Genomic DNA, 47855 nt, shown 5'->3' on the forward strand with positions numbered 1-47855 from the left:
TTTTCCAGGAGTGATCGATGTCGGACGCAGACCGGATGACGCTCTGGCCGTGGCCGGAGGAGCTCATGATCGGCTTGACCACGCACGGGATGCCGACTGCCTGCACGGCCGCATCGAACTCTTCGCGCGTCGCCGCGAAGCGGTACGGGCTGGTCGGAACCTTGAGTTCCTCGGCCGCGAGACGGCGGATTCCCTCCCGGTTCATGGTGAGCTTTGTCGCCCGTGCGGTCGGCACGACATGGTAGCCTTCGCTCTCCAGGGCGAGCAGCGTATCGGTGGCGATCGCTTCGACTTCCGGTACGATGAGGTCCGGCTTTTCGCGTTCTATGACCTGCCGCAGCTCTGCGCCGTCAAGCATGTTGATCACGTGAGAGCGGTGGGCAACCTGCATGCCGGGCGCATTCGCGTACCGGTCGACCGCGATGGTTTCCACGCCGAACCGCTGCATCGCGATTACGACCTCTTTCCCGAGTTCCCCCGCGCCGCAGAACAGAACCTTGAAGGCCGAGGGAGTCAACGCCGTACCGATCGAATTCGCCATTTTTTATGGATCCTTTTCATCAAAAAGAAGATGAGTGAACTTGTTTTCCGGAGGATAATATAACGCTTCTCCCCCCGAAAAGCAAGACCGTTTCAGAAGATCGGCATGACCTTTTCGGCCGGAACCCAGCCGTCCTGCCCGTTGACCCCGATCCGCACGAAATCGCCGTTCCGGTCGAGAATTCTCGCGTCGCTTCCGCCGGAGACAACTGCGACGACACTGCCGCTCGAAGCGGCCGGCAGCGAACGCAGCTCCAGCGAACTGCCCAGCACGACCGCACGTTCCGGGCGGTAGGTGGTGTGCATCTGGAAATACATCGCCGTCGAAGCCAGCACGAAGACCGCTGCGGCGCAGAGAAGCGCCGTCCGGGTCAGCAGCGGCGGCAGTTTGCGCCGCACCGCTCCGGCGACGGCGAGGACGGCGAGGGCCGTTGCCGCGATCATCAGATACCAGTCCGGCCGCAGCGCATCGCGGTAGCGGCCGACCGCGCCGCCGTCATATTCGGGCAGCTTCAGCGCGGTGTTGACCTGCCGCAGGTCTTCCGTGATGACCGGGTCGAGCGGGGCGAGCCGGTGGGCCCGTTCGAAGTACCCCTTCGCCAGCGGCAGGTCGCCGAGCCGGTAGGCCGCTTCGCCGAGGTTGTAGAGAATGTGCGGCGAAGGCGCCCGGTCGTTCAGGGCCTCCCGGTAGTGCCGGATCGCGGCCGGGTAGTCGCCGGCCGCGAAGGCCGCGCCGCCCTGTTCGAACGCGCCGGGTTTCTCCGCGGCTCCGGCCGGGAAAACGGCGAGGACGAAGAGAAGGAACAGCGCCGCATATTTCCGGAGCCCCGCCGACAGGAGTTCGACGTTCTCTTTCGAGAACAGCTTGTGCCGCGCCGCGGCGGGCATGAATTCCGCCGCCTGCACGGATTCGAGGAACGCCTTCAGAGCCGGGTCTTCGATTTTTGCGGTGATTTCGGACGGAGTCGCGCCGGGCGGCAGCCGCAGCGCTTCGGCCAGAAGCGGATGAACCGAGACGGAGAGCAGCTGCAGGAACTCCTCCTCCGAGCGGGTGTTTTTCAGCCTGGCGATCAGTTTCGGCACCTCCTTCTTCAGCAGCCGGACGCGGCGGAACTCCGGATCGTTCTGCATCCGGTGCTTCCGGCGGGCGGCCAGTTCGATGACGAGCGCGGCAATCGCCGCGAGGAGCACAATGGCCGCTGCGGGCGGCAGCGCATGGCGGATGAGCGGCAGCGGAACCGTTTTGCCGGGGCTGGTCCGATGCAGGTGCTGTGCGGACTGGACGGGGTCGGCTGCGGCGGGCGCGGCTTCCCCGGAGAGCGGGGCGGCTTCGCCGGTTGAGTAGCCGGGCGTCATCGGCAGGTCGTTTGGGGCGACCGGCAGCCGGAGGTCCAGCTCGTGAACCGCGTAACTCCCGGTCGCCGGGTCGAAGGTCGCAAACTTCATCGTTTTGGAGAACTCCCCGGCCTTGAGCGGCACAACCGCGTAGCTGATCCGGATTTCACCGGGTTTGTCCTTCTGCACTTCCGGCGGAAAGACGCGCATGTTCTCGAAGGCGAGCTTCGGCGCCGAGAGCGTCTCGATGGTCCCGCTGCCCTTGAGTTCGAGGAAAAAGCTCAGCGCTTCCCCGGCTTTGGCCTCCTTGCGGTCGAAGCCGCCGGTGAGGGTCCACCGGCCGAGCAGTCCGAGATTGACGGCATCCTTCGGCGCCGGGGGCAGCGACTTGATCTCGATTGCGCCCGGGGAGCTGGTTTCGACCTTGTAGGTCGTGTATTCGACATCGGAGAACGGGAAGCCGAAGCCGAAGCCGAAACTCGGGCGGCTGCGCTGTTCGTCCGGCAGCGCGACCGAAAGCGTCAGGCTCGCCTTCGGCTCGATCTTCCCGGGCTTCAGCGGGCGCATGACCGTGTCGAAGTCGAAACGGATAAAGCGTTTCCCGTTCTGGACGGTCTGGCGGATGTCCGGTTCCGCGAAGTTGCTGGTGCGGCCGTCGGGCCACTGGTAGCTGCGTGAAACGAGATCCGAGGTCCCGGTGAGCTCGGGCAGCCGGTTCAGCCGCGGCTGGAGCTCCGAAAGAGCGAGGACCGTGACCCGCATCGGAATCGCCTCGCCCACATAATAGGTCTGCCGCTTGTCCGGCAGCGTCAGTTCGCCGAACACCGCATCGCTGAGGCGGGTGGCGCTTCCGCCGGCCCGGTCGTCCACCTGCATTTCGGAGAGCGGCACGACTTTGACCTCGATCTTCTGCGTCTGTTCCTCCCTGCCGTCGATTTTCACCTTGAAGGCCGGGATGACGAGCGTACCGGGCGCCGTTCCGCGAATGCCGACCGAAAGCGTGTTGACCCGTTTGCCGTTCAGGATCGAAACTCCGTTTCGGCGGATATTCGTAAGCCAGTCTCCGCCGGAGAGCTCCGGCAGCGAAATCGGCCCGTCGATGGAGCCCTCGAATTCCATGGTGAAGTAAAACACCTCGTTTTCGGGAACCGTGTCACGGTCGACCGATACCTGAAGCCCTGCGGCCGATGCGAGAACGGCCGCGAAAAACAGTATTGCTGAAAGAAATTTTTTCACGTTACCAATCCTTTTCCACTTTACGTTCCCTTACGCCGCGGCCCCGGTTGACCCGGTCGCGGAGCGATTGTTCTTCATCCTTCATCATCTGCAGGAGCTGTTCGGCAGTTTCCGAAGAGATCTCATTTTTCTCTTCGCCTTCGGCACTTTCGTCCTTCTGCTCCGCACTCTGCTCCTCGGATTTCTGCGGATCCTGCTGTTCGCCGGATTCGCCTTTCTGCTCCTCGGATTTCTGCTGATCCTGCTGTTCGCCGGATTCGCCTTTCTGCTCCTCGGATTTCTGCTGATCCTGCTGTTCGCCGGATTCGCCTTTCTGCTCCTCGGATTTCTGCTGGTCCTGCTGTTCGCCGGATTCGCCTTTCTGTCCTTCGGATTTCTGCTGATCCTGCTGTTCGCCTTCCTGCCCGTCGCCGTTGCCGGAGAGGGCCCTGGCCGCCTCGTCCAAGTGCTTCTGCGCCTGATCGCGGCGGTTGTTCCTGCGCTCCTGCCCGGCTTTTTCGAGCTCCTGCCGGGCCTTTTCGGCCTGTTGGCTCAACTGCGTCTGATTCAGCTCATCCGCCTGTTTCTTCAGCTGCTCGGCTTCCCGCTTTGCCTGTTCGATCGCCTGATCGGTGTCGGGGCGGTTCTGCCGGTCTTTCTGATCCTGCCGGCCCTGCTGACCCTGTTGGCCTTGCTGGTCTTTCTGATCCTGCCGGTTCTGCTGACCTTGCTGATCCTGTTGGTTCTGCTGACCCTGCTGATCCTGTTGATCCTGTTTGTTCTGCTGACCTTGCTGATCCTGTTGGTTCTGCTGACCCTGCTGGTTTTGCTGGCCCTGTTGATCCTGTTTGTTCTGCTGGTTCTGCTGACCTTGCTGGCCTTGCTGGTCTTTCTGATCCTGCTGGTTCTGCTGGCCCTGTTGATCCTGCTGATTCTGCTGACCCTGCTGGCCTTGCTGGTCTTTCTGATCCTGCTGATTCTGCTGGTTCTGCTGGTTCTGCTGGTTCTGCTGGCCTTGCTGGTCTTTCTGATCCTGCTGATTCTGCTGGTTCTGCTGGCCTTGCTGGTTTTTCTGATCCTGCTGATTCTGTTCCTGTTTGTTCTGGTCGCGGGCCTGCTGTGCCTGCTTCTTTGCCTGTTCCTGCTGCTTTTTCAGCTCTTCGATCTTCTTTTTCAGCTCCTCCACCCGACTGCGGTCGGAGGCGAGGCGAGCCAGGTTGTTCGGCGCGCCGGCGGAAGAGGCAAGGCTTTGCCGGTAAAGCTCTTCGGTGTCTCCGATCCGGTTCAGGGCCTCATCCAGCATCTTCAGGGCCGGGTCGAGCTGCTGCGCCTTGACCGATTCCAGCGCCTTGTTCAGTGTCTCTTCGACGTTCCTGTGGGAGCCGATGCCGAGATTGTACAGCGCGCGGGAGCGGACTTCGCGGTCGCCGACTCCCTCGCGGATCGCCTGTTCATACAGCGAAGCCGCCTCCTTGTCGCCGGCCAGCTGGCTCTCCCGCGCCGCGTTGTACAACTCCGCCGGCGTCGCTCCGACAGCCAGAAGCGGCAGCGCCAGCCAGAGCAGTTGGGCGCCGCGCCATTCGAACGGCCGTTCCCCGGTCATCAGATAAAGGAAGAGCAGCAGCGCCGCCGCGCCGAGCAGCAGCGGGAAATCGTCGTATGGAATCGACTTCTCCGCCGCCTCCTGCTCCGCCCTGCCGAGCTGGTCGATCCGGCTGATGATCGGCGCGAGCCCGGGATCGGTCACCGTGCTGCGGACATAGATCCCGCCGGTTTCCGCCGCGAACTCCCGCAGCTTTTCTTCGTTGAGCCGGCTGGTCGCCAGCTCTCCCTTGGCGGTGCGTTTGAAGCCGCCGCCTTCGTCCGGAACCGGCGCGGCAATGCGCGGGTCGCCGAGCCCGAGGATGAAGAGCGGAATCTTCCGCTCCTTCAATTTAGCGATCGCTCCGGCGCTGTTGCCCGAGAGCTCGTCCCCGTCGGTCATGAGCAGGACCGCCCGGTTGCCGGCCGCAGCGTCGAAGGCGTCGAGCGCGATGTTGACCGGCAGTTCGAGGTTCGTGCCGCCGATCGGAATGACGGACGGCCCGAGTTCGTCGATGTATTGTTCGAGCGTCGTCTTGTCCGAGGTCAGCGGGCAGGCCAGAAAGGCGCGTCCCGCAAAGGCCACGATGCCGAACCGGTCGTTGCCGGTTTTCTCCACGAGCTCCCGCAACAGGTATTTGGCGTGTTCGAGCCGGGACGGGGCGACGTCGGTCGCCCACATGCTTTTCGATACGTCGAACAGGACAAGGATATCCCGGCCGAATGTCTGGTGCGGAATGATCCGGCTTGACCGGTACGGCCTCGCCGCCGCCGCGATCAGCAGCAGCAGGACCGCCGCGAGCAGAATGAACCGCAGTTTGCGTTTCGCCGGTGAATAGTGAACCGCCCGGGGGTCCTTCGCGGACTGGCCGAGCAGTTGTTCGAGCATTTTTCTGCGCTTCGACGCGGCGTACAGCGCGGCCCCTGCCAGAAGCAGGAGCGCGGCCGGCGCCAGCCAAAGCAATTGCGGATGGACAAAATTCATAATATGGCACCCCCTCCCATGCATATTTATGATAACAGGAATATAAACGTTTCCCGCCGCTTTGTCAAGAGTTATGCGGGGTTCCCCCGTAATTCCTCTGGAAATTTTCCGGAAATGAGGTTATCTTGCACAATCGACGGCGGAATAACGGGAAAGGATATGGTTATGGATTCCGGAGAACGTGTGTTGACTGCCCTGCATTGCGGAGTGCCGGACCGGGTTCCGGTCAACTATTTTGCGAATCCCGGCATCGACGGCCGGCTGAAGCGGCATTTCGGGCTGGAGGCTTCGGACAACGAGGGGCTGCTTCTGGCGCTCGGCGTCGATTTCCGGCGGGTCGAGCCGCCGTATCGCGGCCCGAAGCTCCATCCGGATTATCCGGAGCGCGGCGTGATTTCGGACTGCTGGGGGAACCGCATGCGCAAGGTCGAACACGGTTCCGGCTGCTACTGGGATTTCTGCGAGTTCCCGCTGGCCGAGGCCGGCCCGGAGGAGGTCGCCGCCTGGCCGATGCCTTCTCCGGACGACTTCGATTACTCCGGCATCGCGGAGCAGTGCCGGCGCTGGAGATCGTTCGCCGTCTGCGTCGGGGACCCCGGAACCGCGGATGTGATCAATTCGAGCGGCCGGGTCCGCGGCATGGAACAGACCCTGATCGATTTCGCGCTCGATGAGCCGGCCGGGACGCTGCTGGCGGAACGCCGGGCCGAAATTCAGCTCGAGGTGCTGCGCCGGACCATCGAAGCGGCGAAGGGCGGCATCGACTTTCTCTGGATGGGAGAGGATCTCGGCACCCAGATCGCGCCTCTCATCAGCATGGAGACCTTCCGCAGGCACCTGAAGCCGCTCCATCAGCGTTTCATCGACCTGGCCGCCTCGTTCGGGCTGCCGGTCATGGCCCACTGCTGCGGCTCGAGCAGCTGGGTTTTCGACGAGTGGATCGGAATGGGCGTGAAGGCGGTCGATACGCTCCAGCCCGAGGCCGCGAACATGGCGCCGGAATATCTGAAACGGCGTTTCGGCGGCCGCCTGGCGTTTCACGGCTGCATCAGCACGGCGGGAGCCCTGAGCTTCGGCTCCGTGGAGGAGGTCCGCAAGGTCTGCCGGGATACGCTCGACATCATGATGCCGGGCGGCGGCTACTGCTTCGCGCCGACCCATCTGATCCAGGACAATTCTCCGCTTGAGAATGTCCTGGAGATGTACCGCTGCGCCCGGGAGTTCGGCCGCTGCTGATTCCCAGGGTCAGACAATGCGGAAATTGGCGACGCCTTCGGCCGGATCGGAGCGGGTCAGCTGGACGGCGACCCGTTCACCGAGGGCGATTTTGCCGCCGAACCGGTTCTTGAACTCATAGGCGAGCTCCGGAATCAGGTACGTGAGCCGGTCGTCCTGCCGGAAGACCATGAAGGCCTCGGATTCGTAGCCGGGGTGGAGCGCAAGGAAAACCTGCGTCCAGAACTCGTTCGACTGGCGTTCCAGGCGGCGGCGGGCGAGGGCTTCGCGCTCGGCCGCCGCAAGACGTTCGTCGAGATATTCCATCGAAAGCGGCTCTTCGCCGCGGATGATGCGGCGAAGCTGCTGATGTGCGAGCAGATCCCCGTAGCGGCGCAGCGGGCTCGTCACGCGGGCATAGCACGGGAGCCCGAGCCCCGCGTGCGGGGACGCCACGGTCGAGACGACGCTCGGCGGACAACTGCGGCGGAGCGCGAACATGGCGGCGAGCCCGGGCTCGATTCCCTCCGGCAGTCCGGCCGCGTCGGGCGGCGGCTGCGTTGCGAACGGCAGCGCGATTCCGTGCTCGTCGGCGTAACGGGCCACGGCGGAGCCGGCGGCCAGCATGGCGTTGGCGACAAGCTCCCGCTCCGGCGTGATGCCGACCGGCGTGATCGCCACTTCGCGCTCCCGCACTTTGATCTTCACTTCGGGCAGGTCGATGAAGAGGGCGCCGGCGGCGCGGCGGTTCTGCTTGAAGCGTTCGAGCATCGGGCGCAGCTCGCGAAGCGGAGACTCTTCCCAGCGCGCGGCGGCGCCCTCATAAGTCAGACGTTCGACGCGGACGCGGCTCAGGACCATCTTCTCCAGCACCGCTTCGCCGTCGTCGGTGATGCGGATTGCGAAGGAGAGCGCCGGGCTTTCCGCCTGGAGCCCGAGGCCGAACATTCCGGTCGCTTCCGGTGGGAGCATATGGGTGATCCCCTCGGGCAGGTAGAGGTTTTCGCCGCGGCTCATCGCTTCGCCGTCCGCTTCGCTGCCGGGCGTGACGAGGGCGGCCGGATCGGCCACATGGACCCAGAGCAGCCCGTCCTCGCAGCTGACGGCGTCATCCGGGTCGTTGCTGCCTTCGTCATCGATGGCGAGCGCGGCAAGATGGGTCAGGTCGGTCCTCTCCTCGTCCGGCAGCGTTCCGAGCGGGCAGGACGGGTCCTCCAGGCCGACGCCGGCCCGGCGCGGGTGCGGGTTCACGAACAGATCCCAGACGCCGAGCCGGAGCAGCAGCGCATGGGCCTTCTGCGGCGTCGGCTCGATGTCGAGCTCCTTCAGAAGGCGGCTGGAGGCCGATTCGCCGAATGCGACCTGCTCGATTTCACGCATGGCGGGCAGGTCTTCCGGCAGGAGCGCTCCGGAACGGATCCGGTCGATCAGTTCTGCCCGGCGCCGGAGCTTTTCCTCCTTTTCCCGCGCGGCGGCGAGCGCGGCTTCGATCTCTTCGCGCGGACGCGCCGCAACGCCGTTTTCGACCGAGCCGGTGAAACAGGTTCCGTCCTGCAGCAGCAGCCAGGCCGAATAGAATGCGGCGGCGCTGCGGCTGCCGTAGGCGAGTTCCGCGAATTCCGCGAACGGCAGCTGTTCGCCTTCGATCAGTTCGATCAGCTCTCCGGCATCCGGCGCGGGCAGCACGGCGGGCGGCAGAGACGCGGCCGGACCCGGATGCAGGAATTCAATGTCCTTCGCCCGGACGGATTTCGTGTTTCCGCCCTCGATGCGGATTTCGATTTTGTCTTTGGTTACGGCTGTGACGCAGGCGCTCTTTCCATGATAGAGCACGAGCGCTCCGGGATTGAATGACGGCATGAGAATCTCCCTCGGTAAAATGGGTTGTAGTATACACTCGTTTGATTCTTTTTACAAGCTCGGAACGGATTTTCTTGCATTGTCCGCACAGTGGCGCTATTTTATTCCGGGAGCCCGCTTTCAGAATGGCCGGTTCCCGGCGGAAACAGGGGGGGACGATGAAACGGATACTGGTGGTCGGGTGCTGCGGCGCCGGAAAGAGCGTGCTCTCCCGGGAGCTCGGGAAAAAGCTCGGGCTGCCGGTGGTGCATCTCGACCGGCTGTTCTGGCTGCCGGGGTGGGTCGAACGGTCCCGCGAAGCGTTCGATGCGCTTCTCGAGGAGGAGCTTCGGCGCGACAGATGGGTCATGGACGGCAATTTCAGCCGGACGTTCGCACGGCGGCTGGAGTCCGCCGATGCGGTAATTTTTCTGCGTTACTCCCGGTTCTGCTGCCTGAGCGGGGTGTTCCGGCGCTGGATCAGGTATTTCGGCCGGAGCCGTCCCGATCTCGGGGAAGGGTGTCCGGAGAAGATCGATCTGCGGTTCCTGCGGTTCGTCTGGAATTACAACCGCGTCACCCTGCCGAAGATGGAGGCGCAGCTGGCCGGGAGGCCCGGCTCCTGCCGCCTTATTGAACTCAGGTCGCGCCGCGAAGCGCGGCAATTTCTGGAGAAGCTATGAAAACGATTCTGACCACGCCGCGCCTCACGCTCCGGGAGATGACCCGGGCCGACCGGACCGATCTTGCTGAAATCCTGCAGGACCCGGAGGCGATGTACGCCTATGAACACGCCTTCTCCGGGGAGGAGGTCGATCAATGGCTCGACCGGCAGCTTGAGCGTTATGCCCGTTACGGGTTCGGACTCTGGGCCGTGATCGATCATGTGACCGGGGAGTGGGTCGGCCAGTGCGGACTCACCATCCAGAATGTCGAGAATGTCGAGGAACTCGAGGTCGGTTATCTGCTGAAGCGCCGTTTCTGGCATCGCGGATATGCGAGAGAGGCCGCCGCGGCCTGCCGCGACTATGCGTTCAATGCGCTCGGCCGGACCCGACTGGTCGCCTGTGTGCGGGTCAACAACGCCCCGTCCCGCCGGGTCGCCGAGTATCTCGGCATGTCGGTGGAGCGGATTTTCATCAAACATTATTACGATATGGACATGCCGCACGCGCTTTATGTGCAGGAACTGCCGGAAAGGGAAGGGAAAACGCGATGAGTTATCTGTTTATCTGTTACCCGAAATGTTCGACCTGCCGCAAGGCGGAGGAATTTCTGAAGGAACGCGGAATTGCGTACCGCTTCCGCAACATCGTCGAAGAGCGGCCGGCGGCCGGGGAGCTGGCAAAGTGGATTGCTGCAAGCGGTCTGCCGGTCAGGCGCTTCTTCAACACGTCCGGCATGCTGTACCGGGCCGGAAAGCTGAGCGAACGCCTGCCCGGGATGAGCGATGCGGAGAAGATCGAACTGCTCGCCTCGGACGGCATGCTGGTCAAACGCCCTCTGCTGGTCGGGGACGACGGCAGTGTGCGTGTCGGTTTCCGCCCGGAAGAGTGGGCGGATCTGAAGGCTTGAACCATTTTGCCGCGGAGGTGACAAATGAATATTCTGAAGATCGAGTGTCCGCACTGCCGGCAGCATTTCGAGATCGACGAGGCGGAGCGCGGCGAGAATTATCAATGCTCCACCTGCGGGGATTCGTTCAACGGCCGGGAGGCGGTTGTGCTTTCCGCACCGGCCTGGCGCCGGAAGGTCGGCAGCGTGCTGTTCGTCCTTGCGCTGATTCTGCTGGCCGCGAACGTGTCGCTTCTGGTCATGCAGCGGCTCCCGAAGCCGGAGCCCGCCGGTGCGGTTCCGGCCGTCGATCCGGCTGAATTCGCCGAACTCTCCTCGCAGGTCGGAAAACTTGAGGCGAAGCTGGCCGCCCTGTCGAAAACGGTCGAGGCGGCGGAGAAGCGGGAGTCGGCGAAACCGGCGGCACAGCCGGCCGCGGCGAACGACAACGCCGACGTGATCCGGTCGATCTTCATCCGGCTCGGCAGGCTTGAAAGCGAGATCGCCGGACTGAAAGACTCCGGCGGAGAGCTGTAAGTCATCCGCCTTCCGGCGAATCGGGCCTGAATAACAAGGGTCCGTCAGGCGCAACCCTGCTTGCGCAATACGTCGCGGGACTCTACTGTTTCCGCAGCCGTTCGAGTTCCCGGACGGCCGGCTGATGCTTCCGGGCGGCGGCCGCTTCGAGTGCCGGGCGGGCGGTTTCCGGGTATTTGCGGCGGAAGACCCGGTACAGCTCGTACAATGTTTCGGGCGGAACCCGGGCGGCGGCTTCTTCGATGAGGCGGCCGGCTTTTTCGATGTCGCCGGCTGCGAGATAACCGCCGGCCAGCTCGAGACAGGCGGCGGAGAGAAGCGGGGCGGCCGCGCCCTTATGATTCCATACCGCGGCGAAACGGGATTCGGCTTCGGGACTCTTCTCCTCCTTCAGCTGCCGCCCGAGTTCAAGCTGGGCGGCGGGGTTTTCGGCATCCGCCGCCCGGACCAGCCAGCGGCGCGCCAGCCGGGGACCGGCGGAGAAGGCGCCCTCTTCCCCGCACAGGCGGTACAGCTCATAGGCGGCTTCTCCGCTGCCGAGTGCCGCCGCTTCCGAAAAACAGCGGAGCGCCAGCCGGGGATCGGCGGGGACGCCGCTGCCGTTCAGATAGAGCTGCCCGAGGCGGCAGAGGGCATGGATGTTCTTTTTCCGGGCGGACTGGCGGTATCTCCGCAGCGCTTCGGCGAGGTTTTTTTCGACATATTCGCCGTTTTCGTACATGATGCCGAGGTTGAAGATCGCGGTGGAATCTCCCGCTTCCGCGCCGCGGCTGTACCATTCGAACCCGAGCTTCCGGTTCCGCTCCACGCCGCACGCATTGTCGTGGATGTAGCCGGCCATGGTCATCGAGGCGGCGTCGCCGAGCTCCGCGCCGCGTTCGAAGCAGCGCAGGGCCGCTTCGCAGTCGCGTTCGACGCCGTCCCCGTCGAAATAGAGCCGGCCGAGACTCTGGTACGCGTCGGCTTCCTTCTCGTCCCCGGCGCGCAGAAACCACTCGACCGCTTTGGCGCAGTCGCGCTCGACGCCGTCGCCGTCCCGGCAGCATTCGGCCAGATAAAGCATGGCCCTCGGGTCGCCGAGCTCCGCGCCGCGCCGGAAGTTCCGCGCCGCGGCGGTGAAGTCGGCTTCCCGGTCCGTCCCGTTGTAGTCCAGTATCCCGAGGGAGGTGAAACCGGCGCCTTCGCCGGCTTCGCCCGCTTCGCGGAACCAGCGGCGGGCGGCCGCGTAATCCTGATCGACCCCCTTGCCGTCGCGGTAGAGAATTCCCAGAGCCAGCATGGCTTCCGGCCTGCCGGCCGCCGCGGCATACCGGAACCAGCGGCGGGCTTCCGCATAATCCTGTTCGACACCGTCGCCGTGACAGCAGGCGCTGCCGAAGGCATATTGCCCGTCCGGGTGGTTGCGGCGGGCGGATATCCGGTAATAATGCGCCGCTGCCGCACTGTCGCGCTCGAACCCTTCCGCGCCGGAGTCATAGAGCCGGGCGAGGTTCAGGGCGGCGAGTTCGTCGCCCTGGTCAACGGCGGCCTGATAGAGCCGGACCGCTTCCGGGATGTCGGCGGGACCGCCGTCGCCGTTTTCCAGAAGAACACCGAGATTGCAGAGCGCCGGGATATGCCCCTGTTCCGCCGCGAGGCGGTAATAGCGGCGGGCGAGTTCGTATTCCCCCGTCCGGTCGAACAGATACCCGAGCGCGTATTGTCCGCGGGCGCTGCCCTTTTCCGCAGCTCTTGCGAACCAGTGCCGGGCCGTCTCCGGGTCGGCGGGAACGCCTTCTCCGTCGAGCCAGGCATAACCGAGCGCGATTTCGGCATTGGTGTCTCCCTGTTCCGCCGCGGCCCGGTACGCTTCGACGGCTTCGGATTCATGTCCGGCCAGCATGAGCGCGCAGGCTTTGGCCCGGAGTGATTCGGGTTCCCCGCACCGGACTGACGCGGCGAGAGCGAGGAGAAGAATGCATGGAATGAATGTTCGGCCCGGCATAATCGGCTTTTCCTTTCATGGAAGGAATATAAGTCAATAAATGGAAAAGTCAAAAAAGTTCGACAATTTTGGCGGCGCCGCATTGAATTTAACCTGCAAACTGATAAATTATCATATCGTTTGACCAATACGGATGAGAGGGAGAGATCGATGAGAAGGATCGGTGCGGGTGTCGGGAATTCCGGGTTCCGTTTTGTTTCGGCCGGAAGGAGCGCCGGTCTCTCCGGGCGGACGTTTGGATTCCAGAGCCGGGAGATCCCCGCGGGAGAGAGCTGATGCGTTCCGCCCGAATACGAATCCTCATCCTGATGCTGGCGGACGTTCTCTGCTTCACGCTGATTCCCATTGCGGTGATCTGGTGCATGGACGCATTTTTCTGGGAGGCTCCCGTCAACTGGAAGATTTACCTTCGGATGTGGCCCTTCATCGGCGTATTCGTCGGCTGCAATATTTTCATCCGGCTCTATCACGGCGACGTCGCCTATCCGGGCGCCGCGCTCGGTGCGATCGAGGAACAGCGGCGGATTTTCTTTTCGACCGCGCTGGCTTATCTGCTGCTGTTTGCGTTTCTGGCGCTGTCGCACCGGGCTCAGGGAATTTCGCGCATGGCGCTGATTCTGAGCTGGCTGCTGACCTTCCTGCTTCTGCCGATTTTCCGCTGGTGGGCGCGCTGTCTGATGAAGCGGTATCGGTTCGGGCAGATCAGGGTGCTGATCGCCGGGGCCGGACTGACCGGGACGATGGTGGCGAAGGAGCTGCGCCGCGACAAATATTTCGGGTTCGACGTGGTCGGTTTCCTCGACGACTCCCCGAAGCTGCGCGGCAGCTGTCCCGTCGAAGGTGTCCCGGTGGTCGGCACGCTCGGATATGCCCGGAAAGCCGCGCGAAAGTACAATACGGACTACATGATCTGCTGCATCCCGATCACGCTGGTCACCGAAATGCTGGAAAATTATTCGAAGTATTTCCGGCACGTCATGATCATTCCGGACAACCGGGTGTTCCCGATTTCGTGGGCGTACCCGGTTTATCTCTCCGGTTTCAGCGGAATCGAGATCCGCAACCAGCTTCTGCTGCCGATGCCGCGCATGGCCAAGGGGATTCTGGAGGTGTTCGTTTCGCTGGTTGCCTTCGTTACGCTCCTGCCGCTGTTCCTGATCCTTGCGTTTCTGGTGAAGATTTCGAGCCGCGGCCCCATTTTCTACCGGGCGCGGCGGCTCGGGGTGAACCGCAAGACGATCCGTGTCCTCAAATTCCGCACCATGTATGTCGATGCGGACCAGCGGCTGGAGACGCTGCTTGCCGAGGACCCCGAAATGGAGCGCCAGTGGCGGGAGAAGTTCAAGCTGGAGAATGATCCGCGGGTGACGCCGCTCGGCCGTTTTCTCCGCAAGACGAGTCTGGACGAACTGCCGCAGTTCTGGAACGTGCTGACCGGCGACATGGCGGTGATCGGTCCGCGCCCGATCGTGGAGGCGGAGGTCAAGTATTACGGTGAGCGCTATGCCTCCCTGAGCCGGGTGAAGCCCGGAATCACCGGGCTCTGGCAGGTCTCCGGCCGCAGCGAGCTGGATTATCCGCAGCGCGTCAACCTCGATATCAGCTACATCATGAACTGGACGATCTGGATGGACTACTACATTTTCCTCAAGACCGTCAAGGAAGTCATCCTCTGCCGCGGCGCCCGCTGAAGCGGCCGGGAAACCGGCCGCTTCATCGTTCTGCGGTTACTTCTCTGCTTCCCGGCGGTTCAGGTTTCCGGTGAGGGTCATGAGCACGAGGAGCAGGATGAAGAGCGCGGCGCTCCCGGTCAGCAGCGCATAGGTTTCGAGCTGCAGCATGACGAAGACCGCCCCGTAGGCCGCCAGCATGGCGATGAATTCGACGATCGCCGGTTTGCTGCGCCGGAAAATCAGCCGCGAGTAGTAGCCGAGCGCGGCGGAGACGACCAGCGCCGCCGCGCCGTAGGCCATGGCGAACGGAATATGTTCGCCGAGCGAAAGCAGCAGCACGTAGAAGAGCACGACCGCGAGTCCGGCCATGAGGTACTGCACCGGATGGACCCGGCAGCGGGTCAGCCGTTCCGCGAAAAAGAAGGCCAGCATGGTGAAGATGATGACCAGCGCCGAGTAGCGGATCGAGCGCGACGTCTGCTGGTAGATATCGACCGGAATGTAGAAGTTGACGCCGAACCGTTCTTCGGCCGGGTTGAAGCTGCCGCCGTTCCAGCTTTGCGGAAAGCTGCGGTTCAATTCGCCGACGCTGTATTCGGCCGTGAAGCCATCTTCGGTGATTTCGCGTTTCGGCAGGAATTTGCCGGTGAAGCCGGGCGACGGCCACGGGGCGCTCAGCGCGACCGTCGTCTCGCGTCCGGCCGGGAGAAAGTAGATGCCGCGGGAGCCGTTGAGTTCAAGTTTCAGGTCGAAGGAGACCGGGGCGGAGCGGTCGGCCGCGGGGCAGGGGATGGCGAGCCCGGACTCCATCACGCCGTCGAGCTTCGCTCCCGGAAAAACTTCGGCCTCCCGTTCGTTCACGGTGACCTCCAGCCCGGTGATGCCTTTGGTGTCGGTCACGCCGAGCAGGAGTTCGGCCTTGTCCAGCTGGAGGCCGGAGGCTTCGCCGCGGATATCCCGCCGCAGGTTGAAGCTGCCGGAAAAGCTGAGCTTCGCGGTGTAGAGCGCGGCCTGATAGATGCCGCGGTAACGGCTTTCCGGGTCGATTTCGCCTTTGACCGCGAGCTTGTCCGGCATGACCACGAGATACCTCTGCCCGGCCGATTCGGCGGAATACGGAATGCGCAGCACCGGGCCGGCCAGCGTCTGCTCCCGGCCCCATTGGGCGAACACCTCCTCGGACGCCTCGCGCCCGGTGTTTGCCCGTTCCCGGTTCAGCATATAGATCATCAGTGTCGGAATCTGCAGCACCGCGATGATGGCTCCGATGATGATGAGTTTCAGCGCCGTGGAGTTCCGGACGGCGTTCAGGGCTTTGGGGAGCAGGTTTTCGTTGTTCATTTCCGGTTGCTTCCTTTCTGGGGTTCCCATCGATACAATAGATGGGAACCGGAAATTTTACAAGCGGCCTGCCGCTATTTCTGCGCGAGGATTTTCAGGCCTGCGATGCCGGAGAGGATCAGCGCGAGGCAGAGAATCCGCAGGATCGAGACGGATTCGCCGAAGAAGATCATTCCGGCCGCGACGGTTCCGGCCGCTCCGATCCCGGTCCATACCGCATAGGCGGTTCCGAGCGGAAGCGTCCGCATGGAAAACGACAGGAGCAGCAGACTTACGGCCATGGCAGCCACGGTGAGAAGGGAAGGGACGGGACGGGTGAAGCCGTGGGACGATTTCAGGCCGACAGCCCAGCAGATTTCGAAAATTCCGGCGCAGATCAACAGCATCCAATTCATACAACCTCCAGTTGTCAATGGAGCCGTCTCCGCATGATTTCGCCGGCAGGGTCGTCCCCGCGCCCCATAATATACCATGCCGGGGACCGGAAAGCAAGCGCAAAAAAAGCCGGGCGCGTCTGCCCGGCTTCGGAGCACTCCGGTGATTTTCACGGAACGAGCTCGCCGACGAGGAAGAGCGTTCCGGCGTGGCAGCGGAACGGTTCGTATTTCTTCGGATTTTTATCGAAGTCGGCGCGGTTCCGCTCAAAGAGGATTTCGCGCTTGTCGAAGCGGGTCGGCAGGACCCTGATTTTCACGGTGTGGACTTCGTCGGGGAGGTTGTCCGCCAGCGAACAGAGGGAGAGCCTGCGGTAGGTGCAGTAGCCGTCGAAGCGGCGTGTTTCGCGCGATTTGCCGTCCACGGTGATTTCGAGCATCGCGCTGTCCGGTCCGTAGAAATCATACAGCATCGCCTTGGTGCCCTTGAACTTGAATTCGATCGTCGCGCCGGGATCGAACTGCCAGAGCTTCTCCATCCGGTGTGCGAACGGTCTGGCGATCGGGTCGCCGGCCGGCAGGAGCCGGCACCTGCCGCCGAGCCTGATGCCGGGGGCGTCAAGCGGGAAAGCCGATGCGTTCTCCCAGCAGTCCGCGCGCATGGGGGCCGGGAGAATGCGCGTTTTTTGCTCCCGTTTCGCAAGAAGCGCCGGGAACGCCTGTTCGAGCATCCGGGTATAGAGCACGTGCCCGGTGTCGGGGTAGGGGTGGACGCCGTCGCCGGAAAAGACGATCTTCCCCTCCGCGTTCCGCGGCACGCCGGCTTTTGCGTCGAGCTCGTCGCCGGAGACCCGGGTCATGCCCTCCTTGCTGCCGGACATGACGAGTTTCCCGTCTTTTTCAAGCCGGGCGACCTCGTAGGAGAGGTTGACCGACGGCAGCCTGTAGTGCTCCGCAATCTCCTCCATGATCGAGGCGGGACGCGGCAGCCTGCCGGCCTGGTAATCCTTCAGGTTCCCTTTGGTTACGGTGTAGACGAAGCAGATGTCGCTGTCGGGAAGCGCCTTCCGTATCTGGCGGACGATGCCTTCGACCGCCTTGCGGACCCGGTCGTCCTTCGCGCCCGCATCGTTGACCGCGAACTCGATGAAGACGAGGTCCGGCTTGTGGCGGAGCACGTCGTGCGCGAGCCGGAAGGCGCCGAGATCCGAGCCGGTCCCGCCGATCGCGGCGTTGATGCTGCGGATCGCGGCTTTCGGATACAGCTTCTTCAGCAGTTCGGCGGATTGGATTCTCCAGCCGTTCTGTTCCGTGATGCTTCCGCCGAAGTAGGCGATGGTGACCGGCTCGCCGGCGTCGAGCTTCGCCGCCGTCGCCGGCAGCCCTTCGCGGACCGTGAACGGAACCGATTCGCGCAGTGCGGGCGCATCCGGCCCGGCGGCGCGGACCGCTCCGAAAACCGAAAACAGGGAGAGGATGCCGAGAAGAATTTTTTTCATATCAGAACTCCAGTTTGAATATGGGGACCGTATCGTTCAGGCGGTCGGCCGGTATGCCGGTCAGGCGGAGGCCGCTGCCGCGGTTTTTCTCGTAGACGACCGGGTCGAGCGTCCAGCGGACCGCTTCGCCGGTGTTGAGCAGCGTGACGCGGCGGGGCGCCGTGTTCATCGGCCACAGCCGCAGCGTGGAGCTTTCGAGAGGGTCCGGACAATGGACGTAAAGCCGGTTTTCCCGCCGGGTGACCGGCAGCTGCGTATTTTCGAGGAGCCCCGCCGCCGGATCGGCGTCGAATGCTTCGCGGACTCGCTTGAACCAGGTGCCGACGCCTTCGACGACAGCCCGCGCCGGGGGAGGGATGACGCCGTCCGCGTCGGGACCGACGTTCAGCAGATAGTTGCCTCCCGCCGCGAGGGTGCGGTCGATCCGGTCGAGAAAATAGCGGATCGAGTAGTAGTCCTCATCCTTCCGGTAGCCCCAGCTGTTGACGCCGACCGACTGGCACGCCTCGACCGGGCGCGGTGCATCCGCGCCGTCCGAATTGGCGGATTCGGGATCGTTGTCGCGCTCCGGCGTCGAGTAGTCGCCCGGCACGAAGCCGCGATTGTTGATGACGGCGCAGGGCTGCAGCCGGCGGATCAGCTCATGTACCTCCGGCGCCTTGACCTGCGGAACGTTCATATCCCACCAGATGCCGTGGATGGTTCCGTAGTTCGTGCAGAGCTCGGTGATCTGCCGTTTCAGGAATTCGAGGTATCTGCTCCAGTCGTGGCGGGCCGGATCGGTCACGATTTCATGGTGACGGCCGATGTTCGGGTAGTTTTCCTGGTGCCAGTCGACGATCGAATAGTAGAATTCGAGCGGCAGCTCCCGCTTCCGGCACGCTTCCGAAAGCCGGGCGAGGATATCCTGTCCGAAGGGGGTGCTGCCGACGTGGAATTCGGTTTCGCGGCTCGGCCAGAGGCAGAAGCCGTCATGGTGTTTGGCGGTGATGACCATATATTCGAATCCGTTGCGCAGGGCGAAATCGACCCAGCCGTCCGGATCGAACCGGCGCGGGTTGAATTTTCCGATGAGCTTGCGGTATTCGTCCGCGGGGACGCCGCAGCGCTGCTGCTCCTGTTCCTGGATGCCGTTGATCGCATAGAGCCCCCAGTGCAGGAAGAGCCCGAGGCGGCGGCGCAGGAACCAGTCGCGCCCGTCATTGAATCTGAACATAAAACCACTCTCTCAATTGTCCTGTTTGGTCCGAACGACGCCGAAATCGGCCGCGTTGCGGAAATTCAGCGGCGTGCCATACAGCATGAGCTGCGTCTTGCGGCCCGGCTTATCCGGATATGCGCCGTTCAGGCCGAAGTCGAAGCCGAATTTCTCCGGTTTCCGCCCATCCGGAGTTACCGCCCTCCACGGAATCCGCACGGCGGCGAAATAACCTTTTCCGGTTTCCCCGCTGCGGATTTCCACGCCGTTTTTCTGCGGGTCGGCCATCTGCGGGCTGTACAGCGCCGGAGCCGCTCCCGCAATTCCGGGGCGCAGCAGGAACTGATAGACGCCGGAGGCGTAATTCGCGTTCCCGAGCCCCCCGCCGGGACGGCGGAAATCGAAAAAGAGCTCCGCGCCGCTGCCGAGAACGCCGGGCCACGGCACCGGCGGCTTCCGGTATGCATCACACGCTTCAAGCTTAATGTACAGCGCTTCGTCGTCATATGCAAGGCGGAGCGTGCCGGAGAGTTCGTCCGGGCCGCCCCAGAAGCTCTCTTCCTGAAGCGAAGCGAGTTTCGGAGGGCGTCCGATCACGGCCTGTTCCGCGCTGTTCAGCGCGATGCCGGGAATCCGGTCCATCGCCTCCGGCGAGGAGAGGTCCGGGGCGGCGGCAAGGCGCGGAATGACGATCGACGGCTTGTTGACGATTTCGACGGTGGTACGGTATTCGCCGCCGTCCGGCAGGGCGACCGCGAACGGCAGCCGGATTTCGCGCGGCGCTCCGGGGCGGAGACGGTAGCTGAATTCGAGGTTGCGCCGTTTTTTCGGCGCGATTTCGATCGTGCCGGCGGCCGGCGTGACCGACGCTTCGCCGGAGGCGAGCGCGCGAACTGCGGTTTCCCGGTTCCGGCCGCTGCGGTTCAGCAGCGTAAAGCGGATGGTTCCCTGCGCCTCCTCCGGTCCGGTGACCGTGATCCGGTCGACCGGGGAGGGCAGGAGTTTCATGCCGGGCCGTTTCGCATGAAGGTAGACGGGCTGTTCTTCGAGGGTGAGCAAATAGCGGTGCATCCCGCCGCCTCCGCCGTTCGGCTGGAGCTTCGAGCGTTCGCCGTAAAGGGTGACGAGTTCGAGTTCGGGTGAAGGAGAGTCGAGCAGCAGGGAGCCGGTATCGGAGGAGGGCCAGAGCAGCGCGACTTCTCCGCCGTCCGCCTTGCGGAAGATTCCTCCCCTGACGGCGGCGTCCGCGATGGTGCGCGGGGCCGGATCGGTCAGCACGCCTTCGAACTGAGCGGCGAGCACGCCGACTGCGAGCGTCAGCAGATTCGGCGTGCGTTCTCCGGCGGCGGTTGCGCCGAGCAGGCTGAAGTTCGGGGAACTTTCGAGCCACTTTTCCGGATTTTTCGGCCACTTCGGGTTCCAGCCGAAAAAGATGAAGCCTTCGCAGCCGGCCAGCAGGTTGATCGCGGCGTTCTTCACCATCGAGGCCGAGGCCTGGTATTCGTCGTTGACTTTGCCGGGCCAGGCGTTTTTCGAGACGAAGCCCGGAGCCCGGGCTGCGGTCTTTTCCGCGACTTCGGCCGGCGGAATCGCTTCGTCCGCCCGGTAGCGCATGACGCAGAGCACACCGGTTTCGGAGTTCATGAAGCGGTTGAGCTTGTGGGTGCGGGCGGCCCGTTTCGCCTCTTCGAGCATTGCGGCCAGACCGATGCGGTCCGGCTGATTCGGCGTGGTGTAGGTGTGCCAGCTCACCGCGTCCATATCGGCGCCGGAGTCGAGGGTTTTCTTCATCCACGGCACGAAGGTGCTGGTTCCGCTGATGCCGTAGATGAAGTTCGACGGATCGGCGGCGCGGAGTTCGCGGCTGACGGTGCGGGTGATCTCTGCGTAATCCTCCGGTTTGTCCGGCATATGGCCGGAGGCGTTCGGTTCGTTTTCGATCTCCCAGCGGCGGATTCTGCCCCGGTAGCGTTCGGCTGCGGCCCGGATGAAGGCGCCGTAGCTTTTCAGTTCGGGGAAACCGCCCGCCCAGCCCCAGGCCAGCTTCCGCATGCGTTCATACGGCCGCGCCCGCTGCCAGTCGAGCAGCGGAGTTCCGTAAAGGCAGACGTAGAGTTCGCGGCCCGAGGCGAGTTCCCAGTCGATTTTCTCGTTCCAGTTCCATTCGCCGGGGGGAGTAGCCGGATCGAGGCCGTGGTTCCCGTTCCAGTCCCGAACCCATGCCGGGCCGACCACATAGCCCCAGCGCAGGTATTTGTGGGCGAAGCGCAGCGGCAGCGCATCGGGCCAGAAGCCGAAAAGATTGACATCGGCGTCGTGCAGCCCGAAGAGTCCGGGACCGGCTTTCTCGCCGCGCGGTTCGGCGCGGAAGAAGTGGAAACGGCGTTCTCTGTCCGCATCGGTTCCCACCGTTTTCACGGTCAGGTGATAGAGGTCGCTCCTGAGTTCAAACGGAAACCGGATCGTTTCGAACCGTTCCCGGCCGGGCGCGAGCTCGCGGCTTTCGGTCCAGCTCCGGTCGAGCTTGCCGATCTCGCTGACGATCCGGAAGGCGAGGTTGACGCGGCGCGTCTCTCCGGTGGAGTTCGTCAGCTGAAGCGTCGGGCAGTCCCGCCGGGCCGGTTCGACGGAAACCGCATAGTTGTCGAAGCCGTGGAACACGGCGGTCACGCCGCCGTTTCCGGCCGCCGGTTCGACCCGGGCCGCGTAATCGTGTTCCCAGTCGAGCTTGAGCGTCGCTCCGCCGGATGCGAGGTGCAGTTCGTCGATCACGGCTGCGTATACGGAGAGCCGGACCGGGGTGAAGTTTTCCGGAATGCCGATGGCGAGCTGCCGGCTTCCGCCGGTCAGCGTCGCCCGGCCTCCGCCGAATTCGAGCGTGAACTTCCGCCAGCGGTCCGTCGTCGGCAGTTCGGGCGCGGCGGCGGTTTCCGGACCGGAACGCAGCGCGACGCCGCGCCCGGCGGCCGCCGCCGGAATGACGACTTCAAGCTTTTTGCCGTCCGCGCCGGTGAACACGAGGGCCGCTTTTTCCGCCCGCCGCGGCAGGTCGCGCAGATAAAACGACGCGCTGCTCCGCGCGGCGGCGGCGAAATGAGGCGCGAGCGGATAAGTGAAGCTGACGTTTTCGAAATCGACGCATTTTCCGGCCGCTCCGCCCGCGACGGGCGGGATGACCGGCACGCGCAGATTCGCGCCGCCGCCGGAAGGATAAAGCGTGACGGCGGCCGCCGGCTGCACGGCGGCGAGCACTCCCGCCGCGCAGAGAAGGTAGAACGTTCTCATGGCGTGCTCCTATTCGATTTCGATCGTGAGGAGCGGGTTGTACCGTCTGCCGGAAATCGCGGCGAATTCGCTGGTCCGCCAGCGCCAGGCGCTTCCGGCGGGAGCATCCGGCGCGGCTTCGAGCCGGAACCCGATCCACCTCGACTTCGCTTTCGCGGCTTCGCGGACGGCTTCGGTCACGTCGATCCGCACGGCCGGGAGCGGTTTTCCGGCGGTCCTGACCGGTTTTGCTTCGAGCGCGCGGCCGAGCTTCGTGCCGTTGTCGTCCGTGAGTTCGATTTTTCCGTCCGCTTCGGGGGCGAGATAGAAGTAAAGATCGGTATCGGGGCCGGAGGCCCCCTCCTTGTCCGGATGGCAGCCGTTGTTGCCGTTGAGCCATAGCTGCAGCGTTGCTTTTCCGACCGGAGCTGCGAGTTCCGGCAGTTCAAACTCAAAGACCGCTTTGCGGTTCTGTCTCCAGATTTTGCCGGAGTGGACTTCCCGGTCCTCGCCGTCGGCTTTGAGCGACATGGCGCGGTCGACAATGCCGTCTCCGGTCGAGTCGGTCAGGGCGCCGTCGCCGGCGGGAGCCGTCCGGGTTTCGATCGTCGCCGCCGGAGCGCTGGAAAAACTGACGGCGAATGCGGCGGCCATGCTCAGGATCAGGTGTTTCATCGGTGCCTCCCTGTGGTGCGGATCAGTTGACGGTCGTGTTGTGCCAGTAGATGTACTGAGCGCGGGTATTGCCCTCGGTGGTCAGGACCTGCCAGTGCAGCGAGCTGGTGTGGCCGTCCGCCCAGAGGATGTTGGTCATGCCGCCGTGGCGTCCGCTCGGATAGGCCGAGGTCATGGCGGCCGCGGCGATTTCGCCGTTGCCCATGCATTCGCGCCCGTCCACGGCGTAGACCTTCTGGGAGGGCGAGACGATTTTCGTCACTTTTCTGGGTACGACCGAATTGCCTGTGCCGGCGGTCGCGAAGTAGAGGTAGTTGACGCCGTACATGCCCCAGTATTCGGTGTTTGCCTTGCTTGCCTTGTATTCGGCGTTGGACATTTCGCGGATCGGGCAGCGGTTGATGACGCTGCGGTCCTTCCGGGCGGCGGAGTAGGCGGCGTTCTTGTCGTTGTTGTAATAGTAGAGCCGCAGCAGCCGCGAGGACCAGGTCGGACTCGTCCCGTCGGAGCCGTAGGCCGGATAGTAGTTGTCGAAATCGTTGTTGTAGAACTGGACGAAGGAGCCGAGCTGCTTGAGATTGTTCACGCAGGTGCTTTTCTTGGCCGACTCGCGCGCCTTGTTCAGGGCGGGCAGCAGCATCGAGGCCAGGATGGCGATAATCGCGATGACGACGAGGAGTTCGATCAGGGTGAAGCTCTTTCTCATTGCACTCTCCGGTTGGTTGGGATGGATGGAACTGGTCAGGAAGCCCTTGACGACTTTTATTCTTCTCCGCATGATTTGCCCGGCATCAGCCGCGCGACGGTGGACGGGATGACGATTCCAGCGGGGGAGGAGCCGGCCAGCGCCGCGGTCAGGGCGTCGAGGCAGCCGCGCACCATGAGTTCGGGATCGACTTCGAGCGTGGTCAGCGGAACCGGGCTGGCGAATTCGCAGCCGTGGTTCATGTGGGTCAGGATCGCGATGTCGCGCGGAATCCGGAGCCCCTGTTCCAGGATTGCCATCAGGAGTCCCCGGCAGACGACGTCGTGGTTCACCAGAATCGCATCGGGCCGGTTTTCTCCGGCGAGCAGGAGCTTGCCCTTCTCGTAGCCGTCGGTCTCCTTCTGCCCCCAGCGGAACACCCGGACGGCGGCGCCGGTTCCGGCCGCGCCCTCCATTGCGCCCTGCTGCTCGCAGCGGAAATCCTCACGGAAATTCGGATACGGCAGCTCCTCCGGCATCATCGACACGACCGCGATATTGCGGTAGCCGCGCCCGGTCAGGTATTCGACGCCCTTCTTCACCGAGGCGCGCTGGTCGATATGGAACGGTTCGCACCAGGCGGCTTCGGGGTGCTGCTCGAGGAACTCGGTCAGCTTCGGGGTCCGGTTGCTGGCGATGATCGCCTTGAGTTCTCCGCTGGTGAGGTCCTGTTCGAGATCGAACATCGTGCGGCTGCCCGATTCGAAATCGAAATAGATCTTCAGGTTGAGGGCGCGTTCGAGCGACTGCTTCTGGAATTCGTCGAGCAGCTGCGAATAGAGGTGGCTCCGGTCGCGGAACGGATTCTTGCCGAATACGAGCGCGATGACGTTGACGCGTTCGCGGGAGCGCACGAAGGTTCCGCGCCGCGGCTGCCTCTCGATGAGCTGCCGCTGAACGAGATGCTGCAGGCTTTTGTGGATCGTGACCGGCGTCACATGGTAGAGCCGGGCGAGTTCGACGGTCGACGGCAGGCGGGATTTGTCGGGCAGCTCTCCCGAGACGATCCGGTGCGCCAGATGATCGGCGATCTGCTCCTGCAGCGGCGCGGCGGTGTTGGCTTTGAAGGCGATCACTTTTCCATTCTCCTGATCCGGCTCTTCCGCAGGGGGACGGAATGCCGTCTGGTATATGATTATTTTATCGAGTATAATAATAGTATACCAAAGACGGAGGCGAATGTCAATACCCGGTTGGAAAATTTTGCGAAAAAAGCCGCCGCCCGTTTTTCCGGAAGCCCGGGGAACGGAACGTTCGGCAGTGAACGGCAGGAACGCGGAAGATACACTCCTGCCGGCTGCCCGGGCGACAAGAACCTTTCCGGGCGGCCGCGGATTTTTGCCGGTGCCGCCTTTCCGGAAGTGAGGTTCTGTGCGGGGTCACGTCATCGGGAAACGGCCGGAGGGAAAGGCAGTCGGCCGAACAGATCGATCGGGCCTGTGCCATCCCGTGCCGGAATCGCATATATGACCATACGGCGGCAGATGCGGCAGCTCATCTGCCGACCCCTTCGCGCCGGCAGGTGCGCGGAGAGATGCCGTACTCCTTTTTGAACGCGGTGGAAAATGCGGCGAAATTGTCGTAGCCGCACCGCAGCGCGATCACCGAAACCGGCAGCGTGGTGGAGACAAGCAGAGTGTTCGCCCGTTTCAGCCGCAGGTGGTAAAGCACCTGCATCGGAGTGGCGTCGTAGCGTCGTTTCGCCTGCCGGAGCAGGGTGGATACCGACATGTAGACCTCGGCAGCCATCATCTCCAGGGTCCATTTTTTCTCGAGTGATCCGCTGACCTGCCGCCAGAGGTTTTCGAACGGATCGTCGGGGGGAGGCTCGGTCTGCACCGACTCCGGCAGATGGAAACTGCGGGCGAGCAGCTCGAGAATCTGGTCGGTGTACGAGGCGATCAGGGCTTCGCAGCCGTAAGGCGAACGGTCCGGTTTCAGCCCGAATGCGCACAGGGCGGCGGCCAGATCCATCGAATCGCAGTAGAAGTGCCAGGGCGGACGCTCATCGGAGGTGTCGGCCGCCAGGTTGCGGATCACGTGGATCGATTCGAGGGCCAGTCCCTTCATGGCGGCCTCCAGTTGTACCGGCGGTGTTCTTCGACCGAAAAAAGGCTGCGGCAGTCCGGCAGGAGGCAGGGGGGTATCCGGGGTCAGGTGGAACCAGCAGAAACGCCAGGGGGCGCTGCCGGTCTGTCGGTAGAACTGTTCCTTTCCGGCCGGCAGGATGCAGAAGGAGCCGGCGCTCTGCTCGTGTGTCTGCGCTCCCGCCGTCACTTCCCCGCTCCCGGAGCATGTGAACAGCGCGAAACGGAAGCCCGGTATCCTTCGCAGCCGGAATCCGGGCGTCGCCCGGCTGACGCCGGCCATTCCGATTCCTGCATTGCGCAGTTTCAATATCGCCGGATGCTTCAGATAGAGCGGCAGGAAAAACTGCGCGGTCTCCCGGGGGATGACGTGTTCCAGGGTGATGCAGGTATTCAGGATGCAGTCCGGATTCATCTGTTCCATTACTCCCCGCCGGATGGAAACGACGGCATGATTTCATGATTTCAGCGATTCAACAATAATAAATCCCGTATAAAGCGACAATTCAAGTAATTTTGACGATTTTACAAAAAAAAATAACGATTCTGCAAAATTATTTTTTATTTTTGAATATATAATTTAAACAGGCAGATAACACTGCCGCGGTAAACATGAAACCCGGAAAGGAATTGTACGATGCATAGGAAATTCACTCTTGTCGAACTGCTGGTGGTGATCGCGATCATCGCCGTTCTTGCATCCATGCTGCTGCCCGCCCTGAATAAGGCGCGCGAACGCTCGAAGGCCACCGCCTGCACCAACAATCTGAGGCAGGTTTTTCTGACTCAGGCAATTTATGCCGAAGATCACAAAGGCTGGATGACCCCCGCGCGGACGGAACCGAACTGGGACAGTTGGCTGTATTTCGCCGTCCGCGGCAAATATCTGGAAAAACCCAGAGACGGCTCCCGCCCCTTCCTGATGTGTCCCTCGCTGGCCGCCGGATGGACAAACGGCTGGTGGCACGGGTTGTACGGCGGCATTTACGGTATCAACCGCGGGAAAGATCCCGACAGCCCGGCAAGTTACATGAACGGTACAGGAGAGTACCGCTGGTGCCAACGGCTGACGGCCTTCCGAAATCCGAGCCGGAGAGATATTTTCGCCGACAGCAGATACAATTCGACCTACGGGTTGTACGATCATAACGGTGAATCCGACAGCTGGGGGAAATGGTGGGTTCAGGTGCGGCACGGCGGGAAGAGCTCCATGCTCTTCGCCGATGGGCATGCGGTGTTGATGTCTCCGGAGAAACTGAATGCCGATTATAATTTCAAGAACCGCATCCACCTGTATTGAAAGGAGTCCCGATGTATCGTCTTTTCGTGATAATTTTTACGGCCGCGATGACGGGATTGATTTTCTGCCTTGCTGCTGAGGAGCTTGACACGATCGGTTTTGAGCAGGGATTTCAGGATATCTGGGTGGGGCGTCCGGAGGCCGTCCGGATTGACGCCTCCGACTCCTCCGAGGGGAAGCAGTGCGCGGTTTTCGATCCCGGCGGCAGGATTGCGGAGATCGCCCGCGGAATCAAGCTGCGGCGCAATGAAATTTATACGGTGAAATTTGATGCGCGTTCGACCTCGCCGGGCGGGGGGGCTCCCGAAATTCAGGTGCGGCTGCTGATGCGCTCCTTGAAAAAGCCGATCGACTGGTTCAAAGAGGCGGGCAAAGCATCGGCGGAGTTGAATGTCCCGACGGCGCTCCGAGGGGAGTGGCAGACGTTTTCCTGCTCCTTCGGGCCGCTGCCGGACACCTGGCGGGATGCGGAGGTCAGCTCCGTCAATCTCTATTTTCAGATCCTGCCGGGAAAGAAGCCGGGTAAAGTCCTGCTGGATAACATCCGCATTTCGACCCGTCCGGCGGTGGAGACGAAGCCGGAGATATCGTTTCTGCTGCCGGACCCCGTTCGAATTTTCGACCGGATTCCGGATTTCAAAGTGAAGCGGAGCGGCCGGGCGGGAGTGCTGCGCGTGACCGCCCGCAACGCCGGCGGTGAAGAGACGCTGAAGCTTCAGGGCGTGCCCGGTGAAGGCAGCCTGGCAGTTACGCTTCCGGGGCCGGATTATTACGACATCGCCGCGGAGGTCGTCGACGGAACGAAAATCCTCGCCTCCGCCCGGACCTCCGTCGTGGTGACGACGCCGCTGCCGGACGATTACTATTCGACGCCGCATCCGGCTTTCGGAGTCTGGTGCCAGGTTGACGATCGCATGCACCGGCTCGGCGGCGGCAAATGGACGCGCCACACGTTGTTCACCTATTTCCCGTCGGCCAACGGCGGCACCCCTCCCTCTCCGGAGAAGGTCGCGACGCGTTCCCCGGTCAAGGTGATCACGAACGTCAATATTCCCCATCGTCCCCATTCCGCAGAGGAACTTGCGGAACAGCGCCGCAAGCTCGAACGCGAGATGATCGCCCGGCGGGGACTGGTCGATATCTGGGAGACGCAGAACGAACCGATGCTCGGTGAAAATTTCCACGGCACCATGCAGCAGGCAGCCGATATCATGGCAATGCAGAGTTCCGTCGCCCGGCAGGTCGTTCCGGGCGTCCCTGTGGCCGGCATCTGTCTCAATCCGATGCAGAAGAACCATTTTCTGCAATATCTGAACTATTATCGCAACTGCGGAATCGACAGACAGATCGACATGCTGGCGCTCCACCCCTATATCCCCGGCGCCCAGAGCCCCGACACCTCCGGTTACGTCGAAACGATCAACCGGCTCCGGAAGGAGGTGTCGAAGATCGCGGGGAGGGAGATTCCCGTTTTCATCAGCGAAATCGGCTATTCCACCAAACCCGGCGGCGAAGTGACCGAGCTTCAGCAGGCGGCCTATCTGGCCCGGGTTGCCATGCTGAACCGCCAGATTCCCGGCCTGGTCGGGTGTGTCTGGCACAACGGGGTCTGGACAGAGGCTTACAGTCGAAGGGAGTATGATTTCGGCATCATGAAGGGAGTCAAGGGGTCTTCGATCCGCGAACCGAAACCGGCATTTGCGGCATGGGCGACCGTCTCCCGCCAGACCTGGAACGCCGATTACCTCCGCGAGCTGGATTTCGGCCGGAACGTGCGTGTGCTGCTGTTTCGTCGCAACGGGAAGCCGCTGCTCGCGCTCTGGGGGCTGCAGGGGGAACCGGTTTCGGTCCGGCTTCCGCTGAACGTTCCGGAGGTTACCGTGGTTGAGTTGTGCGGACGAAGCCGGCGTGTTCGGCTTGCGGACGGCGTTCTGCCACTGTCCCTGGGGGAGGCGCCGGTTTATGTCTCCGGCGATTTTCCGGCGATTTTCGACGAGCGGAGCTTTGCCGTGGCGATGGAGCCGGAAGTCCCGGCGGCGCTCGCCGGCATGCCGTTTGAATTCCAGGTCAGGCTGCCCGGCCATTTCAGCTCCGCCGAACTCCGCATTCCCGCCGGGGAGTACGGTACGGCGCAGGTGACGGGGAGCGGCGCCGACCGCACCGTAAAGATCATTCCGGCCCCCGGCATCCGGCCCGGCTGTTATGATCTGGAATTGCGGCTGGAAGAGAACGGCCGGCCCCGCAGCATCCTCATCCGGCAGCTCGAGATCCTGCGTCCGGTGGATTTCAGCCGCGTCGCGCCTGTTGCAGTCCCGCAGGGCCGCGCCATCCTCTGCACGGCCGAATTCCGGGATTCCACGGCCGGTGACGCGACCGTGGAAATTCTGGAAAACGGGAACAGGGTGGTCGGACTTGCCCGGCTTTCGGCCCCGGGGGAGAGCGTGATTCCGCTTTACCTCACCCGGATCGGGCGCAGAAACAGCTACTCCGCCCGCTTCACGCTCTCCGACGGTTCGAGCTATGTGCAGCCGCTCGGGGGAGGATTGACGCCGGTATCCATTCCTTATTTCCGCGATGCGCTTGATCGGGTGGAGGAGTGGCCGGAATGCGGACGCTTTGCGATCGGCGACGGCGTGGCGAGCAGTCACGGGTTGACCGGGGAGAACGACCGTCCCTCCGGTGTCATCCGTCTGGCGTGGGATGAGGACTTTCTCTATTATGCCGTCGATGTGAACGACAAGACCTGCCGTACCGTCGCCCTTCCCGCCGACATGTGGCAGGGAGACTCCCTCCAGTGCGGTATCGCCGCAGATCCGCAGTTTATGATCAGGCCGAACAATGACGGCCTTCAGGAGACCGCGTATAATGAGTTCGGAACGGACCTCCGCGACGGCGGATCGCGCAGTTGGACCTGGGCAAGCATGAACCGCAATGCAATGCCGTGTAACCGGCCGGTTCCCGGCATCCGGCTCGATCACCGCCGCGACCGGACCTGGACGTTTTACCGGGCCGCTGTGCCGTGGGAGACGCTGAATATCCGGCCGGGCGAGGGAGTGCCGCTGCGCTTGAGCATTCTCGTCAACGATTCGGATGGCGGCGTCCGTCACTGGATGGAGTGGTTCGGCGGCATTGCCGACGGCAAGGACCCCGGCCTCTACGGTTCCGCGGTTCTGACGAAACAGGACCGGCAGCCGTAAAACCGCCGGAGCCGGGGACTTTTGCGCCCCGGCGGACAGGCGCCGGGAATGCGCGGGAGATTTGTCCCGAAAAAATTCCCCGGACCGGTGGAAAAAAAGCTTTCACCGATGTAGAGTATAAACGCCGTCTTGTCTTTTTAATTTTTCTGCGGAGTTTCCCGGAGTGAAAAAACGTTTGCTGATTCTGCTTCTGGTCGTCGCCGGAACCGGATTTGTCGCCGTCCCGAAAGCGAAAGCGATGGACCCCGTGACCATCGCGGTCCTCGCCCCCGCCGCCATGCGGATGGCCGAGGCGACCCATCCATATATCATGCAGGGAATTGCGTGCGGCGCGCGCGGCATGGCCAAGGCCGGAATCGCCGGGTTCCGCATGCTTTATCTGCCGTGGGGCGTCGTCCAGTGCACACTCGGATTGCCGCTCGGCGGTCTCAGCCCCGGGATCGGCAACATCGTCGAGGGCGGCACCGCGCCGTTCGAGATGGCCTTCCGCATCATCATGCTGCCGGTAAACCTCTGCGGCGTCGATATATAGCCGCCGTGCAGCCGCCCGCCCGCCGTGAAATCCTCCGGCGGGCCTTTTTTTCCGGTCCCGGGCGGGCGGGGGCGGAAAACCGCGAAAATCGCGTGATTGCCCGGTTTGACGCGGGAAATTTCACCGGAACCGTGCTATATTAAACCGAATATGTATCGATCATCAACCCGAGACATGGAGTGAAAGAAGCAATATGAGCACCCGCGAACCCTTGCCGCGCGCCTACGAACCGGCCGCGGTGGAAGCCAGATGGTATCCGCACTGGGAAGAGGCCGGTTATTTTCACGGCAGGCCGGACCCGGCGAAGAAACCCTATTCGATCGTGATTCCGCCGCCGAACGTCACCGGCATCCTGACGCTCGGCCATGTGCTCAACAACACGCTGCAGGATATCCTGATCCGCTATCACCGCATGAAGGGCGAGGAGGTCTGCTGGTTCCCCGGCACCGACCACGCCGGGATCGCGACCGAGGCGCGGGTCGAGAAATACCTGCGCGAGAAGGAGAACACCGGCCGCGACAAGCTCGGGCGAGAGGAGTTCATCAATCGCGTCTGGAAGTGGAAGGACGAGTTCGGCGGAAAGATCATCCGCCAGCTCCGCACGCTCGGCTGTTCCTGCGACTGGGAGCGCGAGCGCTTCACGATGGACGAGGGACTTTCGGCCGCCGTCCGCAAGGTGTTCGTCGAGCTCTACAACAAGGGTTACATCTACCGCGGCCAGCGCATGATCAACTGGTGTCCGGTCGCCAAGAGCGCGCTTTCGGATGAAGAGGTGATTTATAAGGACGTCGCGGGCAAGTTCTACTATTTCCGCTATCCGATTTCGGACGGCTCCGGTTATCTCGTCGTCGCCACGACCCGGCCGGAGACGATGTTCGGTGATACCGCCGTCGCCGTGAATCCGGCCGATGAGCGCTATAAGCACCTGATCGGCAAGACCGTGAAACTGCCGCTGACCGATCGTGAAATTCCGATCATCGGCGACGTGCACGCCGACCCGGCCAAAGGAACCGGCTGCGTGAAGATCACCCCCGCACACGACCCGAACGACTTCGAAGTCGGCAAGCGTCACAACCTCGAGGTCATCAATGTCATGAATCCGGACGCCACGCTGAATGCCCGCGCCGGCGCGAAGTTCGAGGGACTCGACCGTTTCGCGGCGCGCGAACTCGCCGTCAGGATGATGGAGGAGCAGGGGCTCGTCGAAAAGGTCGAGGATATCCGCCATGCCGTCGGCTACTCCGAGCGCGGCGACGTTCCGATCGAGACGCTGGTCAGCTACCAGTGGTTCTGCAATATGAAGGAGCTTGCGAAGCCCGCGATCGAAGCGGTTCAGTCCGGCAGGATCAAGTTCCATCCGGAACGCTGGAGCAAGACCTATTTCCACTGGATGGAGAATATTCAGGACTGGTGCATTTCGCGCCAGATCTGGTGGGGACACCGGATTCCGGCCTGGTACAACGACGCGACCGGCGAGGTCTACGTCGGCGAAGAAGCTCCGGCCGCGCCCGGCGAATGGCGGCAGGAGGAGGATGTGCTCGACACCTGGTTCAGCAGCTGGCTCTGGCCGTTCTCGATCATGGGCTGGCCGGAGAAGACGGAGGAGCTGAAGTACTTCTATCCGACCGGCGACCTGGTGACCGGGCCGGACATCATCTTCTTCTGGGTTGCGCGCATGATCATGGCGGGCTGCGAATTCATGAAGGAGATCCCGTTCCGCAACGTCTATTTCACAAGCATCATCCGCGACGAGCAGGGGCGCAAGCTCTCGAAGTCGCTCGGCAATTCGCCCGACCCGCTCGACGTGATCGCCGAGTACGGCGCCGACGCGCTGCGCTTCACGATCACCTACATCGCTCCGGTCGGCATGGACATCCGTTACAGCAATGAGAAGTGCGAGATCGGCAAGACCTTCGCGAACAAGCTCTGGAACGCCTGCCGTTTCCGGCAGATGCAGGGGGACACCTCCGCGCACTTCCGGGCGCTGCCGCCCGAAATCGCCGCGGAGCTTTCCGGCGACGAGCGCTGGATGCTTGCAAAGCTTGACGCGGCGATCGATTCGATCAACACGGCGATTGCGGAGTTCCGTTTCCACTCCGCCGCGCACGAGGTGTACGATCTGGTCTGGTCCTGCTTCTGCGACTGGTTCATCGAGGCGGAGAAGGTTCCGATGCGCGCCGGCGGCGGGGAGAAGGAGCGGGCGCTGGCCGTGCTCGATTATGCACTTTACCGCATCCTGCGGCTGCTGCACCCGTTCATGCCGTTCATCACCGAGGAGCTGGCCCACCAGATGGGCTTCCTGTCGGATGGAGAAACGATCATGTTCGAGCCGTTCCCGGAGGACGACGGCTTCCGCAATGCCGATGCTTCCGAACTGGCCCGCATCGACGGCAAGTTCGAGCTCGTGCGCGCCGGGCGTTTCCTGAAGGCGTCGTACAATCTGCCGGACGGGAAGAAGGTGAAGTTCTTCGTGAAGGCGGTCGATGCGGAAGCCCTTGCGTTTCTCGAGGCGGAGAAGGCGTCGGCGCTGAGCCTGCTGAATGCCGAGGCGATCGAGTTCACGCTGGCCGATTACGATCCCGCCGCGCACGGCGCCGCGCCGTCGCAGGTGTGCAGCCTCGGAACCGTCTATCTGCCGCTGGCCGACCTGATCGATATCGCGGCGGAGAAGGCGAAGCTTGAGAAGCAGAAGAAGGAGCTCGCCGGCTGGATCGCCGGAACGAAGGCGCGCCTCGGCAACGAGAAATTCCTGGCGAAAGCGCCCGCGAACGTCGTCGCCGAAGCGAAGGCGCAGCTCGCGTCGATGGAGGAGAAACTCGCCCGCACGGACGAGCTGCTCGAGTCGCTGAAATAACGGCGGAACGGAAAACGGCGCCGGAGGCGGGAAAAATCGAAAAAAATCAGCCCGCCGGCTGGAAATCTCCGTTTTCCGTGCTATTTTAATCAGGTCTGCAGGTCCGGTCCGGGTGAAAACCCGATCATCTGAAGCCCGGGACGGGGGCTGGGAGACACTACGGCAGGCGCCGTTGGAGGATGTGCGAAGTTCTCCGGCAGGCGCGGCAGCGTTGGAAAACCGAAATAAATTGGACGAATCGTAGTTATGAAAACTTATCTGGCAAAAACCGGCGAAATCGAGCGGGAATACATTCTGTTCGACGCGTCGGAGGCTCCGGTCGGCCGTCTCGCCGTCCGCATCGCGAATGCGCTGCGCGGCAAGGACAAACCGACGTATACCCCTCACATCGATACGGGTGCGTTTGTGATCGTCATCAACGCCGGGAAGTCGGTCTTCACCGGCCGCAAGGGCGAAGAGAAGGTTTACGTGGATTATACCGGCTACCGCAGCGGCTACAAGGAACGTACCGCGAAGGAGCTGCGCGGGCACAATCCCGAGCGTTTCATCAAGGACGCGGTCTGGGGAATGATGCCGCACGGTCGTCTGGGGCGCGCCCAGTTCAGCAAGCTGAAGGTCTACGCCGGTGCGGAGCATCCGCACACCGCGCAGCAGCCGAAGAAAATCACCGTGAAGTAATGGAGCAGCGCTATGGCTATTAAGAGTGAAGAAATTCTGGCTACCGGTCGTCGCAAATGCGCGGTCGCGCGCGTTCGGCTCCAGCCGGGCACCGGTAAGATCGAAATCAACGGCAAGGCGATGGCGGAGTATTTCCCGAGCGAAGCGCTTTGCGGCTATGTCAATCAGGTCCTGAAGGTCACCGAGACTGAGGGCAAGGTCGATATCCGCGCCAATCTCGACGGCGGCGGCATGACCGGCCAGGCCGGCGCCCTGCGTCATGGTGTTGCACGCGCGCTCGTCAAGATGAACGAGGATGTCAAGGCGGTGCTGAAAGCCGCCGGCATGCTGACCCGCGACGCCCGCGTCAAGGAACGCAAGAAGCCCGGTCAGCCGGGTGCCCGTCGCCGGTTCCAGTTCTCGAAGCGCTAAACGTTTCCCGAACGAATCGAAGCGATTCGAAAAGCCGTACAGCCGCGCAGGTTGTACGGTTTTTTCGTTATATCCCTTCAGGTCAATCGTTCTCAGGAACGGTCCCAGGTGGCGGCAGGGGGCAAGTTTGTGTTTTGGGGGACGGTGCGAGAGAACGTTCTCCTGAAAAACAGGAAGCATGAGGTTCAGCGAAAGGGCCGTTGACGTGCGAGGAGGCCGGTCAGGCGGTGAAGCCGGTCAGGAGGCCGCTTTGCGGCAGGGGGGCCTGCGCCGCCAGCGCGGGGGCTTCCGGCCGGGGACCGGTATTGGTGCAGCAGCTTCCGGCAGATTGCGCTCTCATCTTCGCGGACAGGCGGCGCGGTGGATACGGTCGACCGGATGTTCTGCCTCTTTCCGCTGTTCCTGACTTCGCAGATGCCGCGATTCGCGCAATAATCTGGAACGAAAACGCGGAAGAATGTGGAGTTCCTCCGGACGATCATTGTTTTCCGCTTTGCCGGATATACCTCAGCGGCAGTCAGGTTGTCATATGAATCAAACTAAATTCCGGCATAGACACTGATAGGCGGGTTCTCGTAAAATCGGGCGTTCCGCCTTCCATTCCACGGGCAGCCAGAGGTAGCGGCCGTCGATTGCGTTTTCCGGATTCCAGCGATCGGCCATGAAGATGATTTCGTCCGGCGCCAGCTGCAGAGCAAAGGTACCTTGAGCCCCATAGGTGATGTCGCCTCCGGCGTCAACCGCCGGATTGCCCAGCTCAGTCCACGGCCCGGCCAGCCGATCGGCAACGGCGCTGCGGGCGGCATTGGGAGCCCAGCCGGTACAGCCGGAACCGATGAAATAATACTTTCCATTCCGCTTGAACAACACGGGAGCCTCCATCCAGCGCCATGGAAACAGCCGCCAGTAGCGTCCGGTAAAGCCGGTGTAAGTACGATCCAGTTCGGCAAGATGGAGCGTGCTGTTTTTTTCCGAGGCATAAACCACATAAGCAGTCCGGTCGTCATCGACGAAGAGCGTCATATCGCGACTCTGCTGGCCTGTTTCGAGATCCATTCCCAGCACACTGAGCTGCGGCGTCAGCGGATTGGCATCATAAGGAAGCGTCGGCATCTCCCGGCGTGCCGCTTCAATCCGGGCCGATTCTTTCAATTCCGGTGGCGTATTCTGAGCCCAGACACCCGGATTCGGGCGCCCGTGCCAAAGCAGCCGGAAAGGTCCTTCCGGCCGGTCGGCAACGGCGACGGCCTGCCGGGCATCCGAGTAGGTGCAGTCCCGTTCCAGATGGAACCACATCACGAATTTTCCCGCCGGACTGCGCACCACCTTGGGTCGTTCAATCACGCACCCCGGCAGCAGCGATCCGCCATCGCGGATATCGAATGCGATTCCCGCGTCGCACCAGTGCACCAGATCGTCCGAGCGATAGACATGTACACCGACCCAGGCCAGATTTCCACGTGTGCCGGCCACTTTGTGTTCGCCGTACCAGTAGAACAGGTTTCCTTCCTTTAATATCCCGCCGCCGTGGGCGTTGATGGGAACTCCATCGGTATCGAGCCAGATTTCGCCCGACATTCCCGGACATGCAAGCAATTCAGTCACATTCACTCTCTTTCATCTCTGTTTTCCGCTTTTCCAAAGCGTCTTTAATCTCAAGCATCCGTTCCCGGCTCAGGGGGTAGAAGAACAGCGCACCTGCCGCCAGCGCCAGCCCCGCCGCCGGAATACAGGACATCATCAGCCGCATATTCCAGAAGGTTCCCGGCTGCTGTCCGCCGCCAAGCTCCAATTCGAAGCCGGACCAGACCAGGAAATAGCCGCCGCCGATGCTGCACAGCACATAACCGAGTTTGCAGGTCCAACTGATGATTGCCCCGAAAATTCCCTCGCGCCTGCGATGATTGCACAATTCGTCATAGTCGCACGAATCCGACACCATCGCGGAAATCAGCATCCACATCGCCGATATCCCCACCGCCCCCGGAATCGGCTGAACGATCGACAGATAAGGCATCGCCGGAGTGATCAGCACCAGAATCGACAGATTGCCGAGCGCTCCCAGCATCAGGAACAGCATCAGGGCGCGGCTCTTGCCGAGCTTTTTCGATGCGAAATTTACAACCGGAATCGCCGCGATGCAGCTTCCGGCGGAAACCAGCCCGGCGATTCCGGCGAGGCGGGAAGCGAACTCCTTGTCGCCGCCGCAGCCGTAATAGATCAGCAAATTCAGGCCGAATGACAGCACGAGGAACAATCCGAATACGCTCAACGCCAGCACGACGACCAGAATCAGAAAGGGTTTGACCCGGAATGCGGTGAAGATATCCACGATGCCGACCCGTTCATACTGTTCCTTTTCGCTCCGCCGCTCCATATCCTCCTTCCGGCTGGACACCGTCGGCGTCAGCAGCAGCGGCCCCAGCGCGAACAGGATGAAAATCACGCCGCTGACCACGCTCAGGCAGCGCATTCCCTGCAGCGGAGTATCGAACCAGCTCCGCTCCGTGAACCAGTACATCCACGGCAGGATGAAAGCGCCGCAGTTCACGAAGAGCGAACGGTAGCCCATTACCCGCGTCCGCTCGTTGTAGTCCGACGAAAGCTCATAGCCCATACTGATGTAGGGAACGCAGAACAAGGTCGTCGACGTGTAGAAAAGAAGGCAGGTCGCGGTCAGATACCAGAAGTACCACATCTGCGACTTCCCTTCCGGGAACATCCAGATCAGCCAGAAGGAGAACGCGCTCATCACCGCGCCGATCAGGATGTACGGTTTGCGTTTGCCGAAACGGGAACGGGTCCGGTCGCTCAGATATCCCATCAGGGGATCGGTGACCGTATCCCAGAGCCGCGCGATCGCAAACACATACCCGAGCAGGATCGGACTCACCCCCATATAGTTGAACATGATCAACGGCAGCATGATGTTCACCACGTTCTGCACGTTGTTCTCGGTCAGCGCCCCGGCGCCGTAGCCGATTTTGTTCCAGAAAGTCAGCGGTTTCATCTTCACTCCCGGATCGGATGAATCTGTTTCGCATCGAATCGGCGCGATCGGGTGGAAAGTTCCACGATTTCGGCGTCGATCACATCGTCGTGCCAGGTCTGGACCGACAGGCTGTTCGGCCCTTCCGGAAGCGCCGCCGCCAGATTCTTCACGACGGCCTTGCCGTCGTAAAGGACATTCAGCACACCGTCGTGCAGATTGATCACCAGCGGCTTATACTCTTTTCCGGCCAACGGGACCTGCTGAAAGACCCAGCCGCGCGAATAGGGATCGGCAAGCCCGCGCACCAGCCATCCCCAGCCGGGGAAGCCGCCGCCGTAGCTGAGTGTGATGTTGCCCATCACGAAGTTGAAACGCTCCGGGAGCCTGACTTTCATTTCCAGATAGAGGTTTTTCCGGAAACAGCGTTTGAAGTCGGCGACAGCCAGTCCTTTTTCCGGTGACGCACGCAGCAGAAGCCGTTTCCCGGCTGCCTTTGCCTCTGCGGCATTGCCGAACTCCCATTCACGGCTCTGGTCCTCGATATCAAACTCTTCCGCCCCGGCAGCATCTTCCGCGACAAAGTTCCTTGCGTGGATGAGCCGGAAAGAGAGCGTGTTGTCGTGCCAGGTGCGGAATGCCAGATGGTTGTTTTCCGGCTTCAAGTCCAGTTTCTTGTCGTAGACCAGAAGTTTGTTGTTCAAATGCACGTTCAGCCGCCCGTTGCGGACGGTCAGAGCCAGCCGGTTCCAGCCGTCGCGGGCGGCGGCGAAACGGTTCACGACTCCGGCCGGATCCTCTCCGTTTTTATTATAAAAGAGCCAGCCGTTGTCACGAATGAAATCAATGCCGCCGAACTCCACTCCGATCCGGCCGTCGGCAATGAATTCAATGCAGACGGAAAGCTCTCTGCCGAACGTGAAATTCCGCAGTTCCGCGCGGGAAGCCGGAGCTCCCGGCACTGCTTTCAACGCAATCACGCCGTCCTGTCCCCGGCTGCCGCCGGAAATCCGCCATTGCGCTTCGCTTCCGGCCTCCTGCTTCGGCAGCCCGGCGGCTGCGGCGGCCTCCGGTTTCGGGCGAACTACCAGCAAGCGGCAACTGAACGATTCCAGCGCATCCTCCACCACGGCGGAATTCACCGGGATTTTCCGCAGATAGTCGTACACCTCGATCTTCCGGCCGGAGTAGAGCCGCGACAGGTCGAGCCGGTACGAATTTTTCCCGTACCGCAGGTTACTCACCACCGCCAGCGACTCATCGGCTCCATAGTAGAGGGAGGCGTAACAATTCGCGGACTCAAAGCCGATCTTCTCGTGGTTCCGCCAGAACGGATGAAAGGTGTTGCCGGGCTTGGCGAAACGTTCCAGAAGCTCCACATCGATGTTGACCGGATCGATGTCCTCATTGGTGTAATATTCGCTGTTGAACAGCAGCGCATAGGCCAGCGCCGTATCCAGCCCGTCGTAGTTGTGGAGCTGCTTCGGCCAGTAGATGGTCCGCCAGCCCCACGCCAGCCCGGAATACCCGATGGAAAACATCGCTTCGCTCGGATAGTAGCCGCGCCGGTAGCGCATCAGCTGCTCCCCTTCGAAATAGCTGTCGAAAAAGCTCAGCGTGTTCACGTCGATTCCGCCGCCGGTGTGGGCGACCAGGCAGAACTCCTCACCGGTCGCATCGAACAGGCCGCGGATGCGTTTCAGGAACTCCCGCTGTTTTACCACGCGGCTTTGAATCTGGCGGTCCATCGAGAGCTTCGTCATTTCGCCGCAGGATTCGCCGTGCAGCGGATTGCTGTCGCCCCACGGCACCGAAAGGCCGTCGCTCATCAGGCCGCGGATGCCGGTTTCCGCGATGATCTTCCGATAGTTGTGAAGCTGCAGGTCCCCCTCCGGCCCCCGCTTGCAGGTTGCAAAGCAGTTCTTTCCCTGCCAGAAGTAGTAACGCCAGGCCGGCTGCAAAGCGAGATCCTCCCGGAACTGCCGCATCGGCGGAGCATCCTCCTGCAAACCCTGACAACAGTAGAGGGTCAGCTTCTTCCCTTTGGCTGCCAGCTCTTTCACCAGCTTTTTTACCTCATCGGTTTTGGAGAGGTCGGGATAACCGTGCCAGCGGCTCCACCCTTCCCACTGCCATGTGACCCAGCCGCGTACCGGCCGGGCCGGATACGGTTTGGTCGGAGTCGGCTGCAGAAAGAAACGGAAAATCTCCTCGTCTCCCCGCAACTGTCCCGCTTCGTCCGCCAGATTGAGTTTCAGGAAATCGCCGTCTTCGTTCTGCACCACCTCGACCTGACGGCGCAAGTCGCCGGAACGGAACGGATTGCGGTCGAAGGAGAATGCCAGTCCCTCCTCCTGGTTGCCGATCCACAGATTGGCGGCCCGGTTGCGGTAACCGGCGCCGGTCAGTTCTCCGGCCCGCTGGACGGAAACGCCCGGCAGCAGGAATTTCACGATTTTCCGATCCAGCGGCAGCAGGACGGTGAGCCGGTCAACCTTCTTCAAGTCACCGCCGGACAGGGAAAACTTGATTTCCATAAAACCATCGTAATCAAGCTGGTTGTGCACCAGCATCCTCCACGGACCCGAGGTCCCGGCAGCCTCCGCCGCGACCTGGTTGCCGCGCGGCTTTACCTGAAGTTCTCCGAATGCGAAGGTCTGCTCGCGCCCATTCGCCACAACCTGAATCTGCGGCGGTGCGGCCAGAATCCGGCTCTCCGAACCGGTGCGCTCCACTGCCGCCGGGAAGGCGTTTTCGCCGAAGCTGATCTTTTTATCCAGCAGCTCGACCGTATTTCCGGCAATCTGCGGCTTCGTCCACGGGCGCGAAATCTTTTCATTGACATACTCCCGGCCCGCATCGGTATTCAGCCACTCCGGCATTTTCGCGGCGGCGCACAGCCGTTCGATTTCTGCGACGACTTTGCCGGAAGCGTCACGGACGGAGAATTTCGCCCGCCGTTCCGGCTGGTCACCCTCCGGCAATTCGCATTTCACGATCGCCTGACGGGTCGCCAGCGGATTGCTGTCACGGTCGAACATGCCGTTGAACTCCAGCTTCTCCCGAATCGCCGGGAAACCGTCAACTTCCAATACTCCGGTCAGTTCTCCAAACTCTCCGTCGATCTCCGCCACGCCGAGAATCACCCCATCCAGCGGCCCGTAGCCGATAAAGGCGCGGCACGCTTTCCGGATGGTCTGTTTTTCCGCAATCGCCGGAGCGGTTTCCTGCGATCCCGCCCCGCCCGGCGGCAGGAAGGTGATTTCTCCGAGCGGCATCGGATTGTAGCCGCCGAATGCGGGCAGGTGCCAGCCGTACATCACCGGAGCGCGGTGGCGGAAGAAATTCGCGAACACTTTCCGGTTCGCCGCCGGCTCAAGCCCGCAGCCGGAAAATGGGATCGCCATCTCCACCACCCAGCGGCCATCGGAAAACGGCGAAACGGCGGAGCGGAAAAGCGGCTTTTCCTGCGGCGCCTCGTTGAACTGCCGCTGCTGCGCATTCACTGCATTCACACTGTATGTGTAATAGAAATCCGCGGCGGTGAATTCGTTATCCATCGCCCCTTCATAACCGCCGACATTCACTTTGCCGCGCACCGCGATTTCCGGATCGGCAACGCCCAGCACCACCTGCACCGTGTCGTCATTGTCGAAAAAGGCGTCGTTCCACGGCCGCGGATACGCCTCCGGCCCCCTGCCGGACGGCTCGGAACAGACCGCCGCAACATAGAGGTGATCCCGGTCGTACTTCAACCGGAATTCCGTCGCAATTCCGTCGCCTTTCCGGCTGCCGAGCGGCATGATCTGCTTCAGAACGCAGCTTGCCTTCCATTCGTTTTCATCGAAGGCCCCGTCGATTTCCGGCGGCTTCTCCGTGAACGGCACCGCCGCCTGCGGAATCTCCGCTGCGCCGAGAACGCAACTCAGCAGCAGACCGCAGAGCAATCCGTAAAATTTTCCGTCTTTTTTCACACGTTCCCTCATCTTTCCGCTGATTACCATTTCAGATAGGATTTCACTTTCTGCACATGCGTATCTGCGAACAGACAATGGGTGGTGCCGTATTCCCCCTGCACCGGCTGGTGAGGGCCGCCCGTCTCGTCCGGCAGAGTCGCATTGACCCGCTCGCGCAGAATGAGCCGGTTCGGGAAATCGCGCAGCTTGTCGATCGTTCCCGCCCAACTGTTGACGCCGAAGGAACCGTTTTCATATTTGCCGCTCCAGGTGTGTCCCCAGTATTTGTCCTCCAGCTTGCCGGCCTCGTCGTTCTGCGCCCACGCATAGGAGCTCAGCACGTTCCCGTTGCCCGCCCCGAACGGTATCATCCGGTCTTTCGGACACCAGACCACCGGCAGCTTATGCCGCCACGCATCATCGGCGGCATCCCCGCTGCTCATGTAGGGCGCCAGAAAGATCACCCAGTTGCTGTCTTCGCTGAACGGTGTACTTCCATTTGTCGGATCGCTCCAGTTGAAAGGCGGCATTGTGTTGTAATCGCCGATATAGAACGTCATATTGCTGCCGACCTGCTTCAGGTTGCTCTGGCATTTCGTCGCATGGGCCGACTCCCGCGCCTTGTTCAGCGCCGGCAGCAGCATTCCCGCCAGAATTGCGATGATGGCTATTACAACGAGCAGCTCAATCAAAGTAAAATGACGGGATGCCGCGGAAACAGGCACGCCCATATTCCTGCGAAGGAGGCGCGAAGGAAAATGACACGTTCTCCCAATCTCATTCACAGATAAATTGAATTTCCGATAAACATTTTCCATCTTTTCAACCCTTTCCTTTTCAGTTGTTTCCACGTTCCTGGAATATTGCCCGCCTGATAGATTAAACCTTTAAGCTAACGGATAAAATTATTCGCGCGATGTATCGAGATACACAAGTTCCAGCGCGTTGACCGGGATCTGAAAATCCGCAAAAACGCCGTCCCGGCCGACAGCCGAAACCACGCTCTCCGCCTGCCGGTTCCGAACCAGCAGAGCTTTATCCTGCGCCGTGCGCAGCCGGACCGTCAGGTTCTCCGCCGGTTCCAGCGACCAATTGAATATGGCGGCGGTGACGCCGCTTCCTTCTCCGGCACGGGCGTACACCTTGGTCCGGACCCGGCATTCCGGGACCTCCGCATCCAGCGCATCGGCGGCGAGCCAGCGGAAAACCGCATGAATCTGCCGGTACTTGAATTCATGGCCGAGAAGACTCCACGCTCCGTAGCCGGCAACGGCCACCCTTCCGCCCAATGCGTTTGTAAATGTGCCGGAGCAGCAGGGGGCGATCTCATTTCCCGCATAATCGACGAGTCTTGAAAGGATTTCCGTCCCGGCTGACTGCGGGATGAATTCCGTTGCGCGGCCGCCCCGGAAGCTCTGCCGGATGTTCCGACGGAAAGGAGCGGGATTCAGGGGATGGGGGACGGACTCTTCCAGCGCATCCGCATCAAAGGTTTTTCCGATGGAGAAGCCGATCAGCCCGCCGTAACCGCGCTCAATCAGCACCCGGACGGCATCGGCGTCAAGATATCCGCCGGTGGAAAGCACCTGCAAAACGGACTCATCGGAAAGGGCGCGGGCCTCGCGGCCGGATAAAGCGCCGCAAAGCGCATGTTCCGGGGCATACGCATACGGCAGCCCCAGCGCGTGAAAACCGCGGGAAGCGTCGTTGCCGGCGACGGGAAACCCGCCGCCCCGGAGGAAATCCGTTTCGGCGCCCAGAAAATAATCCTTATCCTTTCCAAACCAGATTCCCCGGAGGGGACGGCCGCGGTTCAGGCGGACTATTTTGTCGTTGAACCGGCGCTGTTCCTTCAGTTCAAGCAGGTAAGGCTCATAACACTCAAACGGCGCGGAAGCGGGGTCCCCCAGAAGGTTCAGGGCGGTCCCGGTACAGCCCGCCGCACAGTAAAGCGAGGTCTCCAGAGCGGTAAACGACGTGCCTTTCTGCAGCCGCGAATAAGGGAAGTTCTCCAGCTCGCCCTGAACAACCGTCACCTCCGGGGGCAGCATCGCTGCTTCCGCCGCTATGGTGTCGGCTTTCCGGAGTAACTCTTCCAGATCGGTGTCGCAATAGGCTCCGCCGCCGGGACGCCACCACACGGAGCCGCCGCCCTCTCCGCCCAGCAGAGGCGCCTGCCGCTTCCTGTCGGACTCCCACAGGTCGAGGCAGTCCATCTTGCCGAGGATGATATCCGGATTCACCTCATGAACTGTTTGCCGGATAAAGATAAAAGCCGACGCCAGCACCTGCCGGTTCCACTCCAGCATCTTCAAACGGCGCTCCCGCAGCTCTTCTGCCGAACCGCGGTCGAAAAAAACGGCGAACTCCCGGCGGCTTCCATGAAATCCGAAGTATTCCGACAGCTTCCGGAAACAACCGTCGCAGAAACAGCCGTAAGAAGCGGCCCCGTGATTGTGCAAGCGCAGGTCATCGTCGATCCAGATGAATTCCGGCCCGGCTTCCGCAAGCATCCGGTAAACCGGTTTCAGGTAAGAATTTTTCCAGATTTCCCCCTGCGGGCAGAAGTTGCCCGGGCTGGAATTTCCGTCGATGTCCATGAATGGTTCACCGGAGAGCGATTCCGCACTCTTCCGGTCCTCCGCGGCATGTCCGAGGGTACATAAAATATTGATTCCCGCCCGACATCCGGCAGCTTTCAAAGCCGAAACGCGCTTTTTCAAAATACCGGCCCGGCCCGTCATTTTCTCCAAAGAAGGAGCGACGTGAATATCACCGGTCAGCAACGCCACTTCATCAAGCGCCTGAAGCCGGTTCAGCCAGGCCAGGAAACCTGCAAACTCCGTCTCCGGCTCCCAGATGGCGGGAGTGACTCTCAGCGACATTTGACTCATAACTTCCACCGTTGCTTTTGCCGCCGGGAATTTCCCCGGCACTTTTCATTAAAAACGATCCCTGTTTTCCGCCACGCTGCCCCGGACCACCAGCTCCGCCTTTTCACAATAGGAGTACCGGCCCGATGAGTTCTTACCGACAATGGCGGTCGTCATGCGGACGATCTCTGCAACGTAATTTTCAAGGTTGAACCGTACTGTCGTCAGCTCCGGCGTAGTCAGCCATGCTCCGGTCTGGTCGTCGAAACCGATCAGCGAGAGCTGTTCCGGCACCCGGAGCCCAAGCCGGTCGGCAACCTTCAGCGCCAGCATCGCGTAGTTGTCGTTGTGGCACAGGAGAGCGGTCGGGCGCTGTTCCGTGCGCAGCACTTTTTCCAGAAACTCTCCGGTCTCCGGCGTCGGCACCGAACCGTTGGCCGGAATCACAACCGCCGGATCAAACGTGATATTCCGGCTTTCCAGAAAGCTGCGGTATGCGGAAAAGCGCGTATACGGAGAAGGGTTGTCGAGGTCGAACGCATTCAGCCCCAGATAACCGATCCGGCGGTGTCCCATTTCACACAGGTACTGCATGGCCTGTTGCGTTCCTCCGACCAGGTCGAGCATCAGATGCGAACAGGGCAGCAGATCGACGCTGTCGAAAATGATCAGCTTTTCAGTCGCCAGATACTCCTGCGAAACCACCTGATAGCGGGAACGGTCGCACGGCCCCAGCAACACCACTTCCGCTTTGATCTGATTGAAGAAATTCAATGCCCAGCTTTCGTTCCGGTCGCGGGCATCCCTCCGGAACGGGTCCAGCACGATCGTGATCGCGTAGAGGTTCGCCTCGGAGAGCTGCAGTTGCAGGCGGCAGAGCAATTCCCCATACCACGGCGTTGACGGCGGTACGCAAAGACAGATGCCGACAATGCCGGTACGCCCGCTCAGCAGCGAGCGCGCCATATAATTCGGCCGGTAACCCACCGCCTCGGCATAGGCGCGAATCTCTTTCGCGAGTTTTTCCGCAACCCCCTTGCGGTGATTCAGCGCATTGCTGACCGTCACCGAGGAAACATTGAATTTTTTTGCAATTTCACAGATGCTCATAAGAATAGATTAAACCTTTAAGTTGTTAATATTATGATCGATTTTATCCCGGATGTCAAGTCTTCAGAAGAAAAAACCGTGATTTTTCTGCAACTTTTTTTTGCAAATTATTCTTTACTGTGGCTCTGAGTGCCCGGCATTTGAGCGTGCAGAGTCCAAAGGACAGGAGGCATCATGGCAAGAGCCGAAGTATGGGAAGCAATGATCCGGGAACGGATCATCCTGTTTCAGGCGCTCATACGCAAACTCGACAGACAGCCGGAAAACAATCCGGCCGCCCGCTGGCGGGCGACGGTCGGTCTGACGACGGATTACTGTCCGGAGAACCGCCCGGGCCGGATGTCCGAAGTGCATTCCACAGCCGCTGTATTCAATCTTGGACAGGTATTCTTTGAAATCCGGCCGGCAGCTCCCGCCGCTTTTCCGGGAGTCAAGTCAGCAAGCGCAAGTTCTGCTGGTTTATTTCCTGCATCGGATCGCGTCGCTGTTTCTTTCGGCTATATTTTGCCGGGCCGCTTTGCTTCCACCCGGGTGGCATTTTCCTGACAAGCCGGACCATCATAAAAATGCTTCGACACCGGGTTGTTCAAATCCAGGAGCCGTATAACGGCAGGGATACCTGGAACCTTCGGCAAGTTTTCGCAACCGATTTTTGCACTCATGCTTCTTTTTCCAAGATAAAATTGACACCGAGTGCAAATACGCGATGACCGAAATCATTGGGATGGTTGACCCCGTTGCCCGTCAGATCCATAAACGTCTTCCGTTTCAACAACCGTTGCCATAGTGAAAAAAGATCGGCAAAAGCGACATGCTTTCCCGCTTCGGCGGCGAGTTGCCGAAGTGCCCGTGAAAATTCATCTGCTTTTTTAAGGGGAGTATTACTCCATTCCGGATTGCCGCTCATTGAAGCAATCAGCAGAAACTCTGTTTCCGGCGAGGCAAGTTGTGCAATCTGAACGGTTTTCTGGATGTTAGCCAGATATTCCTCTGCTTCGTCCGACACAGCAAAATCGTTCATCCCGAATGCAATCACCTGCAAATCAGGACAGTCGTCGCTCCATTTCTTCACGCAGGTAAGCGGATACTCGCTGCGGGCGCCGCTCAAACTGTGGTTGCGCAACTCAACACAGAGGCTGAAACGTTCCCCCAGATGCCGGGCAGCTAATTCAGCAAACGGCGGCTGAAACGGGGAAAATTTGTGATAGCCGGAAGCATTGTAGCCCTCGGAAATGCTGTCGCCGAGCCAGCTGATCCGTATTGCACCGCCACGGCGGGATAATTTCGCGCGGAACCGGGGAAGACGTCCGGAAAGCGGCGACAAAATTTCCTCCAGCGGAAAATCAATTTCTTCGGCAATATAATCTACCGCAAACTGATGCTCTGCAAAAAAATTGCGATTGTCAAACAACAGCGGCCGCCCATCCAATCCGCCCTGGATTGCCCGTGCGCCGGGATTTGGATAAAACGGGCCTGCCGGGTGGAGATCTTCATCGGAAAGCCGGGGAATTCGGGAGTTTTCGGGACGAATTATCTGCTGTGTTTCCGGGTTGAAGTTCCAATCCCGTTCCGGCAGATACTCCATGCCGGTGGCAGAACAGAAAATCCGTTGAATTTTGCGTACCGGAAATAAAAGCCGGACTTCATCGCAGTCGGCAAACATGCCGGTTTCGCCGAATATCTCACTGTTTTTTTGATTCCACAGATTCCACATGATCGTCCTCTGTTATTTTTTCAAACCGTCCGGACTCTCCGGAAATCGGGTCCAAAATCGTTCCATCGGCAAAATGGTGGTAGAGAATATGCGCCCCCCAGGCGTGACAATCCGACCGAAGCCAGTTTCCGCCGGGAAAAACCTCCGGGATCGTGCGCATATCAGGTTGATCGGCGGTCTGCAAATATCTCTCCAGACGCGCCAGAAAAAGCTCTTTCTGTTTGAAAGCGCGGCAGGCTTCCAGATAATAGAAGGAAAAGGCGATGCCGCACTGATCGAGGTCGCCTTTGCGAAGCGAGGGCAGCACCGCAGTTTCGCCCAGAGCCAGCAGCGCAAATACTTGTGCGTGTTCCGAAACATAGCTGCGGGCGCTGTCTTCCGCAAAGCAGCCGCGTTCCCGGATAAAATAAGTATTGCGAATCGCCGCGGACAGGTTTTCCGCAAGGCATTCCCGTTCCCGGGCGGCCTCCGGCGAGCCGAAATGTTTTTCCAGATCGGCAAGGTCTTTCAAGGCCAGGAGAAAAACCAGATTCAAAGTGCATCCTTCGCCATTCCGGCACCCCGGCGGCACACCGCCTTCCCAGTTGTCAAGCCAATCAA

The 47855-nt window shown here is 61.5% G+C and carries 34 protein-coding genes and 1 pseudogene (1 of these 35 running past the window's edge); 13 read left to right on the plus strand and 22 right to left on the minus strand.

The genetic code is table 11. The annotated features are described in order from the left end of the window. The 3 genes from purT to FYJ85_RS07100 all read right to left on the minus strand — a co-directional run. Positions 1 to 541, minus strand: partial view of a formate-dependent phosphoribosylglycinamide formyltransferase gene (purT, locus tag FYJ85_RS07090; RefSeq protein WP_106052244.1) — the 5' end (the start) only. The gene continues 644 nt to the left of window position 1, outside the view; only the first 541 of its 1185 coding nucleotides appear in the window; it begins with the start codon at positions 539 to 541; its stop codon lies beyond the left edge, outside the window. A gap of 92 nt (positions 542 to 633) precedes the next feature. Next, entirely contained in the window at positions 634 to 3111 is a 2478-nt protein-coding gene (locus tag FYJ85_RS07095; protein ID WP_154417540.1) for a BatD family protein, read from the minus strand. A 1-nt stretch (position 3112) separates the two neighbouring features. Continuing rightward, positions 3113 to 5656, minus strand: coding sequence for a vWA domain-containing protein (locus FYJ85_RS07100; RefSeq protein WP_206213012.1), 2544 nt, complete (start codon positions 5654 to 5656; stop codon positions 3113 to 3115). 159 nt (positions 5657 to 5815) lie between these two features. Here FYJ85_RS07100 and FYJ85_RS07105 point away from each other — a divergent pair, with 159 nt between their 5' ends. Further along, positions 5816 to 6892 carry a uroporphyrinogen decarboxylase family protein gene (locus tag FYJ85_RS07105; RefSeq protein WP_206213013.1) on the plus strand — a complete coding sequence of 359 codons (1077 nt, stop codon included), beginning with the start codon at positions 5816 to 5818 and terminating at the stop codon, positions 6890 to 6892. Positions 6893 to 6901: 9 nt separating this feature from the next. Here FYJ85_RS07105 and FYJ85_RS07110 read toward each other — a convergent pair whose 3' ends face one another. Further along, positions 6902 to 8731 carry a ribonuclease catalytic domain-containing protein gene (locus tag FYJ85_RS07110; RefSeq protein WP_106052237.1) on the minus strand — a complete coding sequence of 610 codons (1830 nt, stop codon included), beginning with the start codon at positions 8729 to 8731 and terminating at the stop codon, positions 6902 to 6904. 158 nt (positions 8732 to 8889) lie between these two features. Between FYJ85_RS07110 and FYJ85_RS07115 the strand changes: the two genes are divergently transcribed. From FYJ85_RS07115 to FYJ85_RS07130, 4 genes are read left to right on the plus strand one after another with little or no spacing between them, the layout of a single operon-like run. Beyond that, positions 8890 to 9393: a P-loop NTPase family protein gene (locus FYJ85_RS07115; protein WP_154417546.1), complete on the plus strand. Its 504-nt coding sequence runs from the start codon at positions 8890 to 8892 to the stop codon at positions 9391 to 9393. Then, positions 9390 to 9929, plus strand: a complete 540-nt coding sequence (locus FYJ85_RS07120; RefSeq protein ID WP_154417548.1) for a GNAT family N-acetyltransferase — start codon at positions 9390 to 9392, stop codon at positions 9927 to 9929. The genes FYJ85_RS07115 and FYJ85_RS07120 overlap by 4 nt, the downstream gene beginning before the upstream one ends. Continuing rightward, complete coding sequence (locus tag FYJ85_RS07125; protein ID WP_106052232.1) at positions 9926 to 10285, plus strand: arsenate reductase family protein; 360 nt, start codon at positions 9926 to 9928, stop codon at positions 10283 to 10285. The genes FYJ85_RS07120 and FYJ85_RS07125 overlap by 4 nt, the downstream gene beginning before the upstream one ends. Before the next feature lie 24 nt (positions 10286 to 10309). Further along, positions 10310 to 10801 carry a zinc ribbon domain-containing protein gene (locus tag FYJ85_RS07130; RefSeq protein WP_154417550.1) on the plus strand — a complete coding sequence of 164 codons (492 nt, stop codon included), beginning with the start codon at positions 10310 to 10312 and terminating at the stop codon, positions 10799 to 10801. 82 nt (positions 10802 to 10883) lie between these two features. Here the strand turns inward: FYJ85_RS07130 and FYJ85_RS07135 are convergent, their stop codons facing one another. Then, positions 10884 to 12785, minus strand: coding sequence for a tetratricopeptide repeat protein (locus tag FYJ85_RS07135; RefSeq protein ID WP_154417552.1), 1902 nt, complete (start codon positions 12783 to 12785; stop codon positions 10884 to 10886). 275 nt (positions 12786 to 13060) lie between these two features. On the opposite strand from FYJ85_RS07135, the gene wbaP reads away from it, so the two are divergent. Further along, positions 13061 to 14476 carry an undecaprenyl-phosphate galactose phosphotransferase WbaP gene (gene wbaP, locus FYJ85_RS07140; protein ID WP_154417554.1) on the plus strand — a complete coding sequence of 472 codons (1416 nt, stop codon included), beginning with the start codon at positions 13061 to 13063 and terminating at the stop codon, positions 14474 to 14476. 36 nt (positions 14477 to 14512) lie between these two features. On the opposite strand, the gene creD is transcribed toward wbaP, so the two are convergent. From creD to FYJ85_RS07185, 9 genes are all read right to left on the minus strand, one after another. Next, entirely contained in the window at positions 14513 to 15799 is a 1287-nt protein-coding gene (creD, locus tag FYJ85_RS07145) for a cell envelope integrity protein CreD (protein ID WP_206213014.1), read from the minus strand. Between the two features lie 74 nt (positions 15800 to 15873). Beyond that, complete coding sequence (gene sugE, locus FYJ85_RS07150; RefSeq protein WP_106052224.1) at positions 15874 to 16194, minus strand: quaternary ammonium compound efflux SMR transporter SugE; 321 nt, start codon at positions 16192 to 16194, stop codon at positions 15874 to 15876. 149 nt (positions 16195 to 16343) lie between these two features. Next, positions 16344 to 17672, minus strand: a complete 1329-nt coding sequence (locus FYJ85_RS07155) for an SGNH/GDSL hydrolase family protein (protein ID WP_106052222.1) — start codon at positions 17670 to 17672, stop codon at positions 16344 to 16346. A 1-nt stretch (position 17673) separates the two neighbouring features. Beyond that, positions 17674 to 18888 (minus strand): alpha-L-fucosidase, encoded by a 1215-nt coding sequence (locus tag FYJ85_RS07160; protein ID WP_106052220.1) that lies wholly within the window; start codon positions 18886 to 18888, stop codon positions 17674 to 17676. A 12-nt stretch (positions 18889 to 18900) separates the two neighbouring features. Next, the gene (locus tag FYJ85_RS07165) at positions 18901 to 22155 is read right to left on the minus strand and encodes a sugar-binding protein (protein ID WP_154417558.1); all 3255 of its coding nucleotides are present in this window, start codon (positions 22153 to 22155) and stop codon (positions 18901 to 18903) included. Between the two features lie 9 nt (positions 22156 to 22164). Then, a complete protein-coding gene (locus tag FYJ85_RS07170) occupies positions 22165 to 22809 on the minus strand; it encodes a hypothetical protein (protein ID WP_154417560.1) in 645 nt (214 codons plus the stop codon). A 22-nt stretch (positions 22810 to 22831) separates the two neighbouring features. Continuing rightward, entirely contained in the window at positions 22832 to 23515 is a 684-nt protein-coding gene (locus FYJ85_RS07175; RefSeq protein WP_206213015.1) for a prepilin-type N-terminal cleavage/methylation domain-containing protein, read from the minus strand. Positions 23516 to 23571: 56 nt separating this feature from the next. Then, positions 23572 to 24630 (minus strand): substrate-binding domain-containing protein, encoded by a 1059-nt coding sequence (locus tag FYJ85_RS07180; RefSeq protein ID WP_154417564.1) that lies wholly within the window; start codon positions 24628 to 24630, stop codon positions 23572 to 23574. Positions 24631 to 25048: 418 nt separating this feature from the next. Beyond that, the gene (locus tag FYJ85_RS07185) at positions 25049 to 26065 is read right to left on the minus strand and encodes an AraC family transcriptional regulator (RefSeq protein ID WP_106052214.1); all 1017 of its coding nucleotides are present in this window, start codon (positions 26063 to 26065) and stop codon (positions 25049 to 25051) included. A 213-nt stretch (positions 26066 to 26278) separates the two neighbouring features. On the opposite strand from FYJ85_RS07185, the gene FYJ85_RS07190 reads away from it, so the two are divergent. The 6 genes from FYJ85_RS07190 to rpsI all read left to right on the plus strand — a co-directional run bounded on the left by FYJ85_RS07190 (position 26279) and on the right by rpsI (position 34613). Continuing rightward, positions 26279 to 26941 (plus strand): prepilin-type N-terminal cleavage/methylation domain-containing protein, encoded by a 663-nt coding sequence (locus FYJ85_RS07190; protein WP_106055667.1) that lies wholly within the window; start codon positions 26279 to 26281, stop codon positions 26939 to 26941. Positions 26942 to 26952: 11 nt separating this feature from the next. Then, entirely contained in the window at positions 26953 to 30138 is a 3186-nt protein-coding gene (locus FYJ85_RS07195; RefSeq protein ID WP_154417566.1) for a sugar-binding protein, read from the plus strand. 163 nt (positions 30139 to 30301) lie between these two features. Beyond that, positions 30302 to 30670 (plus strand): hypothetical protein, encoded by a 369-nt coding sequence (locus FYJ85_RS07200; RefSeq protein WP_106052211.1) that lies wholly within the window; start codon positions 30302 to 30304, stop codon positions 30668 to 30670. Positions 30671 to 30863: 193 nt separating this feature from the next. Then, complete coding sequence (locus FYJ85_RS07205; protein WP_106052210.1) at positions 30864 to 33524, plus strand: valine--tRNA ligase; 2661 nt, start codon at positions 30864 to 30866, stop codon at positions 33522 to 33524. Positions 33525 to 33770: 246 nt separating this feature from the next. After that, a complete protein-coding gene (gene rplM / locus FYJ85_RS07210) occupies positions 33771 to 34202 on the plus strand; it encodes a 50S ribosomal protein L13 (RefSeq protein ID WP_106052209.1) in 432 nt (143 codons plus the stop codon). Between the two features lie 12 nt (positions 34203 to 34214). Next, positions 34215 to 34613: a 30S ribosomal protein S9 gene (rpsI, locus tag FYJ85_RS07215; RefSeq protein ID WP_106052207.1), complete on the plus strand. Its 399-nt coding sequence runs from the start codon at positions 34215 to 34217 to the stop codon at positions 34611 to 34613. A 534-nt stretch (positions 34614 to 35147) separates the two neighbouring features. On the opposite strand, the gene FYJ85_RS07220 is transcribed toward rpsI, so the two are convergent. From FYJ85_RS07220 to FYJ85_RS07245, 6 genes are all read right to left on the minus strand, one after another. Further along, positions 35148 to 36218, minus strand: a complete 1071-nt coding sequence (locus FYJ85_RS07220) for a family 43 glycosylhydrolase (RefSeq protein WP_154417568.1) — start codon at positions 36216 to 36218, stop codon at positions 35148 to 35150. Next, complete coding sequence (locus FYJ85_RS07225; protein WP_154417570.1) at positions 36211 to 37623, minus strand: MFS transporter; 1413 nt, start codon at positions 37621 to 37623, stop codon at positions 36211 to 36213. The genes FYJ85_RS07220 and FYJ85_RS07225 overlap by 8 nt, the downstream gene beginning before the upstream one ends. 2 nt (positions 37624 to 37625) lie before the next feature. Next, positions 37626 to 41576: a glycoside hydrolase domain-containing protein gene (locus FYJ85_RS07230; RefSeq protein ID WP_154417572.1), complete on the minus strand. Its 3951-nt coding sequence runs from the start codon at positions 41574 to 41576 to the stop codon at positions 37626 to 37628. Positions 41577 to 41599: 23 nt separating this feature from the next. Next, positions 41600 to 42283: a DUF1559 family PulG-like putative transporter gene (locus FYJ85_RS07235; protein ID WP_206213016.1), complete on the minus strand. Its 684-nt coding sequence runs from the start codon at positions 42281 to 42283 to the stop codon at positions 41600 to 41602. A 180-nt stretch (positions 42284 to 42463) separates the two neighbouring features. After that, positions 42464 to 44443: a hypothetical protein gene (locus tag FYJ85_RS07240; protein WP_154417574.1), complete on the minus strand. Its 1980-nt coding sequence runs from the start codon at positions 44441 to 44443 to the stop codon at positions 42464 to 42466. A 57-nt stretch (positions 44444 to 44500) separates the two neighbouring features. Further along, positions 44501 to 45541 carry a LacI family DNA-binding transcriptional regulator gene (locus FYJ85_RS07245; protein ID WP_106052198.1) on the minus strand — a complete coding sequence of 347 codons (1041 nt, stop codon included), beginning with the start codon at positions 45539 to 45541 and terminating at the stop codon, positions 44501 to 44503. 174 nt (positions 45542 to 45715) lie between these two features. On the opposite strand from FYJ85_RS07245, the gene FYJ85_RS07250 reads away from it, so the two are divergent. Then, complete coding sequence (locus FYJ85_RS07250) at positions 45716 to 46087, plus strand: hypothetical protein (protein ID WP_154417576.1); 372 nt, start codon at positions 45716 to 45718, stop codon at positions 46085 to 46087. A 112-nt stretch (positions 46088 to 46199) separates the two neighbouring features. On the opposite strand, the gene FYJ85_RS07255 is transcribed toward FYJ85_RS07250, so the two are convergent. Both FYJ85_RS07255 and FYJ85_RS07260 read right to left on the minus strand, forming a co-directional pair. Beyond that, a complete protein-coding gene (locus FYJ85_RS07255; RefSeq protein ID WP_154417578.1) occupies positions 46200 to 47255 on the minus strand; it encodes an SGNH/GDSL hydrolase family protein in 1056 nt (351 codons plus the stop codon). After that, positions 47224 to 47855: pseudogene (locus FYJ85_RS07260) on the minus strand (hypothetical protein); the annotation flags it as partial. The pseudogene FYJ85_RS07260 and the gene FYJ85_RS07255, both read right to left, overlap by 32 nt.

Origin of the sequence: Victivallis lenta, assembly GCF_009695545.1 — a bacterium.
In the GTDB taxonomy this organism is placed as follows: domain Bacteria; phylum Verrucomicrobiota; class Lentisphaeria; order Victivallales; family Victivallaceae; genus Victivallis; species Victivallis lenta.

What these genes read in the sequence shown, in the direction of transcription:
- FYJ85_RS07250 (WP_154417576.1), top strand. Translation starts at nt 45,716, where the DNA reads ATGGCAAGAGCCGAAGTATGGGAAGCAATGATCCGGGAACGGATCATC.
- FYJ85_RS07165 (WP_154417558.1), bottom strand. Translation starts at nt 22,155, where the DNA reads ATGAGAACGTTCTACCTTCTCTGCGCGGCGGGAGTGCTCGCCGCCGTG.
- FYJ85_RS07195 (WP_154417566.1), top strand. Translation starts at nt 26,953, where the DNA reads ATGTATCGTCTTTTCGTGATAATTTTTACGGCCGCGATGACGGGATTG.
- FYJ85_RS07245 (WP_106052198.1), bottom strand. Translation starts at nt 45,541, where the DNA reads ATGAGCATCTGTGAAATTGCAAAAAAATTCAATGTTTCCTCGGTGACG.
- rplM (WP_106052209.1), top strand. Translation starts at nt 33,771, where the DNA reads ATGAAAACTTATCTGGCAAAAACCGGCGAAATCGAGCGGGAATACATT.
- FYJ85_RS07170 (WP_154417560.1), bottom strand. Translation starts at nt 22,809, where the DNA reads ATGAAACACCTGATCCTGAGCATGGCCGCCGCATTCGCCGTCAGTTTT.
- sugE (WP_106052224.1), bottom strand. Translation starts at nt 16,194, where the DNA reads ATGAATTGGATGCTGTTGATCTGCGCCGGAATTTTCGAAATCTGCTGG.
- FYJ85_RS07255 (WP_154417578.1), bottom strand. Translation starts at nt 47,255, where the DNA reads ATGTGGAATCTGTGGAATCAAAAAAACAGTGAGATATTCGGCGAAACC.
- rpsI (WP_106052207.1), top strand. Translation starts at nt 34,215, where the DNA reads ATGGCTATTAAGAGTGAAGAAATTCTGGCTACCGGTCGTCGCAAATGC.
- FYJ85_RS07120 (WP_154417548.1), top strand. Translation starts at nt 9,390, where the DNA reads ATGAAAACGATTCTGACCACGCCGCGCCTCACGCTCCGGGAGATGACC.
- FYJ85_RS07125 (WP_106052232.1), top strand. Translation starts at nt 9,926, where the DNA reads ATGAGTTATCTGTTTATCTGTTACCCGAAATGTTCGACCTGCCGCAAG.
- FYJ85_RS07110 (WP_106052237.1), bottom strand. Translation starts at nt 8,731, where the DNA reads ATGCCGTCATTCAATCCCGGAGCGCTCGTGCTCTATCATGGAAAGAGC.
- FYJ85_RS07160 (WP_106052220.1), bottom strand. Translation starts at nt 18,888, where the DNA reads ATGTTCAGATTCAATGACGGGCGCGACTGGTTCCTGCGCCGCCGCCTC.
- FYJ85_RS07185 (WP_106052214.1), bottom strand. Translation starts at nt 26,065, where the DNA reads ATGGAACAGATGAATCCGGACTGCATCCTGAATACCTGCATCACCCTG.
- FYJ85_RS07155 (WP_106052222.1), bottom strand. Translation starts at nt 17,672, where the DNA reads ATGAAAAAAATTCTTCTCGGCATCCTCTCCCTGTTTTCGGTTTTCGGA.
- FYJ85_RS07175 (WP_206213015.1), bottom strand. Translation starts at nt 23,515, where the DNA reads ATGAGAAAGAGCTTCACCCTGATCGAACTCCTCGTCGTCATCGCGATT.
- FYJ85_RS07100 (WP_206213012.1), bottom strand. Translation starts at nt 5,656, where the DNA reads ATGAATTTTGTCCATCCGCAATTGCTTTGGCTGGCGCCGGCCGCGCTC.
- creD (WP_206213014.1), bottom strand. Translation starts at nt 15,799, where the DNA reads ATGAACAACGAAAACCTGCTCCCCAAAGCCCTGAACGCCGTCCGGAAC.
- FYJ85_RS07105 (WP_206213013.1), top strand. Translation starts at nt 5,816, where the DNA reads ATGGTTATGGATTCCGGAGAACGTGTGTTGACTGCCCTGCATTGCGGA.
- wbaP (WP_154417554.1), top strand. Translation starts at nt 13,061, where the DNA reads ATGCGTTCCGCCCGAATACGAATCCTCATCCTGATGCTGGCGGACGTT.
- FYJ85_RS07205 (WP_106052210.1), top strand. Translation starts at nt 30,864, where the DNA reads ATGAGCACCCGCGAACCCTTGCCGCGCGCCTACGAACCGGCCGCGGTG.
- FYJ85_RS07225 (WP_154417570.1), bottom strand. Translation starts at nt 37,623, where the DNA reads ATGAAACCGCTGACTTTCTGGAACAAAATCGGCTACGGCGCCGGGGCG.
- FYJ85_RS07240 (WP_154417574.1), bottom strand. Translation starts at nt 44,443, where the DNA reads ATGTCGCTGAGAGTCACTCCCGCCATCTGGGAGCCGGAGACGGAGTTT.
- FYJ85_RS07115 (WP_154417546.1), top strand. Translation starts at nt 8,890, where the DNA reads ATGAAACGGATACTGGTGGTCGGGTGCTGCGGCGCCGGAAAGAGCGTG.
- FYJ85_RS07135 (WP_154417552.1), bottom strand. Translation starts at nt 12,785, where the DNA reads ATGCCGGGCCGAACATTCATTCCATGCATTCTTCTCCTCGCTCTCGCC.
- FYJ85_RS07190 (WP_106055667.1), top strand. Translation starts at nt 26,279, where the DNA reads ATGCATAGGAAATTCACTCTTGTCGAACTGCTGGTGGTGATCGCGATC.
- FYJ85_RS07130 (WP_154417550.1), top strand. Translation starts at nt 10,310, where the DNA reads ATGAATATTCTGAAGATCGAGTGTCCGCACTGCCGGCAGCATTTCGAG.